Source organism: Streptomyces sp. NPDC029466 (assembly GCF_055574515.1).
In genome coordinates this window covers 1-49,226 of record NZ_JBVHZH010000057.1, presented here as the reverse complement: position 1 = coordinate 49,226, position 49,226 = coordinate 1, and the positions used below count along the sequence as shown (strand labels likewise).

Genomic DNA, 49,226 nt, shown 5'->3' with positions numbered 1-49,226 from the left:
GGCCGGACGAACTCCCACTCGGCATCCGACAGTTCATGGCGACGTATCACCCGACCATGATCCACCACCCGAGATCATTTGAAGACACTGCCTAGTCGGCGCCCTAACCCCCGCTCTCGTCCCCGCCCCCGTTCCTGTCCCCGTCCCCGTCCCCGTTCCTGTCCTCGCCTTCGCCCCGCCCCCGTGCAGCCCCATCGGCCGTGTGGTCCGGCCACACCCCGATGTGATCGCTTTCGAGCTCCAGCAGGACGCGGTGGGCCATGCCCAGGCTGGTGGTGTACTCGGTGGGCAGCTGGAGTCGGCCCGCCCGGTCGAGCATGGCGTATTCGCGGGACACCAGGGACTCCTGGCCGGTGGTGGCGTCCCGTTCGGTGCGGCGCAGCACCTCCGAGGACGTGCGGCCGTCGCGGATCGCGACCGTGCGCCGTACCTCGCTCGCCACCGTCTGGTCATGGGTGACGATCACGATGGTGGTGCCCAGTTCCTCGTTGGCGGTGCGGAAGGCCGTGAAGACCTGTTCGGCGGTGTGTGAGTCCAGTTCGCCGGTCGGCTCGTCGGCCAGCAGGACGGACGGGGTGTTGGCCAGGGCCACCGCGATGGCGGTGCGCTGCTGTTCGCCGCCGGAGAGCTGGTGCGGACGGCGGTCCCGGCAGTGGTGGAGCGAGAGCATCGACAGCAGTTCCTCGGCCGCCTTCGTCCGGGCCGCCCGGCGCCGGCCGCCCCGCAACTGCATCGGCAGCATCACGTTCTGGAGGGCCGTCAGATACGGCAGCAGGTTGCGGGAGGTCTGCTGCCAGACGAAACCGACGACCTCGCGGCGGTAGCCGAGCCGGGCCCTGGCGTCCATCGTCAGCAGATCGCGGCCGGCGACGGTGGCGGCGCCCGCGGTGGGCACGTCCAGGCCGGCCAGGATGTTCATCAGGGTGGACTTGCCGCTGCCGGACGCGCCGACCAGCGCCATCAACTCGCCCTCCGCGACCAGCAGATCGAGCCCCTGGAGGGCCTGCACCTCCACCCCGTCGGTGGTGAAGACCCGCACCAGCCGGTCGCACGCGATCAGCGCATCGTGCCCGTAGGCGGGCCGCCCGCGGCGGGAGGCCGCACGCCGCTCCAGCTCGGCCAGGCTGGTGGGCGCGGCGGGCCGGGGCGGGGACGCCGGGTCCGCCGCGGGGGCCGGCTCGTCCGGTGGGGCGTCGTCGGGCCGTGTGGTCATCGGGTGTCCCCCGCTCTCAACTCGGTGCTCTCGCGCCGACGTCCGCTCAGCCAGGCCTGGGCCAGGGCCACCGCCAGGGCCAGGGCGACCACGCCCGCCGACGGCAGCAGCAGGGAGGCGGGATCGGTGTGCAGGCTAATGGTGTCCGCCGCGCCGCCGCCCGAGGTGCCGGGGAGGGCGAGCGCGGTGAGGTCCGTGCCGGGACCCAGCAGCCGGATCGTGGCGGCGCCGGCGAGTGCGCCCCCGACGGCCGCGAGCAGCGCCGGCGGCAGCGCCTCCAGGACCAGCAGCCGCCGCCCCTGGGCCCGGGCCAGCCCCATCGTGCGCAGCCTGGCGAGGAGTTGGCCGCGTTGTGGGGCGGTTTGGAGGAGGGACAGCAGCAGGGCGAGCAGGGCGAAGCCGGTGCCGGCCGCGACCGCGGCGGTGTAGAGGCGTACCGCGCCCTGCTGGAGGGGTGAGTCGGCGAACTCGGCGCGTACGGCGGAGCGCAGCGCCAGCCGGACCGGCAGCGATTCCGGGGTGTGGGCCCGCATGGCGGTGCGCAGTGCCCCGGTGTCCAGGGAGCGGCCGGACAGCAGGAGGACGGAGGGGCCGGTGGCCGGGTCGCGGAAGGTGTCCGGGTGGCGGCGGGCGACGCTCGCGGCGTCGACGACGACGAAGTCGCCGCCGGGCTGCGCGGGGGTGTCGGCGCGCACGGTCTTCGGCTGGATGACGAGCTGGCCCAGCTCCGGCTGGAGGGCCATGGGGGCGCGCCCGAAGCGGGTCAGGAAGCTGGGGGAGACGATTGCGGGCAGCGGGCGGTCGCCGCCGGGGTCGGCCAGGTCCTGCGCGGCGAACGCGCCCAGGCCGGTGGCCCGTGCGAGCCGGGCGTACGCCTCGGCGTCGGCGATGACCAGGTGGAGAGGCGGCCCGTTGTCGTCGGCGGCCTGGACGTCGATACGCAGCGGAACCGCCTCCTCGACGCCCGGGACCTTGCCGGCTGCCCGCCGCAGTGCTTCGGGGAGCGGCTTGTCGGCGGAGATCCGGGCCTCGGCGCCGACGGCGGTCAGCGCCGCGTGGTCCCGGGCGGTGGCGACCCCGGCCAGCACCGAGCCACCGAACGACGCCGTGGTCAGCGCCACCACCAGGGCCAGCAGCGGCAGCCCGGCGGTGGCCGGGGCGCGGCCCGCGCGGGCCAGTGACAGAAAGCCGGTCAGCCCGGCGGTGCGGGCGGCGGGGCGGGCCGCCAGCCGCGGCGGTATCGGGCTGAGGCGCATCAGGACCAGCGCGGCGATCACCCCGATCAGCACCGGAGCGGTGCTGACCAGCGCGTCCACCCCACCCGTCGCCGTACTGCGGCCCCGCAGTGCGAGCACCGCGCCCACCGCCAGTACCAGCACGGTCAGTTCGGCGACCGTACGGCGCCGGGAGGGACGGGCGCCCGCCCCGTCGGCGCGCTCCACGGGGCGCGGGCGGCGGTGCGCGACCGCCGCCCGCAAGGGCAGCGCGAGCGTCCCCAGCAGCCCGGTGCCGGCCGCCGCCAACAACGAGGGCAGCACCCCCTCCCCGGGCACCAGCAGCAGCGCCAGACCACCCCCGGCCGCGGCCGCCGGCAGCGCCACCGCCGCGGTCTCCGCGGCCAGCCGCCCGGCCAGCCCGGCCAGGGAGGCACCACGGGCGCGCAGCAGGGCCAGTTCGGCGTGCCGGCGGGCCGCGGTCAGCCCGGCGGTCATCAGCAGCACCACCCCCGCGACGGTGCCGAGGCCGTACGCGGCCACCGCGATGACCGGTGCGACCGCCGCCCGCATCCGCGCGAAGGCGTCCAGCAGACCGTCCACCGCGCTGTCGGCCAGCGCACCGCTGCCCGCCACGCCGCGCAACCCGGCGAGCGCCGCGCCGTGTTCGAGGGAGAGCAGCCGGTCCCGCAGCAGCGGGGCGTCCCGGGCGGTCAGCGTGCGGGTGTCGACCGGGTAGCGCCAGAACTTCTCCGGCTCACCTTCGGTGCGCAGCAGCGCCGGGCCGTCCTGCGGCGACAGCAGCAGACCGGCGCGCCAGAATCTCTGCGGCGGCGGTCCCGGTGCCACGTCCTGTCGGGCGGCCGCCATCAGCGGGTCCACGGCCCAGTACGCGCGGCCCGGGGCGCGCGGGATGAACAGCCCGGAGATCCGTACCGTCAGGCCCGGCAGATGCAGGGTGCTGCCGACGTGCAGGCGGAGGGCCCGTGCGGTGGCGACGGTGACCGCGGCCTCCAGGGTGCGCTTCCCGGGTGCCGCGCCGTGCGGTAGCCGGCCCTCGGCGAGCGTGGCATGGACACCGAGCCCGGCGGCCGCGTACAGGGAGAAGGCGGGAGCGATGCCCTCGGGCCGGGGCAGCCAGGTGTCCTGGGCGTTCAGCGGCTTGGTGGTGCGGATGCCGTGCAGGGATTCGGCCGCGTCGATCCGCAGCGGGGCCTGGAACCGGCCCCGGATCGCCCGGTCCTGGCGGGTGAGCTCGTCCCCGGCGTAGGCAGCCGCGGGGTCGCCGGTCACGTCGGTACGCGCGAGGGTGATCTCCACCGTCCGCTGACCGGCCGGCACCGAGCCGAGCGCCTGGCGCACGCCCCGCGTCTCGTACGCCGCCATGCCGCGCGGGAACGCGGCCGCGAGGAACGCCGTGACCAGCACCAGCGCGCCCAGGGCCAGTGCCGTCGCGCGCGCCGGAAGCGGCCGGGACCGCCAGGTCGGTGCCTTCACCGGCGCTCACCCCGCCGACCGGGGCCCGGCGGCTGTCCGAAGGGCCGTGGTTCCGTGCGTGCCTCCGGCACCGGCCCTGCGACCTCTCTCGTCATCTCACCGCACTCCTTGGCCGCGCAGGGCCCGCACCGGGTCGCCGCGGCGCAGTCCGATGGCCGCGACGACCAGAAGCGGCACCGCCGCGACCGCCCCGAGCAGCACGGCGACCGGGCCCGGCGGCAGCTCCACCACTACCGTCGGCACCGGGCGGCCCGCCTCCTCGGTCAGCACGATCAGTGGGACGACCGCGCGGGTCAGGACCGTCCCCAGCGCCGCACCGACGCCCAGTGCCAGGGCGATCAGCACGCCCTGCTCGGCGACGATCATCCGGGCCAGCTGCGGACGCGGCGCCCCCAGGGCCCGCAACACGGCGAATTCCCGGGCCCGTTCGCGGACCGACCCGGCGGCACCGACCGCGAAGCCGACCGCCGCCAGGGCCACCGCGACCGCGGCGGCTGCGGTCAGCGCGGTCTGCGGGCCGAGCCCCAGCGGATCGTCGTGCAGCTGTCCGGCGATCTCGTCGCGGACCAGCACCTGGCCCGGGTCGGTGTCGGGGCGGTCCCGCAGCGCCGCGACGACCCCGGCCGCCGCGCCGGGCCGCGGGCGCAGCCACCACTCGGTGGCGGTCAGCGGCAGCGCACCGTGGTCGGACAGCGCCTCGTTGACGGCCCCGAGGTCGACCAGCAGCCCGCCGGTGGCCGGGGCGTCCGCCGGACCCGGCAGCGCCCGTACGGCCCGGACGATCCGTACCTTCAGCGGCCGGCCGTTGACCGGCACCTCGATGAGGGAGCCGGTGCGCGATCCGCTGTCGCGCAGGAACTTCTCGGTGGCGACGGCGGCGAGCGGCGGGCGGGCGGCCTGCGCGGCGGTGATCCGCACCGTGGTGACCGCGGCTCCCCAGTCGTCCAGCCTGGCGCCGGTGTCGTACGTCTGGGACAGCAGCCCGCCGTCGGGGACCCCCGCCCGGTCCGCCCGGGGCCCGGACGGCTCGCCCACCGAGGTGCTCTCGTCGGTGATCCGCGTCTTCCAGGCGAGGGCGGCGGGCGGGGTGAGGGGCCGGGACGGACCGCGGCCGGTGGCGGCCGATACGGCGGTGACGGTGAGCCGCTGACGGTGCGAGACCGGCGACTGGTCCATGGAGGTGAGCAGGCCGGTCAGCCGCAGCGGACCGGCCGGGCGGCCCGCCGGGGCGCCGGCCGCGGCACCGAGATCCGCGTGCAGAGTGTGCGGAGCACCGTCGGCCGGGAGCGGGCCGAGCGGCAGGGTGAACGGGATGCCGTGGCGGTCGGTGACGAGGGCGGAGAGGGTCGCCGGGACCGGCCCGGTGTCGCGCCCGGCGGCCGGCCGGCCGGGCGCGGGCGGCAGCGCCCGCAGCGAGCGCAGTGCGGCGGTCAGCCGTAACCGGTCGCTGCCGGGCGGCAGTTGCACCCCCGCCAGGGGACCTCCGCTGGGCGCCACCGCGCGCAGCACCCCGTCCGCCGTCCGGCCCCGTGGGCCGTCCGCGCCGCCGCCCACCAGATCGCCGCGCAGCAGCAGCGCCCCCGCCGACCTCCGGGCGTCCAGCGCGAGCAGCGAGGAGGACCGGCCGTCCGACAGCTCCAGACCGGCCAGCCCGACGGGCAGCGCCGCGGCCACCCCCGGCACCGTCGCATAGGCGCCGCCCTGGCCCAACGGCGGTGTCCGGCTCGCCAGTACGCGCACCGCCGCGCCCGCCCGGAAGTCGGCCTGGTCGTCCTGTGAACGGTCCCAGGAAGTGCCCTGGCCGATCGCCAGCATGCCCAGGGCGGTCGCCAGCACCAGCAGCAGCACCGGGCCGGCACCCCGCAGCGGGCGGCGGCTGATCTGCCAGCCGGCCAGCGCCGCGGCCAGCCCCCGGCCACCGGCCGCGCCCCGCTCGGCGATCCGGGCGGCGAGCGGCAGCAGCCGCAGCGTCAGGACCGTACCGGCGAGCAGCGCCAGCGCCGGGGCGGCCACCAGCACCGGATCGATGCCCAACTGCCCGGCGGCGTCCGCGGTCAGCACCCCGCTGCCGGCGCCGTCGCCGCCCGCCTTCTGCTGCTGGAGCTGCCAGTAGGCGACCCCGGCGATCACCAGCAGCCCGAGGTCCGCCCCGGTCCTTCCCCAGGCGCGCAGTCCCGCGCGGGCCGGGGCGGACCCCGGGGCACCGGGCAGCGCCCGCCGTCGCCGCGGACCGTCGGTCCCGGTCCGCAGCAGTGCGGGCGCGGCCACCGCGAGGGCGCAGCCCAGTGCCACGCCGCCGCCGGTCAGCCAGACCGGCGCGGTCAGCCGGGTGTCCAGCGGCAGCCCGATACGGGCCAACGCGCCCCGTCCGGACAGCAGTTGCATCAACGGCCCGGCCAGCAGCGGCGCGCCCACCGCGGCCGGGGCGGCCAGCAGCAGCGACTCGGCCAGGGCCAGTCCCGCGATCCGCCGCCGGGAGCCGCCGCGGGCCCGCAGCAGCGCCGTCTCGCCCGCCCGCGCGGTGCGCAGCATCCGGGCGACCAGCAGCAGTGCGTAGCCCGCGAGCAGGACCAGTTGCAGCGCGACGATCAGGATCGTCGAGCGGTTCACCAGCAGCGCCCGCCGCAACTGCCCCAGCGCATCGGGCAGATCGGTGGTGGCGGTGGCCCGGCCCCCGAACGCCGGATCGGCCATCAGCGCCTTGGGCGCCGGCCCGGCCGCGGCGGCCAGCGGGGCCAGCCGGTCCGCGGTCAGCGAGCGGAAGTCGGCGGTGGCGAGCCAGCCCACCGTGTCCTGGGCCACGGACCCGCCGCGGAACGCCGCCGGATCGGTGAGCAGCGGCCCGTACGTGGTGAAACCGGCGGTGCGCACCCCGCGCCCGCCGAGTTCGTCGAGCTGCCAGTACGGGTCGGCGCGGTCCCTGGGCCGGTAGACGCCGGTGACCTCGACGGCCAGACGGGCGGGACCGGACAGCCGGTTGTCGAGGGTGAACCGCCGGCCGGGCGCGATCCCCAGCCGGGCCGCCGCGGCCTCCGGCAGGGCGACGGGCACCCGGCCGGGCGAGGCCGGGCCGGGCCAGTGGCCGGCGGTGAGGGCCAGACGGGAGCGGTCCAGGGCCGCGAGGTGGGTGAGATCCGGCTCACCCGTGCGCGCGTCCGGCGACCGCAGCGCGCGGGGGAGGGCGTACGGCCCGGAGCGGACCAGGGTGCGCACCGTGAACGGCAGCCCGTCGAAGGCCCGCCGGGCACCCCGGGCGACCGCCCGGTCCGCCGGTTCCCTGGCCCCGGTGGGCAGTTGGGCCTTCACCTGGAGCGCGGCGGCCGGCGCGGCGCGGGTCCGCAGCGCCTGCCGCAGCCCCGCGTCCCCGATCGCGCCGGAGAAGGCCGCGAGCGTCGTCAGGACGGTCGTGGTGAGCAGCACCGAGAGCAGGGCCGCGGCCAGCAGCAGACGGTGCGCCCGCACCCGCAGGAAGACAAAGCCGGACACGGACCCCCCTTACCGCGCTCAGCACCACACAGACGAACGAATGGTGTCAGACGCGCGGCGCGGGCGGAGGAGGCTGTGGAAAACCCTGGCCGGATCATGACGACGGAGGCCGGGCGCGGGGTGGTGTGAGGTGTTTCTCAGTCCGCGGCGTTGATCATCGAGGCGGCGGCGTAGGTGAGGTAGTTCCACAGCTGGGTCTCGTGCTTCTCGGACAGGCCCAGGGAGTCCACCGCGTCCCGCATGTGCCGCAGCCAGGCGTCATGGGCGGCCCGGTCGACGGTGAACGGGGCGTGCCGCATCCGCAGCCGGGGGTGCCCGCGGCCGTCGCTGTACGTACGGGGGCCGCCCCAGTACTGCATGAGGAAGAGCGCGAGCCGCTCCTCGGCCGGACCCAGGTCCTCCTCCGGGTACATCGGCCGCAGCAGCGGGTCCTCGGCGACTCCCTGGTAGAAGCGGTGCACCAGGCGCCGGAAGGTCTCCTCGCCTCCGACCTGTTCGTAGAAGGTCTGCTCCTCGAGCGTGCCGCGTGGAATCTTGTTCACCCGTCCATGGTGGCAGACGCCCCGGCGGAGGACTCCGGTCGTAGGCCGCGGCCGGAAACGCCGCCGGGGCGTGATCGGTTGATCACGCCCCGGGGTCGCTCACGACCGGTGGTCGCTCAGCCGCGGCGGACGGTCAGCGTCGTCCAGGCACCGACATGCACCCGGTCGCCCTCATGGAGCGGCACCGGCACATAGGGCTGGATCGGGTCCTCGGCGAGGTTGATCGTCGTGCCGTTGGTGGAGTTCTGGTCCACCACTGCCCAGCTGCCGTCCTGCTGCTGCACCAGCAGCGCGTGCTGGTGCGAGACGCCCGGGTCCTCCGGCGCGCTGCCCAGGTCGATGTCCGGGGACTCGCCGGTGCTGTTGCGGCGGCGGCCGACCGCGATCTGGCCGTTGGCGAGCGGCAGCACCTGCTCGGGGGAGTACGAGGGCAGGTTGAGCCCCGCCGCCTCCGGGCCGCTGCGGCCCATCATCGCCATGAAGTACTCGCGGTCCGGGGCGACCGCCACCACCCAGCCGGCGCCGACGACCGGCGCCGGACCCTGCGGCGGCGCCGCGGGGCCCTGGCCGGTACCGCCGTTCCACTGCTGGTCCGGTCCGGGCTGCTGCTGCGGCGGCATCTGCTGCTCGTACGGGCCGGGCTGCTGCTCGTACGGAGGCTGCTGCTGTTGCTGCTCATAGGGGCCGGGCTGCTGCTCGAACGGGGGCTGCTGCTCGTACGGTCCCGGCTGCTGCGGCGGGAACGGCGCGGGCGGCTGCTGCTCGTACGGGGCCTGCGGGCCCGGGCCGGGCGGCGCGGGCGCCATCGGCGGGGGAGCGGCCTGGGCGCTCGGCGGGTTCAGCGTCCAGTCGTCGCCGCCCTGCTGCTGCGGCGGGCCGCCCTGCGGGCCGGGGCCGGGCATGCCGGGGGGCGGGCCGGGCGGGAAGCCGCCGGGGCCGGGCTGGTCGGGGAAGCCACCGGGGCCGGGGCCGCCGGGCATGCCCTGCTGCTGCGGGGGCTGGGGCTGCTGGGGCTGCGGCGGCGGGAAGCCGTAACCGCCCTGGCCGCCCTGTGGGCCGGGGCCGGGTGCGCCGGGGCCGCCGAAGTCGGGGCCGGGAGCGCCGGGGCCGCCCTGGGGGCCGGGCTGCGGCGGCGGGAAGCCATAGCCGCCCTGGCCGCCCTGCGTGCCGGGACCGCCGGGGCCGCCGAAGTCGGGGCCGGGGCCACCGGGCGGCGGACCCGGCTGCTGGCCGGGCGGGGCATAGGACGTCGGGGAGTTGGTGAGGAAGTTGTAGCGGCATCCCTCACAGAACGGCGCCATCGCCTCACGCGGCGTACCGCACTGCGGGCAGGTCTCCGGCTGACCGCCGGGGCCGGGGCCGCCGGGCATGCCCTGCTGCTGCGGGGGCTGGGGCTGCTGGGGCTGCGGCGGCGGGAAGCCGTAACCGCCCTGGCCGCCCTGTGGGCCGGGGCCGGGTGCGCCGGGGCCGCCGAAGTCGGGGCCGGGAGCGCCGGGGCCGCCCTGGGGGCCGGGCTGCGGCGGTGGGAAGCCATAGCCGCCCTGGCCGCCCTGGGAGTCGGGGCCGGGGCCGCCGAAGTCGGGCGCGGGGCCGCCGGGCGGCGGACCGGGCTGTCCCGGCGGCGGTCCGGGCTGGCCGGGCGGCGGTGTGTTCAGGAAACCGGCAGGCAGGGAGGGCGGCGGGGGGACAGCGCCCGCCATCCGCTGGCCGCACACCTCGCACCAGTCTTCGGCCACCGACTGGTGGCCGCTCGGGCAGGTCGGCATGTCGGTTCTTCCCCCTCCGTACCGATTTCTTTCGGTGGTGCCGCTCGGTACTGTTCGTGGCTATTTCTTCATGCGAACGGTTTTCGTCGAGCGCGTTTCGAGAGTCATCTCGTCCGCCTCGGCGACCTTCGCCTTCAGTCGCACAGTACCGGTCGCCATATCGACGACGTCCACCACCTTCGCAAGGAGTTTCGCAGTCCCCTCGTTCCCCGAGGCACCGGCCAGTTGTACCGCGCGGCCCAGTTTCGCCGTGGCACCGTCGGTATCGCCCGACTTGCGGGCATCGAGCCCCTGTTGAATGGCTTGGGCCAGTTCCGCCTGGCCCGTGTAGTGCGCCACCTGCGGATGGATCGCCGTGGCAGCGGCCACATCGTCCGTCCACACGGCCCGTACGAGGCCCTGCGACAGGGGCTGCGGCGGGCGCCCCGCGGGGTCGCCGTCCGGTAAGGATGTGATCAACGAGACCCGGCCGGCCAGCATTTCCCGGCCGATCCCGGCGGCCGGTACCCGGAGGCAGAGGTGATAGTCGCGGGACTCGTCGCCCCAGGAACCGGTCGGGTAGTCCGCCGACCGCGGACCGGACTCCCGGCACCGGCCGGTCAAATCCGCCACGGTGGGCGCCACTTGCCGGACGAAGACGGTCTCGGCGCCCAGCGGCGTCCACAGCCGCAGCCCGACGTCGGCGATCTCCTTGCCCATCGCCGCCGCCATCATCCGCGTGAAGTCGGCGGCCAGCCCGGCGGGGTCGGCGACGATATCGGCGGTGCCCAGCAGCGCCGAGGCGATGCCGGTGACCTCCTTGACCTCCCAGTCCGTGCCGACACCGCGGGCATCGCAGGTGAACGCCCCGGAGCAGGCGGCCAGGGCGGCCCGCAGCTCTCCCGGCGACTCGTGCTCGTTGCGGCCGTCGGTGAGCAGGAGGGCGTGCCGGATGCCGAGCTCGGCGGACGCCAGCAGCCGCCCGGTCAGCCGCAGCCAGCTGCCGATGGCCGTGCCGCCGCCCGCGGTCAGGGTGCGCAGCGCCGCCTTCGCCTGCGCACGAGTGGCCGCCGCGGCCACGGCCAGCCGGCCGCCGCCCGGGTAGACCTCGACGGCCCGGTGGTTACCGGCCACCACCGCGAAGCGGACGCCGTCGCGCACGGTGTCCAGGGCGGCGGCCGTCGCCTCCCGGGCGCCGCGCAGCTTCGCCGGGGGACGGTCCATGGACCCGGAACGGTCCACCATGATCACCACTCCGGCGGCCGGCCCGCCGGTACCCGCCGCCGGTACCGGCCGGCCCCCGGTCGTGCCGCCCCCGGTGGCGGTGACCGAAATGATGGCGTGAACCTCCCGCCCGCCCTCGGGGAGATAGGGGTTCTGGTACACCTCGGCGGAGAAACGCGGCACCCGGGACTTGGCGAAGTTGGCCATCCGTTCCGCTCCTTGAGACGCCGTAACCGGTCGGTCGGTACACGTGGTGCGTCGTACCCGGCGCAGCGCGCGCGGCGGCATACGGGCGGGGGCGCGCCGTGCCGCGCACCCCCGCCCCCGCTCGCCGGCGGTGCGCCGGTCAGGCCGGGGCCGGCTCCCCCGCCGGAGCGGGGAACGGCACCAGCGCCACGGTGACGTTGTCGTGCCCGCCGCCGTCGAGCGCGTGGGTGACCAGGGTGCGGGCACCGTTCAGCGGCCTTGCGGGGGCGTCGTACGGCAGCACCGCGGCCATCTGCTCCGCGCTCTCCGCGTAGTTCCACAGCCCGTCGGTGCACACCACCACGACACCGGGCCCGTCCGGCTTGAACGTCGCGGTGTGCGGCTCGACCTCGTACGCGTCCGCACCGAGCCACCCGGTGATGGCGTGCGCCCGCTCATCGGCGTTCGCCTCGGCCTCGGACATCAGGTTGTTGGCGACCATCTGGGCGGCCCAGGAATCGTCCTCGGTGAGCCGGGCGGGCGGCGCCGTACGGTCGTTGGGGATCCAGTAGGCGCGGCTGTCGCCGACCCAGCCGACGGTCAGCAGGCCGCCGCCGACCACCGCTCCGACGAAGGTGCAGGCCGGGGCGTTCTGCTGACGGTGCTCGTCATGGGCCAGGGACGGGTCGGTGGCGAGCGCGTCGACCGCCGAGGAGGCCGCCAGGATGGCGTCGTGCATGGCCTGCGCGGGGTGCGTACCGCGCGGCAGGGACGTCCGCAGCGCCTCCCCGGCGGCCTCGGACGCCGCCGTGGACGCCTCGTCGGGCCGGGTCGCCGAGGAGACGCCGTCGCAGACCACGGCCACCACGGCGGGGGTGCCGTCCGGCAGCGCGGCGGCCCGGAGCGCGAAGAAGTCCTCGTTGCGGTGGTGCCGGTGGCCCCGGTCGCTGACCGCCGCGATGCCTCCCACCTCGTATTCCATGTGGTCGCGGGCGCGCGGCCGGGCGTGACCGCAGTGCGTGCAGTAGCCCTCGGCGTCCACGGCGCCGGACCGGCAGGCGGTGCAGACGGCGGTGCCCGGTGCGGGCGTCCCGGCGGCAACGGCGGTCCCGTGTGGGCCTTCTGATGTGGCGGGTGCCACCGGGCCGGGGGCGGGCACACCGGGTTCCGCGGCGGGCGTCCCGGGTTCCGCGGCCGGTGCCACGGGCTCCGCTGCGGGCACCCCGGAGGGCGTGCCGGGCCCGGCGGCGGCCGCGGGTCCGGCCCCGGCGGCGGCCGCGTCGGCGACCGCCTCGTATCCGGCGACCCGCGGGTCGGCGGGCGCCGGAGTCTCGGCCACCGGCGGGTGGCCCGGCATCGGCGGCACGCCGGTGTCCCCGAACGGGAGCCGGGCCTGCGGGTCCGGAGGCGGCGGCCCGGCCGGAACGGTACCGGCCGCCGGGGCGGGCGCCGGTGGCCCGGGAGGCATCGGCGGCGGGGGCGGTACGGCGGCCGCGCCGGGCGCGGGCGGAGCGCCGTACGCCGGCGGTGCGGCGGGCGCCAGAAGTTCGGCGCCGCACCGCCCGCAGAAATTGTCCCCCGCGTCGAGCGGTTCGTCACAGCCCGGACACCGGGACGGCCCAGTCACACCCATGTCACACCCACGTCCTGGGGCGGAAGCGGTTGGCCCGTTCCACCAGTTCGATCCTTTTCTCACCACGCTGTGCCAGCCGTGCCAGCAGCCGGTACGACCGCTCCAGGCCGAAGCGCAGAGCGCGCTCCTCCAGCGGGCTGCCGAGCAGCGCCGGCCGCTCGGCGGCGGTCGCCGCGAGGTCCGGCCCGGCACCGTGGCTACCGGAGATTACCCAGTCCAGGGCGCTGCCCAGTACCTCGGTGGTGAGTTGTTCCCGCCGCTCGGTGTCCAGACCGAAGTCCCCGAGCGCCTCGACCTGTTCGGCGGCCGCCCGCAGATCCCCCAGCAGCGGATCGCGCGGCGGCCGCTGCCGCAGCCGGGCGCGGATGGCCGCGACCCGCGCCGCGATGTAGTGGATGGACGACTCCGGCACGGACTCCAGTGCCGCGACCGCGCCGTCGCGGTCGCCCGTCGCCAGCCGCACCCGGGCCAGTCCGAACGCGGCGCTGACATAGCTGCGGTCGGTCGCCCACACCAGGCGGTAGTACTCCAGCGCGTTGTCCCACTGGTCCAGCAGCTCGGCGCAGATGCCCAGCGCCAGCTTCGGCGCCGGTTCCCCGGGGAAGGCGTCGTAGACCGCGTCGAAGGCCAGCGCGGCGCTCTCGCGGTCGTCGGTCGTCAGCGCCACCAGGCCGCGGTGCCACACCACCCGCCAGTCCGCGCCCCGGGTGGCCGGTTCGGCCCCGCCCCGCCCCGCGGCGGACCACGGCCCGGCGGGCTCGGCCGCGAGGGTCTCCAGCACCTCGTGTGCCGCCGCGCCGTCCCCCGCCTCCAGACGGGCGCGCAGCTCCCGCAGCCGGAGCTCCAGGGAGTCGTCGGGCGCGGCGCGCAGCGCGGCCAGCAGTTCGGCGGGCCCGGCGGCCGGCAGCCCGGCCAGCAGCCCGGCGTTGGCGTCGCCCGGATCGACCCGCGGCACCGGCAGCGCGAGGGCCGCGCCGGCCACGTCCAGGGGGCGCAGCAGCGGCCCGTCGGTGGGCACCTCCACCGCGCGCGCCGGCGCCGCGCCCCGCGCGCCCAGCAGTGAACTGTCACCGTCCACCGCGGGCATCAACTCCGTGTCCGTCACCCGGAGTTCGGCCCCGAACAGGGTCGACGGCGCGGGACGCGGCTCGCCCGACTGGAGCGCCACCACCTCCCGCAGGACCCCCGTCAGCTGCTCGGCCATCTCCTCCGCCGAGGCGAACCGGCGCGCCCGGTCCGGGGCCGTGGCGCGCACCAGCAGCCGGTAGAAGGACTCGTAGCTGCGGAACACCTCGATGTGGTCCGGATCGGGCAGGGAGTCCGCGAAGATGTTCGTGTAGCCCTGGAAGTCGAAGGTGAGGACGGCGAGGGTGCGCGCGACGGTGTAGAGGTCGGAGGAGACCGACGGGCCCAGCGCGGCGATCTCCGGCGCCTGATAGCCGATCGTGCCGTAGATCGGGCTCACGTGGTCGTCCATCCTGCGCACCGCGCCCATGTCGATCAGCTTGAGCTGGTCGTGCTGCTGGATGGCGTTGTCGACCTTGAAGTCGCAGTAGAGGTAGCCCCGGCTGTGCAGATGGCCGAGCGCCTCCAGCGCCTCGATGCCGTACGCGCAGGCCTGCTCGACGGGCAGCGGGTCGCGCCTGCCCAGCGGGGTGCGCCGCTCGTTGGCGAGGTCCTTGAGCGACTTGCCGCCGACGTACTCCATGACGATGTAGCCGTCGCGGCTGCCCGTCGCCCGGTCGAGATGCTCCACGAAGTTGTAGATCCGCACGATGTTGGCGTGCTCGATCTCGGCGAGGAAGCGCCGCTCGGACACCGCCACCGCCAGCGCCTCCGCATCACCGGTGTCCAGCAGCCCCTTGAGCACCACCCACCGGTCGGCGACCGCATGGTCCGTCGCCAGATAGATCCAGCCGAGCCCGCCGTGCGCCAGACAGCCCACGACCTCGTACTGGTCGTGCACCATGTCACCGGGCCGCAGCTTGGGCACGAAGCTGTACGGATGGCCGCACTTGGCGCAGAACCCTTCCGTACGGCCCTCCTCCGCACCCCGCGTCCGGCCCACCGGCGCCCCGCAGTCCGCGCGGCTGCAGAACCGCTTGCGTTCCGGGACCTCCGGATGCGCCAGCACCGCCGTCCGCGGGTCGGGCCGCGGCACCTCCGGCACCGCCACCAGCCCGGCGCCCAGCCGCCCGCGCGACGGCCCGGAGGACGCACCACTGCCCGGGCCGGGCCCCGAGCCGCGCCCCGACACCGTCGAGACCCCGCGCACCCGCCCCCCGCCGGAGCCCGCACGCGAGAGCCGTCCGGACACCGACCGCCGGGACGCCGACGGGCGGGCCGACGGCGCACTGCCCCCGGAACCCCGCCCCGATGGCGCGCTGCCGTCCGGCGCGGGGGCGGGGGAGGGGACCGTCAGCAGCGCCCCGGCCGCCTCCCGCGCGGCCGTCCCGCCCGTCGACACCCGGCCCGTCAGGCCCGTGGGCGACGACGACAGCAGACCGCCCGGCGAGACCACCGGCGCCAGACCGCACAGATCGCAGTAGCGCTCCCCGCCGCCGACATCCTCGTAACTGCCCGCGCAGTCCCGCCGCTGGCAGCGCTCGCCGGCCCGCTCCGTCACGACTCCCCCCGCCCCTCCAGCTGCTGTGGCACCAACGCCTCCTTCGCCGCCTGCTGATAGCGCCACACCGCCTGCTCCGCCGCCCGCAGATCACACGGCGCGCTCCACAGCATCCGGCGCGCGAGGTCGTACCGCTCCGTCAGCAGCGGATCCTCCGCCATGCCGTGGCGCGCGACCTTCGCCCGGTACGCGTCCAGCCGGCCCCGCAGCTCGGCCCGCACCGCCAGCGGAGCGGTCACCGCCGTCAACGATTCGCGGGCCCGGTGGAGTTCGTCCTCCGCCCGCTCCTCCAGACTGTCCAGCAGCGGGGAGAGCCGGTGCCACTGCGCCCGCCTGCGGTAGTCGGCCGCCGCCGCCAACTGCTCGTGCAGCGCCGTCGACGGGCCGCTGACCGCGGGCACCTCCGAGGCGGCGATCTTCGCCAGCACCTCGCCCCGGGCCTGCCGCGCCTCGGTCAGCGTGCGGTCCGCCCGCGACAGCACGTCCCGCAGCTGCATCAGCCGCCGCTCCGCGTCCTGCCGCACGTCCAGCACCGCCGCCACCTCCCGCCGGATGTCCTCCAGCGCACGGGCCGCACGGTCATAGCGCCCGGTGTCCGGCCGCCCTCCGCCCGGCGCCGAACTCCCCGTCGACGACGACACCCAGAACGCCAGCGGATCCGCGATCACCCGCTCCCGCAGCCGCAACAGCTCCTCCGTGATCCGCTCCAGATCGTCCCCCGCCGGATGCTCCCCGGGCCGCACCCCCACCGAATGCGCCAGCGAACGCGTCCGCTGCAACTCGGCCGACAGCAGGTCTATACGGGCCGGCAGCGCCGACCAGACCGCGTCGGCGGCCACGATGACGTCCAGCGACCGCGCGTACAGCCCGTTCATCCGCGCGACGAGCCCCTCCAGGCTGAACCGCTCGTCCGCCGGGCCGTCCTCCGGACCACTGTCCGCCGCGGCCGCACCCGGCACCGTCACCCCCTCGCCGTGCAGCAGCTCCATCAGCTCCGCCAGATCCTCCGCGGACGGCCAGCGGCGCCGCTCGCGCAGCTCACGCGCCGACTCCAGGGCGGCGGTGTACGCGTCGAACAACGACCACAGGACCGTGATCGACCGTTCCGCGGCGGCCCAGCGTTCCTTGGTGGTACCGGACAGTTCGGCGCCCTCCAGCAGACGGCGCCCCGCGTGATCCTGCAACGCGAGCAGCGAGGTCTCGATCGCCTCGTACTCGGCACCCAGCCGCGCCAGAGCGCGATCCACCTCCTCCCGGTCCGGCACCGGGGCATCGGGCCTCCCCGGAGAGCCGGGGAAGGGTCCAGGGACCCCCATCGATCACCTCTCCAATACGCGTACGATGCACGGCGGTTGCGGCGACCCCGTAGCCGCTTGCGGTCTGCTCCTCCCGTCTCCACCTCCATAGTGACCTCATCCGGCCGCTCCTGGGGCGATCGGTCGCGCACACCGCTCCTTGGGGCGATCAGTCGCTGTACTCCGGCGACGGCGGCCCCGATATGCCCGGCAGATCGTCCTGAAGCCATTTGCGGTACGCCCGCATCCAGCGGCTGTCCGCGCCCCCGTCGCCCCGGTAGTCGTCCAGGACCTTGTTGACCCGCCGCACCAGATCCGGGTCGCCCCTGTTCATCGCCACGCCGTACGGCTCATCCGTGAACGGCCGGCCCTTCAGCTCCACCGCCGGATCCTGCGCCGCCTGCGCCGCGGCCAGCGCATTGTCCGTGACCACCGCATCCGCCTCACCCAGCTGAAGCCGCACCAGACAGTCCAGTTGATTGGGCACCGTCAGCACCTTCGCGCCGTGCCGCCGCGCCGACAGCTCGCTCTCGCCCGTCGAACCCGCCGCCGTGCACACCCGCTTGCCCCGCAGCGAATCGTCGAACGCCGCGATCTTCGACGCCTTCGGGGCCAGCACCTGCTGTCCCCCCTGGAAATACGCCGTGGAGAAGGCCACCTGTTCCTTGCGCGCACAGTTGATCGTCATCGTCCGCACCACCATGTCGACCGTGCGCTTCTGGAGCGCCGGTATCCGCTGGCTGGTCGGCACCGCCTTGAAGACCACCCTGGGGTGCGGCCCCAGGATGTCCTCGGCGACCGCCCGGGCCAGATCGATGTCGAAGCCCGCCAGCTCACCGGTCACCGGATCGCGGTACCCCCACCGGTAGGTGTTCTGGTCGACGCCGACGACCAACTGGTCCTTCTCCTTGATCCGCGACACCGCCGGACCGTCCTCCGGCGACGGCCGCAGACTCTCCGCGGCGTTCCGCGCCGTGCACTTCGCGCCCGCCGGCCCGGCCCCCGGCCCGTACGCCCGGTGCGTCACCGCCGGCGCCGCCGCACCACCACGGCCGCGCCCGGCCTCCCCGGCGGCCCCGCCCAGCGCCGGCACCAGCACCGCCGCGGCCGTCGCCATCACACACATCCCCGCCGCGACCGGCGCCAGGACGGCACGCAGATTCAGCAGCCCTCGCGCGCGCATCCCCATGTCCCCCTCACCCGGCTCCCTCACCGGTACTCCGCCAGCCTGCGCCCGATCCCCAGCACCGCGCCCAGCGCCCCGAGCCCCGCCAGCACCCCGGCTCCCACCGGCAGCCCGCGCAGCGCCGCACGCCCCCCGTCCGCCGCCGACCGGAACTCCGCCTGCTCATGGACCAGCGCCCGCTCCAGCCCGGCGGCCGCCCGGTCGAAGGACTCCCCGGTGGACCCCTGCGCGCCGATCACCTTGGCCAGCGCCCCGTCGTAGTCACCGCCCTCGTCCGCCGCCCGCGCCTGCGCGTGCCGCGCCTGCCACTGCCGGACCTGCGTCAGCGCCACCCGCACCGGACGCCGCCCCGCCTCGTCGTCCGCCAGCGCCAGCGCCGCCCCCAGCCTGCTCCGCTCCGCCGCCGCACCGTGGTCCCCCGCACCCGCCAGCTCCGTCATCCCCGCGCGGAAACCGGCCTCGTAGAAATCCTGCCGGCCGTCCGTCAGCACCGCGCCCCGCGCCACCAGCGTCAGATTCTCGTCCCCCCGTGCCCGCAGCGCGGCGATCCGCGCCTCGTTGAGCACCCGCAACGAGCGCGCACCGTGCTCATACGACCCCGTCAGCTCCCCACGCGCCACCGTATGCCCCGCCACCAGCCACCCCAACACCACCAGGGACGCGGCCGTCGCGGCCAACAGGCCCCGGTTGAACACCCGGTTGGTCCGCCGGTAATGCCGCCGCTGCGCCCACCCCAGCGCACCGAGGGCCACCACCCCGGCCGCCAGGGCCCACCACGGCCACGCCTTGGCCGTGGCGTAGTCCTCGGCCAGCCGGTCCGTCTCCGCGTCGTACAACGCCCGCGCCGCCGGGAGAAGTTCCGTCCGCATCTGCTCATGGGCATAGCGCAGATACGCACCGCCCAGCGGCAGCCCCTGCCTGTTGTTGGCCCGCGCCGTCTCCACCAGCCCCGTATAGCGCGGCAGCCCGCCGTTGAGCTTCGCGATCTGCGCGCCCGCCCCGCCCGAACCCCCGCTGTTCGCCGACGCCTTGACCAGCAGCGCGGACGCCGTCCGGATATCGGCGGCATACCGGTCACGCGTCGCCCGGCCCTCCTCGCCACCGGCCAGGAAGCCCGCCGCGGCCGTCGTGTCGGCATCCGCCAGCGAACGGTAGAGACTCGCCGCGTCCGCGGTCAGCGGCTGACTGTGCTCCACCACATCCTCCGCGGCCGCCGCCCGGTCCGCCGCCTGCCAGGCCGCCACCGCACCGAACAGCACCACCAGCAGGGCCAGTACGGCCCCGATCACCCGCAGCCGGCCCGGCTCGGTCGTCGCCGCGGCACGCAGCTCGTCCAGCCCCTCGGCCCAGGCCGTCCGGCGCCCCGCGGCGGGCGGTGACACGCTGCTGGTCGACACGGAACCTGAACCTCCCCCTGGGGCGCTGACGGCGGGACCGGCCCCCGCGCGCAGCGCCCGGGAGCGCTCACGAAAAGGACTGGTGCACGGGCAGCAGTATGTCCGTAGCCACTGACACCCACACCGCTAATGCCCCGATCTTGTTCGGATCGCGATCCGTGAACGGGCCCGCCCCGCACCCCCGCGCCCCGCATTACAGTGGGCGGGAGAGTCATCAGACATCAGGTGTTAACGGACCCCGGGTGTCGCGCCGAAGGGGGAGTGATCTCGTGCAGTCGGTCCGCAAGGGCAGGGTGTCGCTCGTGGAGACCGCGACCGACGAGATCCGCGGCCAGATCGTGAACGGCACCTGGCCGGTGGGCAGCCGCATCCCGCCCGAAAGCGCGCTCTCCGAAACCCTCGGCGTCAGCCGCGCCTCGGTCCGCGAAGCCGTCCGCTCGCTGGTGCACGCCGGCCTCCTGGAGCCCCGGCAGGGCGACGGTACGTTCGTGATCTCCGACGACGACAGCGCGGTCGCCCTCCGCCGCCGCCTCGAACGCGCCGAACTCAGCCATGTCACCCAGGTCCGCCAGGGCCTCGACGTGGTCGCCGCCCGTCAGGCCGCCAAACACCGTACGGACGCCCAACTCGCCGGCATCGAAGCCGCACTGGCCCGCCGCAAGGCCGCCCTCGCCGCGCACGACAGCGAGGCGTTCACCGCCGCCGACGCCGAGTTCCACGTCCTGGTCGCCGAGGCGAGCGACAACCCCGTCCTCGCCGACATCTACCGTTCCCTCAGCGCCGCCCTGCGCGAGGAACTCCGCCGCGCCGCCTGCCTGGACACCGCCACCGCGGCCCCCGCCGACCCGCACTCCCGCCTGGCCGACGCCATCCGCGCCCAGGACCCCCAGGCCGCCGTGGACGCCGCCGTCCTCCTCCTCGCCGGCCACGTACGGGACCTCGCCCTTCCCCTGGACGACTGACCCCGGCGCGGCCGGCCCGGCCACTGGACGACTGACCGCCCGCCCGCCGCGCGCACCCGCCGGCGGCGTGCGCACCACCTCGTCGCGCCCCCGGTTCACTCCCACGCGCCGCTGCGCCGCTCACCCACCTCTGGCTACGCTGAGTGACGAAGGTTGATCCTCGCCCAGCGACCGACACGGGTCCACCCGTGCCCGACACATCCGGAGGCAGCGCCATGCGACGCGTGAAAAAGCTCCTCGGCGGCCGCGCCGCCGCCACGGCGGGCAGTGGCGCCACCCCGGACAACAGCCCTCCGGCCAGGGGCTTTCTGACCATCGGTGGTACTACGTACGTCGACCCTCAAGGCAGCTATCCCCTCGCTCACCGCCTGGACGGCTCTGCCACCCTCATCGTCAACGACACGGATCAGTACGTCACCGTGGTTACGGAGCGCGGTCGGGATCAGGGGCGTGGTTGTGGTCAGGGGTGCGGTCGTGGTCGTGATCTCGGTCGGGATCACGATTGTGAGCACCATGATCCGCCTCTGATCGCGAACCAGGGCGCGCCTGCGTCGGGTGAGGCCGCTGCGGCGGGGCAGGGCCAGGCATCGGGGCGCGGTCTGGGCCGGGACCTTGTGCTTGCCCCCGGGGAGCGCGCGGAGACTTGGCGGGGGGACAGCGTGCGGGTGGGGTGAGGTGGAGGCGGGGGTGGGGAGGGGTGGGGTGGGGGAGGGGGAGGCCCCCAAAGGGGAGCGGGCTCGACGCCCAAACCTCAACGCCCGAGCCCCAACGCCCGCCCCCGCCCCGCCCTCATCCCCAATCCGCACTCCCTACCCCCAGGCCCACCAGCCCCGCACTCCCTACCCCCAAGCCCCCCTGACCCGCTCGTAAGCCCCCGGCCCCGCTCCTGCTCGGTCCAAGGTGTCGAGGGCGGCGCCCAGTACGGGTGGGGCGGTCATCACATGGGGGAGGGCCTTGGGGGCGTGCTGTGTGAGGAGTTGGGTCAGGTGGTTGTGGAGGAAGGGGTGGCGAGCGGTCAGGACGCCGCCGCCGAGGATGACGGGGGTGGGCTCGTCGAGGAGGCCGAGTCGGTCCAGGGCGACGCGGGCAAGTAGGGCGATCTCCTCCGCCTGACGGGTTACGAGGGCGCGGGCGAGGTGGTCGCCGGCGGTGGCGACGGCGAAGAGGACCGGGGGCAGCTCGTGGCGGCGGTGGCCGGGGATCTCGTGCAGGTGGAGTGCCTCGATCAGTTCCCGCATGGTGGTCAGGCCGAAGTGGGCAGGCAGTGCACGGGCCAGCTCGGTCGGTGCGCCACGGCCGTCCTCGGCGCGGGCCGCGCACCACAGTGCCTCGTCGGCGAGGTGCGCACCACCGCCCCAGTCCCCGGAGATCTTTCCGATGGAGGGGAAGCGTGCGGTGGCTCCGTCGCGTCCGATGCCGACGCAGTTGATGCCGGCCCCGCAGACGACGGCGACGCCCACCGGCTTCCCGTCGTCCGGCAGTCCGGCCCGCAGCAGGGCGAAGGTGTCGTTGCGGACGGCCACCGTTCCCGCCCACCCCCGCCGTGTGATCTCGGCGGTCAGCCGGGCCTCCTCGATGGGGAGGTCGGCGTTGGCGAGAAAGGCCGAGAGATGGTCGACGGGCACCGCCCCTCCAGTCGCGACGGGCCCTACCCCTCCAGCCGCCCCGGCAGGCCCCGCCGCCCCGGCAGACCCCGCCACCCCAACAACCCCCGCCACGCCCACCACACCGGCCTCGGCCAGTACAGAAGCCACCAGCGGCGCCAGGGCGTCGACCGCTCGTTCGACGCCCACCGCTGGCGGCTGGAAGCCGCCGCCGCGGGCCGTTGCGAGGATGCTCCCGTCCGTGGCGACCAGCGCCACATCGGTCTTGCTGTTGCCGGCGTCGATGGCGAGCGCCATGCCCGTCAGGCCCACGTCAGATGCTCCCGGTTGTGCGCGATCAGCTCGTCGGTGAGCTGGTCCGCGTGGTCGAGCTGGCCGATGAGGGGGTGGGCGAGGAGGGCGGAGTAGACGGCTCGGCGTCCCTCGGCGCGGCCGGTGTTGCGGCCGGTGCCGCTCAACAGGGCTGCTTCCAGGGCGAGCTGTTCGTAGGCGGTGACGTGGGCGATCAGTCCGGCGTACTGCGGTTCCAGGGGGCGCACGGGGAGCGGCGCGGCGCCTGTCGCGTGCACGGTCGCGGGGGCCTCGATCACCGCGTCGTCGGGGAGGAAGGGGAGGGTGCCGTCGTTGCGGGTGTTGACGATCTGGGTGTCGCCGGTGTCGCGCAGCAGCGACGAGGTCAGTGCCACCGCGGCTTCCGAGTAGTAGGCGCCGCCGCGCCGGGACAGCAGCTCCGGTTTCTCGTCGAGCGCCGGGTCGCCGTACAGGGTGAGCAGCTCCCGTTCGATGGCGGCGACCTCCGCCGCGCGGGACGGTTTGCCGCGCAACTCCCTTACCACTGCGTCGTGTTGGTAGTAGTAGCGCAGATAGTAGGAGGGGAGGGCGCCGAGGTGGTCGAGGAGGGTGCGGGGCATCCGTAGTTTGGCGGCGAGGGTGTCGCCGTGTGCGGACAGCAGCTCGGGGAGGACGTCTTCGCCCGCGACGCGTACGGACCGTTCCCAGGTGAGGTGGTTCAGGCCGATGTGCTCCAGCGCGACCTGGTCGGGGGCGACGCCCAGCAGGGTGGCGAAGGTCCGCTGGAAGCCGATGGCGACGTTGCACAGGCCGACGGCCCGGTGGCCGTGGGTGAGCAGGGCCCGGGTGACGATGCCGACGGGGTTGGTGAAGTCGACGATCCAGGCCGCGGGGTTGCGGCGGCGGACCCGTTCGGCGATGTCGAGGACGACGGGGACGGTGCGCAGCGCTTTGGCGAGGCCGCCGGCGCCGGTGGTCTCCTGGCCGACGCAGCCGCACTCCAGCGGCCAGGTCTCGTCCTGGTTGCGGGCGGCCTGGCCGCCGATGCGCAGTTGCAGCAGGACGGCGTGGGCCCCGTCGGTACCGGCGTCCAGGTCGCCGGTCCAGGAGATCCGGCCCGGGTGCCCCTGTTTGGTGAAAATACGCCGGGACAGTCCGCCCACCAGCTCCAGCCGCTCCGTATCCGGGTCGATGAGGACGAGTTCCTCCAGCGGCAGCAGATCACGCAGCCGCGCGAAACCGTCGATGAGTTCGGGGGTGTAGGTGGAGCCGCCGCCGACCACGGCGAGCTTGATACGGGGGTGCGGGGTGCGTTCCTGGGGAGACGGCATACAGATCAGCCCTTCACTCCGGTGAGCGTGGCGCCTTCGACGAAGGCATACGGAACGAGCGGCGCGGCGCCGGCCGACGCCACGGAAAGCCGGATACGTCTCCGTACGAGCGGCATGGCGGACTTCCTTCACGGCTGCGGGAGTCGGGGAGTCGGGGAGTCAGGGAGGTGTCGCGGGTCCTCCTCACGCGGTCGGCGGTCGGCGGTCGGCGGTCGGCAATCGGCCGGTGGTCGGCCGGTGGTCGGGTCGACGGCAGCCCGGCCCGCGGACCCGGCCATCAGCCCGTGTGGAACACCGCGTCGCGCGCCGCGGTGAGTGCGGTCCGCAGGGCGCCGAGGAGGATCGGATCGCCGTTCAGGTGGCTGAGGCGCAGGGCGGGGCAGGGCAGTGCGAGCCCGGTGAATTCCTCCTCGACCAGGGCGCGCAGGGCCTCGCCCCCGACCCGGGCCACCTCGCCGGAGAGCACGATGAGTTGGGGGTCGACGACCGCCACCACGGCGGCCAGCCCGGTCGCCAGCCGCCGCGCGACCTCGGCACGCACCGCGTCGAGCGCCAGGGCTTGGGTGACCGTACGGACGTCGGAGGACCCGTACTCCCGGCCCAGTTCGATGACGCTCGGTGCGCCGACCAGCCGCTGGAAGCCGCCGCCCGCGTCCGGCCGGGCGGCGTCGCGTGGGCCGCCCCGGGCCGGCGGGGCGCCGGGCAGCGGCATATAGCCGATCTCGCCCGCGCCGCCGGTGGCGCCGCGCAGCAGTCGTCCGCCCAGCACGAGGGCGGCGCCCACTCCCTTGTCGGCCCACACCAGCACGAAGTCGTCGCAGCCCTGGGCGGCCCCGTCATGCTGTTCGGCGACCGCCGCAAGATTCACATCATTTTCGAGCGTGACCGGTATACCCAGCGCCTCGGCCAACTCCTCCTTCAGGGCCCGCGCGTGCCAGTCCGGCAGGTGGGGTGCGTAGCGCAGCCGGCCGGTCCGCGGGTCCAGTGCGCCGGGCGTGCCGATGACCGCCCCGTGCAGCCGCTCGCGCTCCAGCCCGGCCCTGGCCAGCGCCCCGTCGACGGCCCGCGCGACCAGCTGGGCGGTCCGGTCCGGCGGGTGGCCGGCGATCGCGTCGCTGCCGGCCCGTGCCTCGCCGAGCACCTGCCCGGTGATGTCGGCGACCGCGGCGGTGACTCCCAGCTGATCGACGGCCAGTGCGGCTACGTGTGCCGCCGCCGGGTTGATCGCGTACAGCTGCGCACTGGGGCCCGGCCGCCCGGTCTCGTTGCCGGTGGTCCGCACCAGCCCCGCGGCCTCCAAACGGGCCAGCAGCTGCGAGGCGGTGGGCTTCGACAGCCCGGTCAGCTCCCCGATCCGGGTACGGGTCAACGGGCCCTGCGACACCAGCAGATCGAGCGCGGCCCGGTCGTTCATGGCCCGCAGCACCCGCGGCGTCCCGGGGATCCGCGGCCCCGACTGCGCACCGGACATGACCTCACCCCGTTCACCGGCGGCCGGGAAGAGCGAGCGACCCAGCCTCTGTTAAGAAACCTTCCCATCGATCCGACAGGAAAGTAGGCCGCGGCCGTCGAAGCGTCAATGGGCCGAGCGGGGCAGCAACTCAAGGGCAACAAGCGGCCCGGCCCCCTCGGGGCCCTTCGGATCCCCGGCCCCCGGACAACAAATGGCGAAGGGGCGTACCAACGACCTCGTCGGTACGCCCCTCCCCCCTCACGGGAGCCCTCAGGCAGTCGCAGTCGCAGTCGCCACCCCGCGACCGGCTACTTCCCCAGCTTGGACGGCGACGCGATCGGGTTCGTCGCCATGGACTGGGGGGACAGCGGGTTGTTGAGGGCCGAGGGGGCGGCCATGCCGGCGGCGGGGTCGGTGACCTCCGCCTCCTCGTCCTCGGGGAGCGGGCGCGGGGCGAGGTGGACGCCGGCCGCGTCCAGGGCGTGCTTGATGCGCCAGCGCAGTTCGCGCTCCACACCGAGGGCCTTGCCGGGCATGGTCTTGGCCGCGACGCTGATGGTGACCGTGTCCAGGTGCACCTCGCTCAGGCCGAGCACCTGCACCGGCTCCCACAGCTGCTCGTTCCAGGGCTCGGACTTCGACATCTCCTCACCGGCGGTGGTGATGGTGTCGCGGGCGCGCTGGAGATCCTGGTCGGCGGCGATCTCCACGTCGACGGCGGCAGTGGACCAGCCCTGGCTGAGGTTGCCGATCCGCTTGACCTCGCCGTTGCGGATGTACCAGATCGCGCCGTTGGGGCCGCGCAGCTTGGTGACGCGCAGGCCGACCTCGATGACCGTGCCGGTGGCGACCCCGGCGTCGATCTCGTCGCCGACGCCGTACTGGTCCTCCAGGATCATGAAGACGCCGGAGAGGAAGTCGGTGACGAGGTTGCGGGCGCCGAAACCGATGGCGACACCGGCGACACCGGCGCTCGCCAGCAGCGGCGCCAGGTTGATCTTCAGGACGGAGAGCACCGTCAGGGCGGCCGTGCCCATGATCACAAAGGAGGCGACGCTGCGCAGCACCGAGCCGATGGCCTCGGAGCGCTGCCGGCGTCTCTCGGCGTTGACGAGCAGTCCGCCCAGCGCGGTGCCCTGGGCGGCGGCCGCGGTGCGGTTCATCCGCTCGATGAACTTGGTGATGGTGCGGCGAATCACATGCCGCAGCACCACCGCGATCACCAGGATCAGCACGATTTGCAGGCCGGACGTGAGCCACGTCCCCCAGTTCTCCTGCACCCAGCCGGCGGCGTTGGTGGCCTTCTCCGTGGCGTCGTCGAGCGAAGTCGGGCCGGAGGAGCCGGGTGTGGCGGCGCTCAGGTGCGCGGCAGCGGCCGGCGAAGCGGACCAGAACACAGTCGAACCTTCCGTGTGGGACAGCAGACCCGGGCCTCGGTGGGACCCCAGGGGACCGGGCAGACCAACCACACTAACGGGGCAATGAGAACGGTCCGCGCTCTTGTTCGAACGGGCAGGTTTTGCGCGGGCCGGAAAGAGCGGGATCCGGACAGCGCCGCGAGGGTGTGGTGGAAAACACCTCCGGGCCGTTACTCGGTCATGGTGGCGCTCCGACCAGGCAGCGGGGGACACTGTGGGGAGATCGTCCCGGCGCGAGCCACGCGCCGCCGGCGTACAAGGAGGCACCCGTGCCGCATGTCCTGGTCCTCAACGCGTCGTACGAGCCGCTCGGCGTCGTACCGCTCCGCCGCGCGCTCATCCTCGTCCTCAATGAGAAGGCAGTCAGCCTCGAGGAGTCCGGCGCCCTGATGCACAGCGCGACCCGTGTCGTCCCTGCTCCGAGCGTGGTCCGCTTGAAGCGATTCGTGCGGGTGCCCTTTCGGGGCCCCGTGCCCCTGACCCGCCGGGCGCTGTTCGCCCGTGACGGCGGGCGCTGTATGTACTGCGGTGGCGTCGCAACCAGCGTCGACCACGTCATCCCGCGCAGCCGCGGAGGTCAGCACACCTGGGAGAACGTCGTCGCCGCCTGCCGGCGCTGCAATCACGTCAAGGCCGACCGCCATGTCGCCGAGATCGGCTGGCGGCTGCGGCATCAGCCCGCCCCGCCGTCAGGGCTGGCGTGGCGGATCATCGGTACGGGCCATCGTGACCCGCGCTGGCTGCCGTATTTGCAGCCGTACGGCGCGGATGACGCCCTGGCCCGGATCGACGCCGTATCGGCGTAGGTCCGGGATTTTCCGTCCGGGGGCCGTGGGGGCGGCGCCGTGTGCGCGGCTCCCCACGGCCCCCGGACGCGTTCAGTGCCTGTTCCTGCCGCGCCCGTCCTTGCCGCGCGGTTCCTGCACCGCGTACGCCTCCACCGACCACAGCGAGTAGCCGAAGCGGGTGGCCCGCTTGTCGCCCTGGATGCGGACGAACCGGGCGTTCTTGGCGTCCATCCGGACGGACTCCCGGCCGCCCTTGCCGTCCCGGACCGTGGCCGCCGTGCGCCAGGTGCGGCCGTCGGGGGAGACCTGGACGCGGTAGCCGGCGGCGTAGGCGTCCTGCCAGTGCAGGACGAGCCGGCCGAGGCGGGTCGGGTGGGCCAGCGCGAACTGGAGCCAGGCACCGTCCTCGGCGGTGGACGACCAGCGGGTCCTTGGATCGCCGTCGGTGGCCGCGGACGCCGGGAAGTCGGGTGTCTCGTCCCCGGAGGAGGTGGCGACGGTGCCGCGCGCCAGGTCCTTGCCGCCGGTGCGCGGATAGGTCCGCACCGTCAGTGTCTGCCGCGCGCCGCCGATGTCCACCGGGATCTCGTACGTCCCGGAGGGGGCGTCCTCGGGGACGTCGACCGTGATGCGGACCGTGGCGGTGCCGCCGCGCGGTGCGGTGACCTCGCCGGGGGCGTGCACGGTGAAGCCCTTGGGTGCCTTGACCGTCAGCTTCTCGTGGACGTCGGCGGGGCGGCGGGAGTAGATCCGGGCGTCCACCGTGGTGCTGTCGCCGGGCTGGGCGTCCGCCTCCTCGCGGGACAGTTCGAGCCCGGCCCGCTCGGTGTCCGCAAACCAGGGGGTGAGCGCCTTGACGGACGGTGCTTCCGCGCCGTTCGCCCAGGTCAGCCGTACCGCGTCGGCCCGCAGCCGTGGGGTGTGCGACTCCGTCCAGCCGGTGGCGGAGAGCCGGCCCAGACGGCGCCAGCCCTCGCCGGGGACGTGCGCCTCCAGGGACACGGCGCGCGCGGCGGCGCCCGGCTCGGTCAGGGCGGTGACCGCGGCCAGCCGGCGGGCCCGCTCGAAGGGGACGGTCAGGGACCTCGGGCCGGTGTCCTCGTCGGGCTCGGGGGTCTCGTGGCGGGCGCCGGTCCAGGCGTCGGCCTCGGTCATCGCCCGCTCCAGGAACGGTGCGAGCACCCCCTTGCCGACCGTCGCCGGGCTGCGCGCGATCTCCTTGCGCAGCCGCTGCGCCGTGCGCTGGGCGGACCAGGCGGTGCCGCCGTCGTCGTGTGCCTGCGCCATCAGCGTGTCCACGGCGTGCGCGCCGGCGGTGCCGTAGCGGGCCAGTTGCTGGGCCCAGGGGCGGATCTCGGCGGCCAGATCCGGGTTCAGGTGGTCGGGCGCGCTGCTCATGGTCCGGAACGCGCTCCGCAGCTTCCGGGCCGCCTTGGCGAGGTCCGCGTCCTGGCCGGGCCGGCCGTGGTTGGTCGCCGCCTCGCGGGCCGCCCAGAAGCGGTCGATCAGCACTCGCAGATACCGCGACTCGGTCCGGTCCAGCACAGAGGAGGAGTCGTTGCCGGCCAGCGCCCGCAGCGCGGCCCGGGCCCGCGGATCACCGCCCGCCAGATCGTCGACGGCCGCGTCCCAGGACTCCGCGGGGCGGTAGTCGCGGGGGTTCCAGGCATAGTCGGCGGCCGTGAACAGCGGGATACGGGAGGCGAGCGGCTGCTCCATGGCGTTGGCGAGCAGCGCCGAGGAGCCGGTGGCGACGGCCGGCTCACGGCCCCGGTAGGGGCCGAGGAAGATCCGGTCCTGGGCGTAGTCGTTGACCGGGTAGTTGTCCATGGTCACCAGCGGGTGGCCGAACGCCTGGCGGGCGGTGGACAGCTCCCCGCCGGTGATGGTCCGCGGGACCACCCCGATACCGGTCCAGGCCACCTCGACCCCGTCGCCGAGCGCGTCGGAGAGCGCGCTGCGGTACGTCGTCGAGCCGTCCTGGTAGTACTCGGTCGGCATCAGCGACAGCGGCCCGGCCTCCGGGTGCCGCTCCGCCAGGTGCGCGGAGAGCGCGTTGGCGATCTTGGCCTGTGCGGTGGCCGCGGCTCGCGGGCCGGAGCCGAAGGTGTCCTCGTCGGCGTCGCAGTGCCATTCGCTGTAGCTGACGTCCTGGAACTGGAGCTGGAAGGAGCGCACGCCCAGCGCCCACATCGCGTCCACCTTGCGCCGCAGCGCCCGCAGGTCCTCCTCGGACGAGTAGCACAGCGCCTGGCCGGGCGCGAGGGCCCAGCCCAGCGTGACGTGGTTGGCGCGGGCCCGCTCGGCCAGCGCCCGGAAGTCGTCGCGCTGCGCGGCCGGGTAGGGCTCGCGCCACCGGGCCTGGCGGTACGGGTCGTCGCCGGGCGCGTACAGATAGTGGTTCTGCTTGGTGCGCCCCATGAAGTCCAGCTGAGCCAGCCGCTGCGGCCGGCTCCATGGCTGCCCGAAGAACCCCTCGGTGGTGCCGCGCACGGCCGTACCGGGCCAGTCCCGTACGGCGACCGAGGCCAGCTCCCGCCCGCCGTCCGCACCCTCGGTGACCAGCTGCCGCAGCGTCTGCGCGGCATGGAAGAGGCCGTCCGGGCCGACGCCGTCCAGGGCGACCGTGTCCCGGCCCGCGACCTGGCCCACGGCCAGCCGGTAGCCGCCGGAGGGCAGGTCCCCGCGGGCCGGGGCCCGCAGCGCCCGCAGCGCGTCCGCGGCCTGCTCGCCGCCGGCCCGGATCACCGGCCCGGCCGCGGGCAGCCGGTCGCCGGGCGCCAGGGTCCGCACGGTGTGCACCCCGGCGTCGCGCAGCAGTCCGCGCAGCACGTCCAGGGCGTAGGGGTCGGTGTCCGGCGCCGCCACCAGCGCCGCCTCGCGGGTGAGGGGCACCGGGGCGCCGAGATCCCGCATCGACTGGGGGCGCGGCCAGACCGCGGGTGTGCGCCCCGCGCCGGCCGGGCGGTCCGGCTGGTCGGGCGTGCCGATGGCGGGGTCGGCGGGCGCGGCCTGGGCGCCGGGCGCCCCGCCGAGCAGCCCTCCGATGACGGCGGCGGCCAGGGCGGTGGTCCCCGCCACCCGCGCGCGGGCGCCCGCGCCGCTCCCCTTGCCGCCCCTACCGATCTTTCCGCCGCTCCATACGCCCCGGCCTCGCACGGCTGCTCCTCGTCCCCGTCCATCACTCGCCGGTCCGCACCGGCGCCCCATTTCCCCGCCGATGCCCGTTCGGACAGACCTTCGGCCGTGAGCCCACCATTGTGGCGGTGAGGGTGTCAATAAGGCCATGGCGGCGTCCCCTACGACGGCATACGTACGGCTTTCGTCAGGTGCCGCGGGTGGGGGACCGAGGGGCTGGACGGCCCGCAGAACTTTCGTCGCGGGGCCCGCTTTCTCCGCGTTCTCTGCGCCCGCCGGTGTCCGGCGCAGTGAAATCGCCTGCGTGGGGGATAATGAGACGTGGGTCACGTTTCGTGAGCAGATACGTCTGCGATCGTGTCGAGTGGGTAGGGCCCACGTGTCCCACTACCGATGAACGGGAGGCCCTCGTGGCCGCATCCGCTCAACTGCTCCTCGACGCTCTGTCCTCCAAACCGGGAGGTGCGACGATGGAGCCCGATCTCTTCGACGGGGTGTCCGACCCCGATTCCGGCCTCGACGGCTCCGGCTCCTACAGCTTCGTCGAGCCGCCACTGACCAGCGAGCCCCCGCTCGCCGACGCCGCACCACTGACCAGCGAGGTCCCGATCGCCGCCGAGCTGCCGCTGACCAGCGAGCCGACGGCCGCGGGCATGGGCACGGAGTCCATGGAGGTCTGAGGACCCATGGGCCGCGCGCGGCTCGCCCGGCTGCACGGCGTCGCCACGTCGTACGAACCCTCGCCGGGCACGAGCGTCCAGATCGCCGACGACACCGTTGTCGCCGTGCTCGCCGCATTAGGGGTCGACGCCTCGACCCCGCACGCCGTACGCGCCGCCCTGGCCGCGTACGAGGACGACGCGCGCCGCGCCCTGCTGCCCCGCACCGTCGTCGCCCGGCCGGACCGGCCACCCGACCTCGTGCGTCTCCCCGAAGGCACCGTCCTCCGGGTCGAGACCGGGGACGGGGAGGCGGCAGACCTGGGGGCGCCCGATCCGGCGGCGCTCGCCCGGCTGCCCCTGGGCATCCATGTACTGGAGGCCCGGGCCCCCGGCGGCCGCACCGCCCGCGCCCCGCTGATCGTCGCGCCCGACCGGGTGCCCGCACCCCCCGGCCGCAGCCACGGCTTTCTGGTGCAGCTCTACTCGCTGCTGTCCCGGCGGTCCTGGGGCATGGGCGACCTCGGGGACCTCGCCGATCTCGCCGCCTGGTCCGGGCGCGCCCTGGGCACCGGCTTCCTCCAGCTCAACCCCCTGCACGCGGCCGTCCCCGGCCCGCCCACCGACCCGTCGCCGTACCGGCCCTCCTCGCGCCGCTTTCCCGACCCGGTCCATCTGCGGATCGAACACATCCCGGAGTACGCCCACCTCACCGGGACCGCCCGCTTACGGGCCGGCGAACTGGCCGCCCGCGCCGATGCGCTCCGTTCCGAGGTGCTCGAACGGGGCGCGCTGATCGACCGGGACGCGGTCTGGGCACTCAAGCGGGAGGCGCTGGAGCTGCTGTGGGCGGTGCCGCTCGGTCCGGGCCGGCGGGCCGCGTACTGCGACTTCCTCGCCGAGCAGGGCCAGGCGCTGGAGGACCACGCCACCTGGTGTGCGATCGCCGAGCGGCACGGCCCCGACTGGCGCGGCTGGCCCGCCGGGCTGCGCGAGCCGCGGTCCCCGGACACCGCCCGGCTGCGGCACCGGCTGCTGGACCGGATCGATTTCCACTGCCGGCTGGCCTGGCTCACCGACCAGCAGCTGGCCGCCGCGCAACGGGCCGCGCGGGACGCCGGGATGGCCGTCGGGCTGGTGCACGACCTCGCCGTCGGCGTGCACCCCTCCGGCGCCGACACCTGGGCGCAGCAGGACGCCTTCGCCGCCGGTATGTCCATCGGGGCGCCGCCGGACGCCTTCAACGCCCGCGGCCAGGACTGGGGCCTGCCGCCCTGGCGCCCCGACGCGCTGGCCGCCGCGGGCTACGCCCCCTACCGGGAGCTGCTGCGCGGCCTGCTGCGGCACGCCGGGGCGCTGCGGATCGACCATGTGATGGGGCTGTTCCGGCTGTGGTGGGTCCCGGAGGGCCGGCCCCCGACGGAGGGCGCCTATGTGCGCTACGACGGTGAGGCGATGCTCTCCGTGCTGGCCCTGGAGGCGCGGCGGGCCGGGGCCGCGGTGATCGGCGAGGACCTGGGCACCGTCGAGCCGGGCGTCCGCGAGGCGCTGGCCGCCCGCGGCGTGCTGGGGACCTCGGTGCTGTGGTTCGAGCGGGACTACGGGAACGGGGAGCGGGACAGGGCGGACGCGGAGGACGCAGGGGACGCGTCGGCGCGGGCGGCCGCGTCTGACGGCCCGGGAGCGGCCCCGGCGCCGGAGGCGGTGGCCGAGGGTGCCGGCGCGGGTCCGGCGGGGGAGGGCGGGACGGTCCGGGACGCCGCCCCCGCGTCCGGCGCCGTGGCCCGCATCCTGGCGCCCGAGGAGTGGCGCAGCGGCTGTCTCGCCACCGTCACCACCCACGATCTGCCGACCACCGCGGCCCGGCTGACCGGCGCGGACGTGGCCCTGCGCGAACGGCTCGGCCTGCTCGCCGGGCCGCCGGAGCGGGAGCGCTCCCGCGCCACCCAGGAACGCACCGAATGGCTGCGGGAGTTGGTGCGGCGCGGGCTGCTGCCCGAGGGGCCGGGCGACGAGGAGGCCGCGGTCAAGGCCGTCCACCGCTTTCTGCTGCGCACCCCGGCCCGGATGGTCGGCGTCTGGCTGCCCGACGCGGTGGGGGACCGGCGCCCGCAGAACCTCCCCGGGACCTGGGATGAATACCCGAACTGGCGCCTGCCGATCGCCGGCCCCGACGGCCGCCCGCACACCCTGGAGGAGCTGGCCGCCTCGCCTCGACTGCACGCCTTGATGCGGGAGTTGGGGGAGGGGAACCTCTAGGTCACCGGCCGGCGGTCCCGCGGGACGGGCCGGATGGCGCCGGTGACGCCGCACCGCGGCCGGGCCGCAGCCGGGCCGCAGCCGGTGAGATTCGCGCAAGGGCGGGGCCGCCGGTTGTGCCACCCCGGGCGTGCGGGGCGGCGGGGCGTCCGATACGTTGACTTCGTGAGCAACAAGGTCAATAAGAATGTCCTGCGCGCCGGAACCATCACCGCCGGCACCGCGCTGATGCTGCTGATGTCGTCCCCCGCGTTTGCGCTCACCCGCGACGATGGTGACGACCCGGGTCCGGGTCTGAGCGTGATCGAGACGCTCGGCCTCTACGTCGCTTTGCCCATCGTTCTCTTCCTGGTCATCGCCGGGCTGGTCATGGTGGGCGACAAGTCCCACAAGCAGGCCGGGTCCAAGGGCTGACACCGGGCACCAGTGACGCCGCAAGGGCGCCCATCGGTTACGAGAACCGAGGGGCGCCCTTTGTCGTACCCGGATATTTCCGCAGGTGAAAAAGGGGTTGCGAGGCGGCTATCGGGCGTTTTTCGGCCGGTTTGCGAGGGGGCTGTGTTTAACCGGCCCTAACCTACGATGACGTAACCTACGCAGCCGTAGGTCAAACCTACGGTCCCGTAGGTCATCGTCCCCAGGAGTTCCCCCCGTGACCATCGCCCCCGCCCGCCATAACGGAGAGCTCGGCCAGGCCGCCTGGAGCGACGCGCAGTTGCTCTACGCGCTCGAAGAGGTCGTCGAGAAGGAACTCAACCGCCATCTGAAGGTCGCCAAGGACTGGATGCCCCACGAGTACGTGCCGTGGAGCGACGGGCGTAACTTCCCCGGGCCGCTGGACGGCGACGCCTGGGACCCCGAGCAGTCCAAGGTCAGCGACATCGGCCGGATCGCCCTGGTGGTCAACCTCCTCACCGAGGACAACCTCCCCAGCTACCACCACGAGATCGCCACCCTCTTCGGCCGCGACGGCGCCTGGGGCACCTGGGTGCACCGCTGGACCGCCGAGGAGGGCCGGCACGGCATCGTGATGCGTGACTACCTGCTCACCAGCCGGGCCGTCGACCCGGACGAGCTGGAGCGGTTCCGCATGGCCCACATGTCGGAGGGCTTCGAGTCCGACAACTCGCACAGCATGCTGCACTCGGTGGCGTACGTCGCCTTCCAGGAGCTGGCCACCCGCATCTCGCACCGCAACACCGGCCACCACTCCGGTGACCCGGTCTGCGACCGGATGCTGGCCCGGATCGCCACCGACGAGAACCTCCACATGGTCTTCTATCGCAACCTCCTCGGTGCGGCCTTCGAGATGGCGCCCGACCAGACGATGTGCGCGGTGCGCGATGTCGTCACCGGCTTCCGGATGCCCGGCCACGGGATGCCCGGCTTCGAGCGGTCCGCCGCCCGGATGGCCATCGGCGGGATCTACAACCTGCGCATCCACCACGACGATGTGCTCCAGCCGGTGCTGCGCTTCCTGAAGGTGCTGGAGATCGGCGGGCTGGGCCCGGCCGGGCTGGCGGCGCAGGAGGAGCTGGGGCTGTTCATGGACGGCCTCGACGGCCAGGCCCGGAAGTTCGACGAGCGCCAGGCGGCCATCCTCGCCCGCCGCAAGGCCAACCGCGGCTGAAGCGGCACGGCCGTTCCGCGTCACCGTCCACGGCGGCGGTGACCGGGGCGGCGGATGCGTACGCTGCCCGCATGGCCGACTGGGACCTCAAGAAGCTGCGCATCCTGCGCACCCTCCACGAGCTGGGCACGGTCACCGCGACCGCCGAGGCGCTGCACATGACGCCCTCGGCGGTCTCGCAGCAGCTGACCGGGCTGGCCAAGGCGCTCGGGGTGACGCTGCTGGAGGCGCACGGCCGGCGGGTACGGCTGACCGACGCCGCCCAGCTGGTGCTGCGCCATGCGGAGGCGGTCTTCGCTCAGCTGGAGCGCGCCGACGCGGAGCTGCTCGGCTACCTCCGGGGCGAGGCCGGCCAGGTCCGGGTGGGGGCCTTCTCCACCGCCATCCCGGCGCTGGTGGTCCCCGCCGTACAGGAGCTGCGCCGTACGCACCCGGGGCTGTCGGTCGTCGTACGGGAGGCGGAGGCGGAGGCCGCGTACGAGCTGCTGGCGGAGGGCAGTGTCGATCTGGCGCTGTCGCTGGCCGCGCACGCCCCCACCCCGCGCGACCCCAAGTTCAGCCGGGTGTCGCTGCTCGCCGACCCGCTGGATGTGGCGCTGCCGGCCGGCCACCGGCTGGCCGCCGAGCCGGGGCTGCGGCTGGCCGATCTGGCGGACGAGCCCTGGATCTTCGGCAGCAGCGGGCCCTGGTCGCAGATCACCACGGCCGCCTGCGAGAACGCCGGGTTCGTGCCCGAGCAGGCGCATGCCGCCGCCGACTGGAGCGCGATCTGGGCCATGGTCGCGGCGGGGATGGGGGTGGCGCTGGTGCCCCGGATGGCGAGGGCGGGCGGCATCGGCGCCTTCGGGCGCGGGGGAGTGACGCCGGGCGGACGCGGCGGCCGCGAGGGGGTCGCGCTGCGGGTGCTGTCCGGTGACCAGCCGCGCCGTCATGTGATCGCCGCCGCGCGGCGCGGCTCGGAAGGGGCGCCGGGCCTGGCCCGGGTGCTGGCGGCGCTCCGGCAGACGGCCGCCGCGCAGCCGCCGGGAGAGCAGACGTAGACGTAGACCTCTTCAGACCTTTCAGTTTTGCTGAACGTATTCGTCGAAAACTTTCGATGGACCTGTGGGGTGCTGCGCTGCGACGGTGAAGTGGTCCGCACTTCCACGCACCGAAAGGCAGCGATGACCGCCAACCCGGCCGCCGACTCCACCGATCCGCACGCCAACGACGCCAACCCGTACGGTGGCGGAGACCCCTACGCCGACTACCGCGGCGGGGACTTCCCCTTCACCTCGCTCGTCGACCTCGCCGACCGCCGCCTCGGCGCCGGGGTGATCGCCGCGAACGACGAGTTCTTCGCCGAGCGCGAGAATCTGCTGAAGCCGGGCCCGGCGGTCTTCGACCCCGAGCACTTCGGCCACAAGGGCAAGATCATGGACGGCTGGGAGACCCGGCGGCGCCGCGGCACCGACGGCGACCACCCCTTCCCCACCGACGACGACCACGACTGGGCGCTGATCCGGCTCGCCGCCCCCGGCGTGATCCGCGGCATCGTCGTCGACACCGCCCACTTCCGCGGCAACTACCCCCAGCAGGTCTCCGTCGAGGCCACCTCGCTGCCCGGCAGCCCCGGCCCCGAGGAGCTGCTCGCCGGCGACGTGAAGTGGGAGGAGCTGGTCCCCCGCACGCCCGTACGGGGTCATGCCGCCAACGGCTTCGAGGTCACCGTCGAGCGCCGCTTCACGCATCTGCGCCTCAAGCAGCACCCCGACGGCGGCATAGCCCGTCTCCGGGTCCACGGCGAGGTCGTGCCGGACCCGGCGTGGCTCGATGTGCTCGGCACCCTCGACCTGGCCTCCGTCCTGCACGGCGGCACCGTCGAGGACGCCTCGGACCGCTTCTACTCCTCGCCCACCCAGATCATCCGGCCCGATCTCTCCCGCAAGATGGACGACGGCTGGGAGAACCGCCGCCGCCGGGTCAAGGGCACGAACGACTGGGTGCGCTTCCGCCTCGCCGCACAGGGCGAGATCCGGGCGGTGGAGATCGACACCGCCTACCTCAAGGGCAACTCCGCGGGCTGGGCCGCCCTGTCCGGATGCGACGGCGACCCGGCCGACGAGAGCTCCTGGTTCGAGATCCTGCCGAAGACGAAGCTCCAGCCCGACACCCCGCACCGCTTCGCCCTGCCGGCCGCCGTCACCGCCACGCACATCCGGCTGGACGTCTTCCCCGACGGCGGCCTCGCGCGGATGCGGCTGCACGGCTCCCTCACCGAGGCCGGCCGGGCCGCCCTGCGCCACCGCTTCGACGCCCTCAACGGCTGAGCCGCACCCCGCTTCCGTTGGGCCCCGCGGGAGGGGGCGGGGCCCGACGGACCCCGCCCCCTCCCGGCGGACGGAGCGCACCGGGCGCCCGCCCGCCGGGCCCGTGGCGGCCGGTACGCGCCGGTCAGGCCGCCGCGTCGGCCTGCTGTGCCTTCAGCGCCCGCTCGATGCCGGCCCGCGACTCGGTCATCAGCCGGCGCAGCGCCGGGGTCGGCTCGGCCGAGGCCAGCCAGGCGTCCGTGGCGTCCAGGGTCTCCTGCGAGACCTGGAGCGCCGGGTAGTGGCCCACCACGATCTGCTGCGCCATCTCGTGGCTGCGGGAGTTCCAGATGTCCTTCACCGCGGCGAAGTACTTCGCGGTGTACGGCGCCAGCAGCTCCCGCTGGTCCGGCTGGACGAAGCCGCCGATGACGGCCTCCTGAAGGGAGTTGGGGAGCTTGTCCGACTCCACGACCGAGGCCCACGCCTCGGCCTTCGCCTCCGTCGTGGGACGCGCCGCGCGCGCCGTCGCGGCATGCCGCTCACCCGCGGAGGTCTTGTCCCGGTCCAGCTCCGCCGCGATGGCCTTCTCGTCGGCCCGGCCGGTGGCCGCCAGCCGCTGGAGCAGCGCCCAGCGCAGCTCGGTGTCCACGGCGAGCCCGGAGATCTCCTCCGTACCGTCCAACAGGCCCTGGAGCAGATCAAGTTGGGCGTCCGTACGGGCCGATGCGGCGAACGCGCGGGCCCACGCCAGCTGGTGGTCGCTGCCCGGCTCGGCCGCCCGCAGCTGCTCCAGCGCCGCCGCGGTCCAGGTCGACAGACCCGTCTCGCGCCAGTCCGGCGCCGCGTACAGGTCCAGTGCCAGCTTCACCTGGCGGTGCAGCGACTGGACGACACCGATGTCCGACTCCTTGCCGATGCCCGACAGCACCAGTGAGAGATAGTCCCGGGCGGGCAGTTCGGCGTCCCGCGTCATGTCCCAGGCCGACGCCCAGGACAGCGCGCGCGGCAGCGACTCGGCGAAGTCGCCGAGGTGCTCGGTGACGGTCTTCAGCGACTCCTCGTCCAGCCGGACCTTGGCGTACGACAGATCGTCGTCGTTGAGCAGCAGGACGGCCGGCCGCTGCTTGCCCACCAGCTGCGGTACGGGGGTCAGCGCACCGTCCACGTCCAGCTCGATCCGCTCGGTCCGCACCAGCTTGCCGTCCCGGAGGTCGTAGGCGCCGACGGCGATCCGGTGCGGCCGCAGCACCGGCTCGCCCTTGGCGCCGGCCGGCAGCGCCGGAGCCTCCTGCTTCACCGCGAAGGAGGTGATGACGCCCGCGCCGTCCACCTCGATCTCCGGCCGCAGGATGTTGATCCCGGCGGTCTCCAGCCACTTCTTCGACCAGGTCTTCAGATCCCGCCCGCTGGTCTCCTCCAGCGCGCCCAGCAGATCCGGCAGCCGGGTGTTGCCATAGGCGTGCGTCTTGAAGTACGCCTGCACGCCCTGGAAGAACTCGTCCATCCCGACGTAGGCGACCAGCTGCTTGAGGACGCTGGCGCCCTTGGCGTAGGTGATGCCGTCGAAGTTGACCAGGACGTCGTCGAGGTCATTGATCTCGGCCATGATCGGGTGGGTGGACGGCAGCTGGTCCTGCCGGTACGCCCAGGTCTTCATGGAGTTGGCGAACGTCGTCCAGGAGTGCGGCCACTTCGACCCCGGGGCGTAGGCCTGGCAGGCGATCGAGGTGTAGGTGGCGAACGACTCGTTCAGCCACAGGTCGTTCCACCACTCCATGGTGACCAGGTCACCGAACCACATGTGCGCCAGCTCGTGCAGGATCGTCTCCGCGCGCATCTCGTACGCCGCGTCCGTCACCTTGGACCGGAAGACGTACTGGTCGCGGAGGGTCACCGCGCCCGCGTTCTCCATCGCGCCGGCGTTGAACTCCGGCACGAAGAGCTGGTCGTACTTCGCGAACGGGTAGGCGTAGTCGAACTTCTCCTGGAACCAGTCGAAGCCCTGCCGGGTGACCGCGAAGATCTCGTCGGCGTCCAGGTGCTCGGCCAGCGACGGCCGGCAGTAGATGCCCAGCGGCACCGTCTGCCCGTCCTTCTCGTACGTGCTGTGCACGCTGTGGTACGGGCCGACGATCAGCGCGGTGATGTAGGTCGAGATCCGCGGGGTCGGCTCGAAGCGCCAGATGTTGTCGCTCGGCTCCGGCGTCGGCGAGTTGGAGATCACCGTCCAGCCCTCCGGGGCCTTCACGGTGAACTGGAACGTCGCCTTCAGATCCGGCTGCTCGAAGGACGCGAACACCCGCCGGGCGTCCGGTACCTCGAACTGGGTGTACAGATAAGCCTGCTGGTCCACCGGGTCGACAAAACGGTGCAGTCCCTCACCGGTGTTGGTGTAGGCGCAGTCCGCGACGACCGTCAGCTCGTTACGGCCGGCCCGCAGCCCCGCCAGCGCGATCCGCGAGTCCTGGAACACCGCACCCGGGTCCAGCGCCTCGCCGTTGAGCACCACTTCGTGCACGGCCGGCGCGACCAGATCGATGAAGGAGTCCGCGCCCGCCTCGGCGACGTCGAACCGCACGGTGGTCACAGACCGGTACGTGCCCCCGCTCCCGTCCTCGCCCGACCCGGAGGCGCCGCCCTCCTGCGCACCGGAGAGGTCGAGGTCGATCTCATACGCGTCCACGGTCAGCAGGCGCGCCCGCTCCTGCGCCTCGTCGCGGGTCAGATTTGTGCCAGGCACCCGGCCATCTCCTTCGTATGGGTCATCACATCGGACTCTTCGGCCATCCTTCCATGTGGTCCGGGCGCCATGAGGGGCAGTTTTGAGGTAGCACTGCGGTGGCTACCCCAGTAGTATCGAAGGTATGAAGATTAGTGTCAGTCTGCCGAACGGGGATCTTGTTTTCGTCGACGAGTACGCCGCGAGAACGGACGCCGAATCGCGGTCGGCGGTGATACACGCCGCGATCGAGCTGCTGAGGCAGTCGGAACTGGAGGCGGATTACGCCGCTGCGTGGGACGAATGGGAAGCCGGCGGCGAGGCGCAGGCATGGGAGCCGACCGCGGGGGACGGGCTCACCGATGCGGCGCGGTGACATCTACCTGGTCGACCTCGAACCGGTCCGCGGCAGCGAGGCCGACAAGGCGCGGCCCGTGGTGCTGGTCTCCAACGACGCGGCGCATCGTTCGGTCGAGCGCACGGGGCGTGGCGTGGTCACGGTCGTCCCGGTGACCTCCAATGTCAGCCGCGTCTTCCCGTTCCAGGTGCTGCTGTCCGCAGCGGCTTCCGGGCTGTCCCGCGACTCGAAGGCCCAGTGTGAGCAGGTCCGCTCGGTAGCTGTGGAGCGGGTGGGGCGACGCATCGGCTCCGTGCCACGGCAGACGATGACCGACCTCGACGCCGCGCTGCGTCGGCATCTGGCGCTCTGACGAAACGGCGGGTGCCCGTACGGAGACTCCGTACGGGCACCCGCCGTCGTGCGGTGCTGCGGTCAGCCGCGCAGCTCCGCGGCGACCAGCTCCGCGATCTGGACGGCGTTCAGCGCCGCGCCCTTGCGGAGGTTGTCGTTGGAGACGAACAGCGCCAGACCGTTCTCGACGGTCTCGTCCTCGCGGATCCGGCCCACGAAGGACGCGTCCTGGCCGGCGGCCTGGAGCGGGGTGGGCACGTCGGCGAGGGTGACGCCGGGGGCGCCGGCCAGCACTTCCTGGGCCCGCGCGGGGCTGATCGGACGCGCGAAACGGGCGTTGATCTGGAGCGAGTGGCCGGTGAAGACCGGGACGCGGACGCAGGTGCCGGACACCTTCAGCTCCGGGATCTCCAGGATCTTGCGGCTCTCGTTGCGGAGCTTCTGCTCCTCGTCGGTCTCGTTCAGCCCGTCGTCGACGATCGCGCCGGCCATCGGCAGCACATTGAAGGCGATCGGGGCGACGTACTTGTCCGGCTCCGGGAACTCCACGGCCGCGCCGTCGTGCGTCAGCTTGGTGGCGTCCTGCTCGATGACCTTGCGGACCTGGCCGTCCAGCTCCTCCACACCGGCCAGACCGCTGCCGGAGACCGCCTGGTAGGTGGCGACGACCAGCGAGACCAGCCCGGCCTCGTCGTGCAGCGGACGCAGCACCGGCATCGCGGCCATGGTCGTGCAGTTCGGGTTGGCGATGATGCCCTTGGGCCGGTCCGTGATGGCCTGCGGGTTGACCTCGGAGACGACCAGCGGGACCTCGGGGTCACGGCGCCAGGCCGAGGAGTTGTCGATCACGACCGGGCCGGCGTCGGCGACCTTCTCCGCCAGCGCCTTGGACGTGGCGCCACCGGCCGAGAAGAGGACGATGTCCAGCCCGGAGAAGTCCGCGGTGGCCGCGTCCTCGATGGTGATCTCGGTGTCCTGCCAGGGCAGGGTGCGTCCGGCGGACCGGGCCGAAGCGAACAGCCGCAGCTGCTCGACCGGGAAGTTCCGCTCGGCGAGAATGCCTCGCATCACGCCGCCGACCTGTCCGGTGGCTCCGACGATTCCGATCCTCATGGGACTCCTTCTTTCTGGCCTGGCTCGGGTGTCTGCTCGGAACACCTGCTCAGTACTGCCTCCATCATGTGTGTGATACCCGTCGCCTTGTCCAATCCGTTCCATTCCGTGGCGGGTCAGGGGCGGGATGAATACGGAGCGTGACATTCCGCTTGCGGTTGGTCTCTGTCCGGCGAACCCGGATGCTCCGGGTACCCCGCGGGGTGAATTTCCGGTGACCTCCGGCCGCACCCCCGGGCAGGGCTCCATGACCGGCCGGTGGCCGGCAGATCCCCGTCCGGTGATGGGTTCTCCACGTTGCGGTGGCGTTCACGCGCAGGTCACCCCCGGTGCCAACGATCCAAGGTGACAGGGCAGTTGTGCTGCCCGGCCGCCTTCGCGTTCGCACCCGGGGAGCCCGCGTATGTCCCGTATACGGTCCGCCGCCGCCACTCTCGACCGCCGTACGTTCCTCGCCGCCACCGGAGCCGTCGGTGCCGCCACCGGGCTGGGGCTCGCCTTCGGACCGGACCGGGCGGCACAGGCGGCCACCGTCAGCCCCGGCCCGGCCCCGGCCGCGCCCGTACCGGTGGAGGCGCCCGCCGTCCCCCGCGTCCCCTACACCCGGGGCACCACCCTCGGCAGCGTGTCCGCCCCGCGTGGCAGCGGAGGCTACCGCCGGCTCGGTGACGGCCCCGCCTGGGACCGGGTGGTCCGTACGGAGCTGGGCACCGCGCACGGCGGGCGGGACGGCCGGCGGACCGCGCTGGCCTCGTTCGTGCAGTTCACCGATCTGCATCTGGTCGATGTGCAGAGCCCGCTGCGCTACGAGTACCTGCGCGCCGAGACCGCCAGCGCCTGGCGGCCGCAGGAGGCGCTGTCCGTGGCCGGCGTCGTCTCGCTGATCGAGCGGGTCAACGCGCTGCCCGGCGGGCCCGCCACCGGCGCCCCGCTGGCCTTCGTGATGACCACCGGCGACAACACCGACAACAACTCCAAGCTGGAGCTGGAGTGGTACCTGACCGCGATGAGCGGCGGAAAGATCACCCCCAACTCCGGCGACCGGCGCCGCTACGAAGGCGTCCAGGACAGCGGGCTGAAGCTGTACTGGCAGCCGGACAGCGCGCTGCGCGACGCCGACAAGCAGCTGGGCTTCCCGCGGCTGGACGGGTTCCTGGAGGCGGCGATCCGGACCGTCCACAGCCCCGGCCTGCGGCTGCCCTGGTACTCCACGGTCGGCAACCACGACTCGCTGCCCGGCGGCTGCTACGCGCCCGGTGACCCCTTCTGGGCCGAGATCGCCACCGGGGAACGCAAGCTGGAGTCGCTGCCCGCCGCCGAGGCCGCGAAGGTGTGGAAAGCGGTCAAGGACGGCCTCGACCCCAAGGGGGAGGACTTCAAGCGGCTGCTGACGTCACACGCCAAGCAGGCCCGGCGGGTCACTCCCGACGAGCGGCGCGCCCCCTTCACCCGGACCGAATATCTGCGCGCCCACCTGGACCCGGCGCACACCGGCCACGGCCCGCACGGCCACGGCTACACCGCCGCACACCTCGACGGGAACCGCCTCTACTACAGCTTCCGGATCTCCGACGACGTCCTGGGCATCAGCCTGGACACCACCGACCCCGGCGGCCACTACACCGGCTCGGTGGGCGACGCCCAGCTGCGCTGGCTGGAGCGGACCCTCAAGGAGAACGAGAAGGGCGAGAAGGCCCATGTGCTGGTCTTCAGCCACCACACCAGCAAGTCGATGAACAACACCCGCCCCGACCCGGCCCGGCCGCAGGAGAAGCGGCACACCGGAGCGGAGCTGGTCGAGGTGCTGGCCGCGCACCCCGGCGTCGTCGGCTGGATCAACGGCCACAGCCACAAGAACGAGATCATCGCGCACGACGGCTTCTGGGAGATCTCCACCGCCTCGCACATCGACTTCCCGCAACTGGCCCGGGTCATCGAGCTGGTGGACAACCACGACGGCACGCTGTCGCTGTTCACCACCCTGATCGAGTCGGCCGCCCCGCACCGCACGGACTTCACCGACTTCTCGCAGACCGGCCTGGCCGCCCTCTACCGCGAGCTGTCCTTCAACGCGCCCCAGTCCCGTACGGACCTCGCGGGCACGGCCCGGGACCGCAACGTCGAGCTGCTGCTCAAGCGCTGACGGGCTCGGGCCCGCTACCGCGGCAGCACCACCACATACGCACCCGGCTCCCGGTCCCCGGCGGCCATCAGAGCCGTCCGGACCACCGCGGCCTGCTGCTCCGGGGACTGCCGCAGGGTGCGGGGCAGACAGCGGACGACGGTGATGCCCAGCCGCTCCAGATGCTCGCGCTTCTGGAAGAACGGGTTGTGCAGCGGGTCCTCCTCGGCGCGCGGCGCCCGGGTGTCGATCTCCAGGGCCACCGAGTGCTCCGGCCAGAAGGCGTCCACCCCGCCCAGCTGCGGCCCGCCCGGCAACCGCAGATCGACGTTCCACAGCGGGTCGGGCAGCCCGTGCGCCCGCACCATGGCGTACAGCTGCTGCTCGGCCAGTGCCCGGCCCTCGGCCAGCAGGGTGTCCACCGCGTCGACCACATGCGGCCGGGTCAGCAGCCGGGCCCGGCTCAGCTCCCGCACCACCGCGCTCGCCTCGCAGTGGCCGCCGCGTACCGCCTCGGTCAGCAGCCGGCGCACCGTCGCGGCATCGGTGAGCGCACCGACCGCGTCGGCCAGCGCCCGCGGCACCGGCGCGGCCGGCACCCCGGTGAGGTCCTGGGGGACGGGCAGCTCCACCGCCCGCAGGATCCGCGCGAAGCCGGTGGAGCGCAGCCGCCGGGTGCGGGAGACCAGCACCTCGATGCGGTTCAGGGCGAGTAGCGGGGGCGCCTCGGTGAAGCCGTGCAGGGCCAGCGCCGCCAGGCCCGTGATCATCGCCTCCGGGGCGTCTCCCGACGGACCGGTTTGCCTGGGGACGCCCGGCCCCCGGTGACTGGCGTACAGCAGGACCGCGTGCAGCCGCTCCTCGCTGGTGGGCGGGCCCGGGTGCAGCAGGTAGATGCCCGGGAGCACCTGCTGCCAGCCGCCGCCGGGGCGGCAGCGTTCGGTGGTCTCCGCGGCGGCGACGCCGTGCTCGCGCAGCTGACGGGTCGTCATCACCCGGCGCCGGGAGGCGGTCAGGTGCTGGAGGGGGAGGGGGGAGAGCGGGGTGTCGTGGTTCATGACGGGTCGATTCCCGCCCCCGCTCCGCCCCCTAACCGCTGTTACACGCCCGTATCACAAACCGGACAACCCTGTACTAAAGTACGGGCGTTCGAGTGCCGAAAGAGGCTGGTCGACACGGGGGTTACGGCCGCCCCCCGGCCGCCTCGTCACAAGCCTGTGCCCGCAGCGCCCGGGCCAGATCGTCCCGCTCCTCCAGCACCAGCCGGCGCAGCGCCGGCGCCGCCTGCCCGTGCTCCGCCAGCCAGCGGTCCGCCGCCTCCAGCGTGGACCGCTCCACCAGCGAGGCCGGGAACAGCCCGCGCACCACATCCATCGCGATCTCGATGGACCGCTCCCGCCACACCCGCTCGATCTCCGCGAAGTAGCGCGGGGCGTACGGGGCCAGCAGCTCCCGCTGCCCCCGCTGCGCGAACCCGGCGATCGACGCCTCCACCAGGGCGTTGGAGAGCGCGTCGGATTCCACCACGTCCGCCCACGCCTGCGCCTTGACCTCGGCCGAGGGGCGGGCGGCCAGACAGCGCACCTGGTGGCGCTTGCCGGACGCGGTGTCGTCCCGGGCCAGCTCGGCGGCGAGTGCCGCCTCGTCCGCGACGCCGTGGGCGGCCAGCGGCTCCAGCAGGGTCCAGCGCAGCTCCTGGTCCACGTCCAGGCCGTCGATCTTCGCCGTACCGTCCAGCAGGCCCTGGAGCAGCTGGAGATCGGCGGGGGTGGTCGCGAGGGCGGCGAAGTGCCGGGCCCAGGTGAGCTGATGGCCGCTGCCGGGCTCGGCCAGCCGCAGCTCGTGCAGCGCGCCCTCGGCCAGCTCCCGCGCGGCGGACTCCCGGCGGTCCGGCGCGGAGTAGTACTCCAGCGCTGTTTGGGCCTGCCCGTGCAGCGACTGGAGCACCCCGATGTCGGTCTCCTGGCCCGCGAACCGCCGCACCAGGTCGAGGTAGTCGCGGGCCGGCATCAGCCCGTCCCGGGTCAGCCCCCACAGCGCGGCCCAGCACAGCGCCCGCGCCATCGGGTCGGCCAGGTCGCCGAGCCGGGCCCGCAGGGTGGCCAGCGATCCCTCGTCGAAACGGACCTTGCCGTACGTCAGATCGTCGTCGTTGACCAGGATCAGCTCGGGCCGCTCGGCCCCGGACAGCTCCGGCACGGCCGTCCGCGGCCCGGAGACATCCACCTCGGCGCGGGCGTAGCGCACCAGCGCCGGGTCCGTGCCCCGGCGCCGGTAGAGCCCCACCGCGACCCGGTGCGGCCGCAGCTCCGGCCGCTCCTCGGCGGCCTCCTGGAGGATGCTCAGCTCGGTGATCCGGTCCTGGGCGTCATAAGTGACCTGCGGGGTGAGGGAGTTGACGCCCGCGGTCTCCAGCCAGGCGCGCGACCAGCTCGCCAGGTCCCGCCCGGACGTCTCCTCCAGCACCGTCAGCAGATCCGTCAGCCGGGTGTTGCCGTAGGCGTGCCGCTTGAAGTAGCGCCGGGCGCCCTCCAGGAACGCCTCCTGCCCCACATAGGCCACCAGCTGCTTGAGGACCGCGGCGCCCTTGGCGTAGGTGATGCCGTCGAAGTTGAGCTTGGCGTCCTCCAGATCACGGATGTCGGCGGTGACCGGGTGGGTGGAGGGCAGCTGGTCGGCGCGGTAGGCCCAGGACTTGCGGCGGTTGGCGAAGGTGATCCAGCCGCCCCGGAAGCGCGTGGCCTCCACCAGCGCGAACGCGCCCATGAAGTCCGCGTAGGACTCCTTCAGCCACAGGTCGTCCCACCACTGCATGGTGACCAGATCGCCGAACCACATGTGCGCCATCTCGTGCAGGATGACGTTGGCCCGGCGCTCGTATGACGCCTCGGTGACCTTGCCGCGGAAGATGAACTCCTCGCGGAAGGTGACACAGCCCGGGTTCTCCATCGCCCCGAGGTTGTACTCCGGGACGAAGGCGGTGTCGTACTTCCCGAACGGGTACGGGAAGTCGAAGTGGTCGTGGAAGAAGTCCAGGCCCTGCTTGGTGACGGTGAAGACGTCGTCCGCGTCGAAGTGCTTCGCCAGCCCCTTGCGGCACAGCGCGCCCAGCGGAATCTCCAGCTCGCTGCCGTCCTCGAAGGTGCGGCGGTAGGTGTCGGAGACGAAGTGGTACGGGCCGGCGACCACGGCCGTGATGTACGTCGAGATCGGCTGCGTCGTCGCGAAACGGTGCCGGCCGTCCTCGGCCCCGCCCTCCTGCGCGCCGTTGCTGACCACCAGCCAGCCCTCGGGCGCGGTCACTTCGAAGGTGAACGGGGCCTTCAGATCGGGCTGTTCGAAGTTGGCGAAGACCCGCCGGGAGTCGGCCGGTTCGTACTGCGTGTAGAGGTAGACCTCGCCGTCCTCGGGGTCCACGAAGCGGTGCAGGCCCTCACCGGTCCGGCTGTAGGCGCACTGGGCGTCGACGACGAGGGTGTTCTCGGCGGCCAGCCCGTCCAGCGTGATCCGGGTGCCGTCGAACACCGTCCCGGGATCCAGCTCCCGGCCGTTGAGGGTGACCGAGGTGACCGAGGGAGCCAGCAGGTCCGCGAAGGTCGAGGCGCCGGGCTCGGCGCAGCGGAAGCGGAGCGTCGTACGGGAGCGGAAGGTCTCGGCCGAGGCGTCACCGGCGACCGCTGAGCGGACATCCAGCGCCACGTCGTAGGCGTCGACGCTCAGCAGCCGGCCCCGCTCACGTGCTTCGTCCCGGGACAGATTCTCACCTGGCACGACGTGACTCCCTCGTCCTCGTCTCGAATATCGAACACGGGGAATCATGGCACGCCCTCCCTTGGTTGAACCGTCCAGGAACAACACCGCCGACCGACGTGCACAGCCGTGAAGAGGAGACCCCGTGTCCGAGACCGCGAAGACCCCCGCAGACTTCTGGTTCGACCCGCTGTGCCCGTGGGCGTGGTTGACCTCCCGCTGGATGCTGGAGGTGGAGAAGGTGCGCCCGGTCGAGGTGCGCTGGCATGTGATGAGCCTGGCGGTGCTGAACGAGGACAAGCTCGACCAGCTTCCGGAGGAGTACCGCGAGAACATGCGCCCCGGCGGCAAGGCCTGGGGCCCGGTGCGCGTGGTGATCGCCGCGCAGCAGCTGCACGGCGACGAGGCGGTCGGCAAGCTCTACACCGCGCTCGGCACCCGCTTCCACAATGAGGGCCTCGGCGTGAACCCCGAGAGCATCGCCGCCGCCCTGGAGGACGCCGGCCTGCCCGCCGACCTGATCGAGTACGCCGACAAGGACACGTATGACGCGCAGCTGCGCGCCTCCCACAAGGAAGGCATCGACCTGGTCGGCCAGGAGGTCGGCACCCCCGTCATCGCCGTCCCGGGGCACGACGGCGAGCAGATCGCCTTCTTCGGCCCGGTCGTCACCCCGGCCCCCAAGGGCGAGGAGGCCGCCAAGCTGTGGGACGGGACGCTGATGGTCGCGTCCATCCCGGGCTTCTACGAGATCAAGCGGACCCGGACGCAGGGCCCGGTCTTCGACTGAGACACCTGCGGCCGAGACACATGGGAGCGCCCCCGCACGTATCGGACGTGCGGGGGCGCTCCGTCATTCCGCCCGCCCAGCGAAAGGTGAGAAGACGATCACGAGGCGGGACGTCTGTAACGGTGTTACGGCGCCAGCAGCAGGTTGTTGGCGCGCTGCTTGGCGGACGTGTACCGCTTGGCGACGTCCTGCCAGTTCACGACCTGCCACATGGCCTCGATGAAGTCCACCTTCTGGTTCTTGTACTGGAGGTAGAAGGCGTGCTCCCAGGCGTCGAAGACCAGGATCGGGACCGAGCCCTGGCCGACGTTGCCCTGGTGGTCGTAGATCTGCTCGACGATCAGCCGGCCGGTGACCGGCTCGTAGGCGAGGACGCCCCAGCCGGAACCCTGGGTGGTGGCGGAGGCCTTCGTCAGCTGGGCCTTGAACTTCGCGAACGAGCCGAAGGACTCGGCGATCGCGTCGGCCAGCTCGCCCACACCGTCCTTCTCCAGCGGCTCGCCGCCGCCGTCACCGGTCATGTTGTGCCAGTAGATGCTGTGCAGGATGTGGCCGGAGAGGTGGAACGCGAGGTTCTTCTCCAGACCGTTGATGCTGCCCCACTGGTCCTTGTCGCGGGCCTCGGCGAGCTGCTCCAGGGTGTCGTTCGCCCCCTTCACATAGGCCGCGTGGTGCTTGTCGTGGTGCAGCTCGATGATCTCGGGGCTGATGACCGGGGCCAGTGCCGCGTAGTCGTAGGGGAGTTCCGGAAGTGTGTAGGTCGCCATGCCGATCCCGCCTCCAAGCTGCTTACCGGCAGTAGTTGCAAACAATGTGCAAGAGCACGCTACCAGCAGGAGTGATCACCGGCCGGTTGTGGGGACCGGCCCGGTCCCAAAGACGGAGGCGGGGGGGGGGGGGGGGGGGGGGGGGGGGGGGGGGGGGGGGGGGGGGGGGGGGGGGGGGCGGGTTGCTTTTGCGGGTTGCCCCTCCA

At 73.8% G+C, this 49,226-nt stretch carries 33 protein-coding genes; 12 read left to right on the top strand and 21 right to left on the bottom strand.

What is annotated here, in order from left to right:
• Positions 1-103: 103 nt before the first annotated feature.
• The 11 genes from ACZ4XD_RS32485 to ACZ4XD_RS32435 all read right to left on the bottom strand — a co-directional run bounded on the left by ACZ4XD_RS32485 (position 104) and on the right by ACZ4XD_RS32435 (position 19,244).
• Entirely contained in the window at positions 104-1,213 is a 1,110-nt protein-coding gene (locus ACZ4XD_RS32485) for an ABC transporter ATP-binding protein (RefSeq protein WP_468048034.1), read from the bottom strand.
• Entirely contained in the window at positions 1,210-3,924 is a 2,715-nt protein-coding gene (locus tag ACZ4XD_RS32480; protein ID WP_468048032.1) for an FtsX-like permease family protein, read from the bottom strand. The genes ACZ4XD_RS32485 and ACZ4XD_RS32480 overlap by 4 nt, the downstream gene beginning before the upstream one ends.
• A gap of 96 nt (positions 3,925-4,020) precedes the next feature.
• On the bottom strand, positions 4,021-7,410 hold the full coding sequence (locus ACZ4XD_RS32475) for an ABC transporter permease (RefSeq protein WP_468048030.1): 3,390 nt from the start codon (positions 7,408-7,410) through the stop codon (positions 4,021-4,023).
• 137 nt (positions 7,411-7,547) lie between these two features.
• Entirely contained in the window at positions 7,548-7,952 is a 405-nt protein-coding gene (locus tag ACZ4XD_RS32470; RefSeq protein ID WP_042154860.1) for a globin, read from the bottom strand.
• A 116-nt stretch (positions 7,953-8,068) separates the two neighbouring features.
• The gene (locus ACZ4XD_RS32465) at positions 8,069-9,718 is read right to left on the bottom strand and encodes an FHA domain-containing protein (protein ID WP_468048028.1); all 1,650 of its coding nucleotides are present in this window, start codon (positions 9,716-9,718) and stop codon (positions 8,069-8,071) included.
• A gap of 60 nt (positions 9,719-9,778) precedes the next feature.
• A complete protein-coding gene (locus ACZ4XD_RS32460) occupies positions 9,779-11,128 on the bottom strand; it encodes a vWA domain-containing protein (RefSeq protein ID WP_468048026.1) in 1,350 nt (449 codons plus the stop codon).
• 139 nt (positions 11,129-11,267) lie between these two features.
• Complete coding sequence (locus ACZ4XD_RS32455; protein ID WP_468048040.1) at positions 11,268-12,464, bottom strand: PP2C family protein-serine/threonine phosphatase; 1,197 nt, start codon at positions 12,462-12,464, stop codon at positions 11,268-11,270.
• A 277-nt stretch (positions 12,465-12,741) separates the two neighbouring features.
• Entirely contained in the window at positions 12,742-15,366 is a 2,625-nt protein-coding gene (locus tag ACZ4XD_RS32450) for a serine/threonine-protein kinase (protein ID WP_468048024.1), read from the bottom strand.
• Positions 15,363-16,682, bottom strand: coding sequence for a hypothetical protein (locus tag ACZ4XD_RS32445; RefSeq protein ID WP_468048022.1), 1,320 nt, complete (start codon positions 16,680-16,682; stop codon positions 15,363-15,365). Before ACZ4XD_RS32445 ends, ACZ4XD_RS32450 begins: the two co-directional genes overlap by 4 nt.
• Before the next feature lie 148 nt (positions 16,683-16,830).
• On the bottom strand, positions 16,831-17,844 hold the full coding sequence (locus tag ACZ4XD_RS32440) for a glutamate ABC transporter substrate-binding protein (RefSeq protein ID WP_468048020.1): 1,014 nt from the start codon (positions 17,842-17,844) through the stop codon (positions 16,831-16,833).
• A 26-nt stretch (positions 17,845-17,870) separates the two neighbouring features.
• Positions 17,871-19,244 (bottom strand): hypothetical protein, encoded by a 1,374-nt coding sequence (locus ACZ4XD_RS32435; protein ID WP_468048018.1) that lies wholly within the window; start codon positions 19,242-19,244, stop codon positions 17,871-17,873.
• A 269-nt stretch (positions 19,245-19,513) separates the two neighbouring features.
• Between ACZ4XD_RS32435 and ACZ4XD_RS32430 the strand changes: the two genes are divergently transcribed.
• Positions 19,514-20,206, top strand: coding sequence for a FadR/GntR family transcriptional regulator (locus ACZ4XD_RS32430; RefSeq protein ID WP_398834544.1), 693 nt, complete (start codon positions 19,514-19,516; stop codon positions 20,204-20,206).
• Between the two features lie 839 nt (positions 20,207-21,045).
• Here the strand turns inward: ACZ4XD_RS32430 and ACZ4XD_RS32425 are convergent.
• The 4 genes from ACZ4XD_RS32425 to ACZ4XD_RS32410 all read right to left on the bottom strand — a co-directional run bounded on the left by ACZ4XD_RS32425 (position 21,046) and on the right by ACZ4XD_RS32410 (position 26,282).
• The gene (locus tag ACZ4XD_RS32425; protein ID WP_468048016.1) at positions 21,046-22,122 is read right to left on the bottom strand and encodes an N-acetylglucosamine kinase; all 1,077 of its coding nucleotides are present in this window, start codon (positions 22,120-22,122) and stop codon (positions 21,046-21,048) included.
• Complete coding sequence (locus ACZ4XD_RS32420; RefSeq protein ID WP_468048038.1) at positions 22,113-23,396, bottom strand: 6-phospho-beta-glucosidase; 1,284 nt, start codon at positions 23,394-23,396, stop codon at positions 22,113-22,115. The genes ACZ4XD_RS32425 and ACZ4XD_RS32420 overlap by 10 nt, the downstream gene beginning before the upstream one ends.
• A 313-nt stretch (positions 23,397-23,709) precedes the next feature.
• Positions 23,710-24,903, bottom strand: a complete 1,194-nt coding sequence (locus ACZ4XD_RS32415) for an ROK family transcriptional regulator (RefSeq protein ID WP_468048014.1) — start codon at positions 24,901-24,903, stop codon at positions 23,710-23,712.
• Positions 24,904-25,193: 290 nt separating this feature from the next.
• On the bottom strand, positions 25,194-26,282 hold the full coding sequence (locus ACZ4XD_RS32410; RefSeq protein ID WP_468048012.1) for a mechanosensitive ion channel family protein: 1,089 nt from the start codon (positions 26,280-26,282) through the stop codon (positions 25,194-25,196).
• Positions 26,283-26,572: 290 nt separating this feature from the next.
• On the opposite strand from ACZ4XD_RS32410, the gene ACZ4XD_RS32405 reads away from it, so the two are divergent.
• Positions 26,573-27,109 (top strand): HNH endonuclease, encoded by a 537-nt coding sequence (locus ACZ4XD_RS32405; protein ID WP_018538909.1) that lies wholly within the window; start codon positions 26,573-26,575, stop codon positions 27,107-27,109.
• Between the two features lie 72 nt (positions 27,110-27,181).
• Here ACZ4XD_RS32405 and ACZ4XD_RS32400 read toward each other — a convergent pair whose 3' ends face one another.
• On the bottom strand, positions 27,182-30,172 hold the full coding sequence (locus ACZ4XD_RS32400; protein WP_468048036.1) for a beta-N-acetylglucosaminidase domain-containing protein: 2,991 nt from the start codon (positions 30,170-30,172) through the stop codon (positions 27,182-27,184).
• Between the two features lie 467 nt (positions 30,173-30,639).
• Here ACZ4XD_RS32400 and ACZ4XD_RS32395 point away from each other — a divergent pair, with 467 nt between their 5' ends.
• From ACZ4XD_RS32395 to alc, 6 genes are all read left to right on the top strand, one after another.
• The gene (locus ACZ4XD_RS32395; protein WP_042154838.1) at positions 30,640-30,909 is read left to right on the top strand and encodes a hypothetical protein; all 270 of its coding nucleotides are present in this window, start codon (positions 30,640-30,642) and stop codon (positions 30,907-30,909) included.
• Between the two features lie 6 nt (positions 30,910-30,915).
• Positions 30,916-33,147, top strand: coding sequence for a 4-alpha-glucanotransferase (gene malQ, locus ACZ4XD_RS32390; RefSeq protein ID WP_468048009.1), 2,232 nt, complete (start codon positions 30,916-30,918; stop codon positions 33,145-33,147).
• Positions 33,148-33,312: 165 nt separating this feature from the next.
• A complete protein-coding gene (locus tag ACZ4XD_RS32385) occupies positions 33,313-33,561 on the top strand; it encodes a hypothetical protein (protein ID WP_042154835.1) in 249 nt (82 codons plus the stop codon).
• Positions 33,562-33,799: 238 nt separating this feature from the next.
• Entirely contained in the window at positions 33,800-34,777 is a 978-nt protein-coding gene (locus ACZ4XD_RS32380; RefSeq protein ID WP_468048007.1) for an acyl-ACP desaturase, read from the top strand.
• Positions 34,778-34,848: 71 nt separating this feature from the next.
• Positions 34,849-35,817 carry a LysR family transcriptional regulator gene (locus ACZ4XD_RS32375; RefSeq protein ID WP_468048005.1) on the top strand — a complete coding sequence of 323 codons (969 nt, stop codon included), beginning with the start codon at positions 34,849-34,851 and terminating at the stop codon, positions 35,815-35,817.
• Between the two features lie 123 nt (positions 35,818-35,940).
• The gene (gene alc / locus ACZ4XD_RS32370; RefSeq protein WP_468048003.1) at positions 35,941-37,086 is read left to right on the top strand and encodes an allantoicase; all 1,146 of its coding nucleotides are present in this window, start codon (positions 35,941-35,943) and stop codon (positions 37,084-37,086) included.
• A 124-nt stretch (positions 37,087-37,210) separates the two neighbouring features.
• On the opposite strand, the gene pepN (ACZ4XD_RS32365) is transcribed toward alc, so the two are convergent.
• Complete coding sequence (gene pepN, locus ACZ4XD_RS32365; protein WP_468048001.1) at positions 37,211-39,808, bottom strand: aminopeptidase N; 2,598 nt, start codon at positions 39,806-39,808, stop codon at positions 37,211-37,213.
• A 124-nt stretch (positions 39,809-39,932) separates the two neighbouring features.
• On the opposite strand from pepN (ACZ4XD_RS32365), the gene ACZ4XD_RS32360 reads away from it, so the two are divergent.
• Together ACZ4XD_RS32360 and ACZ4XD_RS32355 are read left to right on the top strand one after the other, a co-directional pair.
• Positions 39,933-40,163, top strand: a complete 231-nt coding sequence (locus tag ACZ4XD_RS32360; RefSeq protein ID WP_468047999.1) for a ribbon-helix-helix domain-containing protein — start codon at positions 39,933-39,935, stop codon at positions 40,161-40,163.
• Complete coding sequence (locus tag ACZ4XD_RS32355) at positions 40,150-40,497, top strand: type II toxin-antitoxin system PemK/MazF family toxin (RefSeq protein ID WP_468047997.1); 348 nt, start codon at positions 40,150-40,152, stop codon at positions 40,495-40,497. The genes ACZ4XD_RS32360 and ACZ4XD_RS32355 overlap by 14 nt, the downstream gene beginning before the upstream one ends.
• A 62-nt stretch (positions 40,498-40,559) precedes the next feature.
• Here the strand turns inward: ACZ4XD_RS32355 and ACZ4XD_RS32350 are convergent, their stop codons facing one another.
• Positions 40,560-41,591 (bottom strand): aspartate-semialdehyde dehydrogenase, encoded by a 1,032-nt coding sequence (locus ACZ4XD_RS32350; protein WP_468047995.1) that lies wholly within the window; start codon positions 41,589-41,591, stop codon positions 40,560-40,562.
• A gap of 403 nt (positions 41,592-41,994) precedes the next feature.
• On the opposite strand from ACZ4XD_RS32350, the gene ACZ4XD_RS32345 reads away from it, so the two are divergent.
• Positions 41,995-43,734, top strand: coding sequence for a TIGR03767 family metallophosphoesterase (locus tag ACZ4XD_RS32345; protein WP_468047993.1), 1,740 nt, complete (start codon positions 41,995-41,997; stop codon positions 43,732-43,734).
• 14 nt (positions 43,735-43,748) lie between these two features.
• Here ACZ4XD_RS32345 and ACZ4XD_RS32340 read toward each other — a convergent pair whose 3' ends face one another.
• Together ACZ4XD_RS32340 and pepN (ACZ4XD_RS32335) are read right to left on the bottom strand one after the other, a co-directional pair.
• Complete coding sequence (locus ACZ4XD_RS32340; RefSeq protein WP_468047991.1) at positions 43,749-44,771, bottom strand: hypothetical protein; 1,023 nt, start codon at positions 44,769-44,771, stop codon at positions 43,749-43,751.
• Between the two features lie 124 nt (positions 44,772-44,895).
• Complete coding sequence (gene pepN / locus ACZ4XD_RS32335) at positions 44,896-47,484, bottom strand: aminopeptidase N (protein ID WP_468047989.1); 2,589 nt, start codon at positions 47,482-47,484, stop codon at positions 44,896-44,898.
• Positions 47,485-47,608: 124 nt separating this feature from the next.
• Here pepN (ACZ4XD_RS32335) and ACZ4XD_RS32330 point away from each other — a divergent pair, with 124 nt between their 5' ends.
• A complete protein-coding gene (locus ACZ4XD_RS32330; protein WP_468047987.1) occupies positions 47,609-48,253 on the top strand; it encodes a mycothiol-dependent nitroreductase Rv2466c family protein in 645 nt (214 codons plus the stop codon).
• Between the two features lie 125 nt (positions 48,254-48,378).
• Here the strand turns inward: ACZ4XD_RS32330 and ACZ4XD_RS32325 are convergent, their stop codons facing one another.
• The gene (locus tag ACZ4XD_RS32325; RefSeq protein ID WP_042154812.1) at positions 48,379-49,020 is read right to left on the bottom strand and encodes a superoxide dismutase; all 642 of its coding nucleotides are present in this window, start codon (positions 49,018-49,020) and stop codon (positions 48,379-48,381) included.
• Positions 49,021-49,226: the final 206 nt, after the last annotated feature.

What these genes read in the sequence shown, in the direction of transcription:
- ACZ4XD_RS32485 (WP_468048034.1), bottom strand. Translation starts at nt 1,213, where the DNA reads ATGACCACACGGCCCGACGACGCCCCACCGGACGAGCCGGCCCCCGCG.
- ACZ4XD_RS32465 (WP_468048028.1), bottom strand. Translation starts at nt 9,718, where the DNA reads ATGCCGACCTGCCCGAGCGGCCACCAGTCGGTGGCCGAAGACTGGTGC.
- ACZ4XD_RS32460 (WP_468048026.1), bottom strand. Translation starts at nt 11,128, where the DNA reads ATGGCCAACTTCGCCAAGTCCCGGGTGCCGCGTTTCTCCGCCGAGGTG.
- ACZ4XD_RS32455 (WP_468048040.1), bottom strand. Translation starts at nt 12,464, where the DNA reads ATGCCGGGCCACCCGCCGGTGGCCGAGACTCCGGCGCCCGCCGACCCG.
- ACZ4XD_RS32445 (WP_468048022.1), bottom strand. Translation starts at nt 16,682, where the DNA reads ATGGGGGTCCCTGGACCCTTCCCCGGCTCTCCGGGGAGGCCCGATGCC.
- ACZ4XD_RS32440 (WP_468048020.1), bottom strand. Translation starts at nt 17,844, where the DNA reads ATGCGCGCGCGAGGGCTGCTGAATCTGCGTGCCGTCCTGGCGCCGGTC.
- ACZ4XD_RS32415 (WP_468048014.1), bottom strand. Translation starts at nt 24,903, where the DNA reads ATGTCCGGTGCGCAGTCGGGGCCGCGGATCCCCGGGACGCCGCGGGTG.
- malQ (WP_468048009.1), top strand. Translation starts at nt 30,916, where the DNA reads ATGGGCCGCGCGCGGCTCGCCCGGCTGCACGGCGTCGCCACGTCGTAC.
- ACZ4XD_RS32375 (WP_468048005.1), top strand. Translation starts at nt 34,849, where the DNA reads ATGGCCGACTGGGACCTCAAGAAGCTGCGCATCCTGCGCACCCTCCAC.
- alc (WP_468048003.1), top strand. Translation starts at nt 35,941, where the DNA reads ATGACCGCCAACCCGGCCGCCGACTCCACCGATCCGCACGCCAACGAC.
- ACZ4XD_RS32360 (WP_468047999.1), top strand. Translation starts at nt 39,933, where the DNA reads ATGAAGATTAGTGTCAGTCTGCCGAACGGGGATCTTGTTTTCGTCGAC.
- ACZ4XD_RS32355 (WP_468047997.1), top strand. Translation starts at nt 40,150, where the DNA reads ATGCGGCGCGGTGACATCTACCTGGTCGACCTCGAACCGGTCCGCGGC.
- ACZ4XD_RS32350 (WP_468047995.1), bottom strand. Translation starts at nt 41,591, where the DNA reads ATGAGGATCGGAATCGTCGGAGCCACCGGACAGGTCGGCGGCGTGATG.
- ACZ4XD_RS32345 (WP_468047993.1), top strand. Translation starts at nt 41,995, where the DNA reads ATGTCCCGTATACGGTCCGCCGCCGCCACTCTCGACCGCCGTACGTTC.
- ACZ4XD_RS32340 (WP_468047991.1), bottom strand. Translation starts at nt 44,771, where the DNA reads ATGAACCACGACACCCCGCTCTCCCCCCTCCCCCTCCAGCACCTGACC.
- ACZ4XD_RS32325 (WP_042154812.1), bottom strand. Translation starts at nt 49,020, where the DNA reads ATGGCGACCTACACACTTCCGGAACTCCCCTACGACTACGCGGCACTG.